Here is a 56,033-nt window from a genome sequence, read left to right as displayed (position 1 = left end):
CTCGTCGTTGGAGCACATGTAGGTGAACTTCAAGCCTTCCTGACCGGCTTCCTTGAGCAGCGCCTTGGCGCGTTCCGGATCGGCCTTGCTGTAGGTGTCGAGTGACTTGGCGTAGCCTGCGATCTCAGGCGCGATCAGCGAGCCGGACGGACGGGCGAGCCCGCGCATCACCTTGGCGTTGATCAGGTCGCGGTCGATCGCGGCCTCGACAGCCTGGCGTACACGCACATCATTGAACGGGCTGGGACGACCATCTTCCAGCTTCTCCTTGCGGTTGAAGCCGAGGAAGACCGTGCGGAACTCCTGCTTCTTCAGCACCGTCAGGCCGGGCGTGCTTTCGAGACGCGGCAGATCCTGGATCGGCGCGGAGTCGACGAGGTCGACTTCGCCCGACAGCAGCGCTGCGACACGCGTCGCCGGCGAGGCGATCGGCATGTATTCGATGCGGTCGAGATTGTGTTTCTTCTCATCCCACCAGAGATCGTTGACCAGCAGCACGGTCTTGCTGTCGGCAACGCGGCTTTCGAGCTTGAAGGGGCCCGTACCGTTGGTGTTGTGGGTAGCGAAGCCTTCCGTCTTGGTGTCGACGGCAGTCGGCTTTTCGGTGTTGTTGTCCTTCAGCCACTTGCCGCTGAACATGAAGATGTTCGTCATGTCGTTGAGGAACAGCGACGTCGGCGCCGAGACCTCGATGTCGACGGTGTGGTCGTCGACCTTCTTGCTGCTGACATAGAGCGGGATGTTGCCGCGCAGCGGCGAGGCCGGATCGGTGACGCGGTTGAGCGAGGCGATCACGTCGTCGGCGGTGAAGTCGGCACCGTTGTGGAACTTGACGCCCTGGCGCAGGGTGAAGCGCCAGACCTTGTTGTCGATCAGCTCCCACTTGGTCGCCAGCGCCGGCTCGATCTTGAAGCTGGCGTCGTAGCGGACAAGGCCCTCATAGATGTGGTTGAGGAACGACAGGTTGAACGTCGACGCGATCGAGTCCGGATCGAGCGAATAGATGTCGGCGCGGCCGCCCCAACGCAGGGTTTCGGCACTTGCCGGTGCTGAGATGGCGATTGCTGCAACGGCACCGAGAATGAGTTTCTTAAAGCGAGACATTTTACCTCCCAAGGATCGCGCTTACTGAAACCCACCATCAATCTGATCGACAGGATTGTCAACAATCTTGTTGACGCAAATTGGCTGAATCGGTAGCAAAATTACGTCGGGTCACGCTGGAGCCATGTGGCGACCAGCTAACCGACGGGGCTGCCAGAAGGCCGGCGCCCAGCGGAAATGGAGGAAAGACCGCATGAGCGACCTGCTGTTGCTGCATGGAACCATCGTCACCGTCGATCCCGAGCGGCGCATCATCGAAGATGGCGCAATCGCGATCAGGGGTGACAGGATTGTCGACATTGGGTCGGCAAGCGAACTCGAACCGCGGCATCAGGACAAGAAGATTGTCGACTGCCGCGGCAAGCTGATCATTCCAGGCCTCATCGACGCCCACGGCCATGCCGGGCACGTGCTGATCCGCAGCATCGCGGCGGACACCAACTCGATGTGGATGCAGATCGTCACGCCGACCTACTACCACTACACCACCCGCGACTACTGGTATGCCGACGGCCTGGTGTCAGGCCTCGAGCGCCTGCGCGCCGGTGTCACCACAGGCGTCAGCATCATCTCATCCATGCCGCGCAGCGACGACCCGGTCTTCGCCAGCAACCATGCCAAGGCCTATGGCGAGATTGGCCTGCGCGAGATCATCTGCGTCGGCCCAGCCGGCCTGCCCTGGCCGCACCCGGTCACGCGCTGGGAGAGCGGCAAGCCGGAACGGCGACATATCTCGTTCGAGGAGATGATCGCAGGCGCCGAAGCGACCATCCAGGAGCTGAACGGCAGCGCCGACGGCCGCATCAACGTGTTCCTGACCCCCTTCACCATCGTGCCGTCGCTCGACCCGTCCAACACAACGACGCCCGACCGGGCGGTCAAGCTCACCGACAACGACCGCATGCAGGCCCGCCGCGTGCGCGAAACCGCCCGCAAATGGGGCGTGCGCATCCACTCCGACGCCTTCGCCGGCCAGATCCGCATGGCCTTCCAGGACAAGGAAAATGCCATCCTCGGACCCGACGTCCACCTGCAGCACTGCTGGGGCATCTCGCATGAAGAGGTCGACATTCTTGCCGAGACCGGCACCTTCGTCACCCACGCCCCGCCCGGCCGGGCGACGCCGATCCTCGACATGATCTCCAAGGGCGTGCCGGTAGCCGTCACCTCCGACGGCGTCTCGCCGAGCCGCCACTTCGACATGTTCCAGATGGCGCGGCTGGCCCAGTACACGCAGCACCTGCTGCATAACCACGACCGCTACCTGCTGCCGCCGGGCAAGATGTTCGAGATGATCACCATCGATGCCGCAAAGGCACTCGGCATGGATCACGAGATCGGCTCGCTGGAGGTCGGCAAGAAGGCCGACATCGCCATCATCAACATGCGCCAGCCGCACCTGACGCCCAATTGGATGGTCGTCCACCGGCTGGTCCAGCAGGTCCTCGGCAGCGACGTCGACACCGTCATCGTCGACGGTAAGATCCTGATGGAAGGCACCAAGGTGCTGACCACCGACATGGAGCAGGCGCTCGATTTCGGCGAACGCGAGGCGCAGGCGCTAGTCGAACGCGCCGGCCTTCAGGCGCACATGCACGATCCGGCATGGGGCAAGCTCTACCGCACCTTTGAGGAAGCAGTGGTGCCGCCGGCACCGCCGGTTCTTTGATGCCAGCATCCATGGCGGCTTGCCGAAGCACAGCCACCATCCACCAAAGCAAAGGGGCCTTCCGGCCCCTTTTTTCATTTCCGTCCTTAACTGTTTGCCGCCCTCAGCGGCAGATCGGCATCGGCAGGTGCCGCCCCCTTCTGGCGCGGGAAATCATAGGCGTTGACCTTCGACGTCACATAACCTGCGCCGACAAGCGCTTCGGCGATCTTGAGGGCGGCAGTGACCCCATCGATGACAGGCACGCCTGTTGCCTTCGCCAGGCGGTCGCACAGGCTCGACATGCCGGCGCAGCCGAGGATGATCGCCTCAGCGCGATCATAGAGCTTTGCCCGTTCGATCGTCTCGATCAGCAAACGCTCGGCCGTCTCGGGGTCTTCCTCGAGCCCGAGCACCGGCAGGTCGATGGCGTGTACGGCGCGGCAATGGTGCCCGGCGCCATAGGCCTGGACGATGTCCTCGATGATCGGCACCGAACGCGGCAGCGTGGTGACCACAGAGAAGCGGCGGCTGATGGTCATGGCCACCTGCACCGCCGCCTGGCAGATGCCGATGACCGGCCCCTTGGCAACTTCGCGCGCGGCATGCAGGCCCGGATCGTCGAAGCAGGCGATCACGTAAGCGTCGACGCCCTCACCCTCGCCCTTGCGGATTTCCGACAACATGTCTGGCACGGCCAGCGCCTCGTCGGCGCTGCCTTCGATACTGACAGGCGTCCTGGTCGGATTGACGGCGCTCACATGCGTCGCCGCATTGGCAACGCGCAACGCGCTTTCCAGCGCTTGGTTGGTCATGGAAGCGGTCGAATTTGGATTGATCAGGCGGATATGCACTTTGCTGGATCCTACTCGCCGCGTTCGTTTGCCTTGAGCACATCCGCGATCGCCGGTGCCTTGAGCACGAACTGGCGGTCGGAGGTGATGTAGTTGTCTGCGTGAAGCCGGGCGATCGGCTGGTAGACTTCGGGATTTACATAGCGTCCCGCCTCGTCGAGGCAGTCGCGGCGCACATGCATGTGCACCACTTCGCCCAGCACGAGCAGGCGACGCGGATACTCGATCAGCCGTTCGACACGGCATTCGAACGCGCATGGCGCGTTGGTCACGTAGTCGACGTCGATCTGGGCGCCGCGAGCGGTGGGCAGCCCTGCCATCTCGAGTTCGTCGACATCACTTTCGAAGCCCAGGCCGCAGACGAGCATCTGCTGCGACAGGGTCATGTCGACCATGTTGACCACGAACTCGCCGGTGCGGCGGATGTTGACGACGGTGTCCTTGTCCTCGCCGGTGGCGCGCGGCTGGATGCCCAGCACGACGATCGGCGGCTCGTGTGAGAACACGTTGAAGAAGCTCATCGGGGCCGCATTGCTGTGCCCCGCGGCCGAGCGGGTGGTGACGAGCGCGATCGGCCGCGGACCAATGAAATTGGTCAGCAGGCGATAGCGGCTTTCCATCTCCAGCTTTGTGAAATCGAACTCCATATGCCCTCTCAACACCGAACCGCTTGGTACACAATTTTATACTAGATTGTCAGCAAAATGGGATTCGGGTAATTTATTGGAATGTTGACTTTTAACTGTCCATGACGAATGTCGGCCTTCGCAGGAGGCAGCGCTTCATGACCGAACAAGCAAGCGTTTCGACGCAGCAGATTGTCGAAAAAGTATGGCTTTCGATTGCCGAGCGCCGGCTGCGGCCGGGCGTCCAGCTCAAGGAAGGCCAACTGGCCGAAATCTTCGACGTCAGCCGCGCGCGCATTCGCCAGGCGCTGACGGCGCTCGAGCGCGAAGGGCTTGTGACGATCATCCCCAACCGCGGCGCTTTCGTCTGCCAGCCGTCCGTCGACGAGGCCCGGGACGTGTTCTTCGTGCGCCGCTCGGTCGAGCGCTGCGTCGTCGAGCGCATCTGCACGTCGAGGTCGAAGGCCGATGTCACCAGGCTGCGCAGCCATGTCGCGCGCGAGCGGGTCGCAAACGCGAACGATGCCACTACCGACATCATCAAGCTGTCCGGAGGCTTCCACCTCCTGCTCGCCGAACTCTCCGGCTCGGACTTCCTGTTCGGCATGATGCGCGACCTGATCTCGCGCACGTCGCTGATCACCGCCGTGTATCGCAACACCGCGCGCTTCAACTGCGGGCCGGACGAACATGACGAAATCGTCGAGGCCATCGCCGCCGGCGATGTCGAAACGGCCTCGCGGCTGATGCAACATCATCTCGACCATGTGGAGTCCGAGCTCGACCTCAGGGAGGTTCGCGACATGTCGCATGACCTCAAGGCCGCCTTGGCATAGCCCACGTCGCTCATCGTCATTCGTCGGTCACGAGGTGACACGCGACACGGGTTCCGCCCGCGAGCGTGCGTACCGCCGGGAGCTCTGACGAGCAGCGCGCGGTGGCCATCGGGCATCGCGGATGGAACGGACAGCCTGACGGTGGCTTGAGCGGGCTCGGCACCTCGCCGCCTGCAACGACCCGATCCCGGTGCGGATGTTTGACGTTCGGGATCGTCTCGAGCAGCAGCTGCGTGTAGGGATGGCGCGGATTGGCAAACAGGGCCTCGGTCTCGCCTTCCTCGACGATGCGGCCGAGATACATGACCGCAATGCGATCGGACATGTGCCGGACCACGCTCATGTCGTGGCTGATGAACAGATAGGTCAGACCGAACTCGTCCTGCAGCCGCCGCATCAGGTTGAGCACCTGGGCCTGCACCGACACATCAAGCGCCGATGTCGGCTCGTCGCACACCAGGAAACGTGGCTCGCTTGCCAGGGCACGCGCGATCGAGATTCGCTGCCGCTGGCCACCGGAGAATTCATGCGGAAACTTGTCGCCGTCCGAAGCCGACAGGCCGACAGTCTTGAGCAGTTCCACAACCCGCTCGTTGACCTCGGCCGCGGTGTTCCGCAGCTTCAACTCGCGCAGCGGCTCGGCGATGATGTTCTTCACGCGCCAGCGCGGATTGAGCGAGGCGTAAGGATCCTGGAAGATCATCTGCGCCGACAGCGGCTTGCCATCCGCACCCTGCGCAAAGCGCATCTCGCCGCCATTTGCCTTGTAGAGCCCGGTCACAAGCCGCGCGACTGTCGACTTGCCGCAGCCGCTTTCGCCGACAAGGCTGAGGCAGCCGCCCAGCGGAACCTCGAAGCTGATGTCGCTGACGGCCTGCAGATACTGGCGCGGCTTGCGCTCGACCACGCGGTTGAGCCACGGCGCCGAGACGTCGAATGTCTTGACGAGTCCCTCGACGCTGAGCGCCTGCGTCTTCTGTGTCGACATCACGGTCATGCTGTTCCTCCCGCATTCAGCCAGCAGGCGCTGGCGCCGGCACCCACCGGCAACAGGTCAGGCCGCTCGCGCACGCAACGCGGACCAGCTTCCTTGCAGCGCGGATTGAAAGCGCAGCCAGCCGGAACCGCATCGAGCCGTGGCATCGAGCCGTCGATCTGGTTCAGGTGCTTGACGCGCGCGCCCAGCTCCGGAATGGAGGCCATGAGTCCGCGCGTATAAGGATGCGTCGGTGCGCTCAGCACCTGTTCGACTGGCCCGATCTCGACAAGACGGCCGGCATACAACACCGCAATCCGGTCGGCCGTCTCGGCAATGACGCCCATGTCGTGCGTGACCAGCATGACCGCTGTCCGCTTCTCCTTGCACAGCTTGCGCAGCAGTGAGGTGATCTGCGCCTGGATCGACACGTCGAGCGCGGTGGTCGGCTCGTCGGCGATGATCAGCTTGGGCGAGGCAGCGAGCGCAAGGGCGATGACCACGCGCTGGCGCATGCCGCCGGAGAACTGATGCGGATACTGGCTGAAGCGATCTTCGGGCGACGGGATGCCGACGTCCTTGAGCAGCGAGATCGCGCGTGCCTTCGCCTCGGCCTTGCCCATGCCGAGGTGCTGGCGGATGGTCTCGGTCAGCTGGGCACCGACAGTGAAGAGCGGATTGAGCGAGGTCAGTGGGTCCTGGAAGATGGCGCCGATCTCGCGGCCGCGGATTTTCTCCATCGCGCGGTCGTCGAGATTGTCGATGCGACGATCGGCGAGCCAGATCTCGCCTTCGGCGATATGGCCGGGACGCTCGAGCAGGCCCTGGATCGCCAGGCCGGTCATCGACTTGCCGGCGCCGGACTCGCCGACGACACCGAGGATCTCGCCCGGGCGTATCGACAGGCTGACGTTGGAAAGCGCGGTTGCTACGCCCCGGCGGCTCGGGAATTCGACCCTGAGGTTACGAACCTCAAGTACGGGTTTGTCGACTTCAGCCATTGGCTTTGACCTCGATCGGATAGCTTGGCGGGAATATCTCCGAAACCGGCGGATTGCCCCAGCTGCGTTCCGGATACTTGGCGATGAGCCCGTCGAACTGGCTCTGGGCGCGCTGCCGCGCGGCCTTCATGTCGATGCCGGCGACCTCGCCGAAGCGCATCGACAGGCGTCCATCTACGAACACGGCCTGCGTGACCTTGCCCGACCCGCCTGTCACCAGCGTGGTGATCGGGTCGATCGACGGCGCCATGACCGCATCGTCGAGGCCGAACACGGCGATGTCGGCACGCGCACCAGGCATCAGCTTACCGAGGTCGTCGCGGCCCAGCGCCTTGGCGCCGCCGAGTGTTGCCGCATCGAACAGGTCGGCGCTGCGGACACGATCGGAGACCCCATCGTTGATACGGCATGCGATCAGGCCGACGAGCAAGTTCATCAGCATGTCGGCGGGCGTCGTGTCCGTGCCCATCGCAATGTTGATGCCGCGTTCCTTGCACTTGGAGAACGAGTTGAGCGTGCTGCCGCCACGGGCCGAGACCAGCGGGCAGTGCACGATCGACACGCCGTTCTCGGCATAGAGCCCGAGGTCCTCCTCGGTGGCGTTGGTGGCATGCGGAGCGATCAGTCTGTCGTTGATCAGGCCGGCACGCGCCAGCCAAACCGGGGCGGTCGTGCCATGCAGCTTGCGCACGGTTTCGACCTCCATCGAGCCTTGCGCCATGTGCAGGCGGATCTTGCAGCCGAGTTCGGCAGCAGCGGCTTGCGTCTGACGCAGCAGCTCTTCCGTGCAGGTCTCGACACGATCCGGCACCAGCAGGCCGCGCACCAGGTCGCCATGGCGACCGTTCTGGCGGCCGATGTAGTCGACGGCGTCGCGCAGGCCGGCGAGGCCGCGCTTCTCGTCGAACACCGCTTCCATGCGGCCCGGCTCTTCGAGCACCATGCCGCCGGCGCGGTAGGCCGGGCTGAGATAGACGCGCAGGCCGAGATCGCCGGCCGCATCAGCGGCAGCGTCGAACTCGGCGACTGTCTCGCCCCACTCGCGGTAGAACAGCGAGGCGATCGGAGCGGCTGTCGTGATGCCGTTCAGCAGCAGCTGACCGAAGGCGAAACGCTTCTGGAAGGCGAGTTCTTCCTGCGAGTACATCTCGTAGGGACCGGCCTCGACATAATGGCGCGGCCAGACGCGCCCCTTGGCCCAACCGGGATGATGGTCGATGCCGAGGATGGTGGTGTCGAGATCCGACAGCGCGTCGAGATCGATGAGACCAGGGCTGACAAGTGCGTTGCCGAAGTCGATGCGGCGGGCGACCTCGCCGGCAAAATCGGTACCGACATAGACCACCTCGCCGCCGTCGACCACGACCTGACCGTTGGGGATCAGCCGGTGACCGCCATCGCGGTGACCGAGCACCCAGGCGGCGGTGATCAGCGTGCGCCCGTCGGGACGCTTGCCGAGTTCGAGTGTGTCGAGAACCTGTCTGGTCATGGCATTTCCACCGTTGCCTGGCCGTTGCGCGCGGTGACGCGGCCGCCCTTGACGACAAGCGGGCGTGGCGCGACGTCGACGACAGCATGGGCCAGCGTCTCGCCGGTCAGCAGCGTGAGATCGGCGTTGCAGCCTTCGGCAAGGCCATAGCCCTCGATGCGCATCACATCGGCGCCGCCCTGCGAGACGACGTGCAGCACGTGCGCAAGCTCGATGTCAGAGCGCAGGCCGTTCTTCATGCCGACCACCTTGGCGCGGTCGAGCATGTCAGGCTGGCCCCATGGGCCCCAGGTGTCGCGGATGCCGTCGCAGCCCGCACCAACACGCACGCCTGCCTGCTTGAGGCGCATGATCGACGGCACGGTCGCCGACGGCGCGCCAGTCGTGAGGATCGCGACGTCGAGCTCGGCGATCTGTTCGATCAACTGGCCGACGCGCAGGTAGTCATTCATGCCGAGCGCAAAGGCGTGGCTGATGGCGACCTTGCCCTGCATGCCGTTGGCGCGGATGCGCTCGAACATCAGCTCCATGGTGAAGGCGCCGAGATCGCCCGCCTCATGCAGGTGGATGTCGATCGGGCACTGGTGCTTCAGCGCCAGCGCAAAGATGGCGTCGAGCTGGCCCTTGGGATCGCGGTCGATGCCGCAGGGGTCGATGCCACCAAGAACTTCGCAGCCCTGGCTCAGCGCCTCGTCAAGCAGTTCCAGCGTGCCGGGCATGACCATCAGGCCTGACTGCGGGAAGGCGACGATCTCGATGTCGATGACGCCCTTCAGCTTCTCACGCGTCTCCATGATGCCGTCGACGAGCGCCAGCTTGTGGACCGGATCGATGTCGACATGGCTGCGGATATGCGTCGAGCCATGCGCGGCAAGGCCGATCGCGTGGCGCATCGACTGGCGGTGCGGGTCGATGCCGATCTCGATGCGGTTCTCGCGTTCGAAGTCGATGCGCTCGCGCAGCACGGCACGGCGGTTGTTCTCGTGCCAGGGCATGCCCCAGGTGGTCTTGTCGAGATGGGTGTGCGCGTCGATCAGGCCCGGAATGGCAATGGCGCCCTTGCCGTCCTCGACCGCCATGCCAGGGTCCGCCTCGAAGCGGCCGATGCCGGCGATCCGCCCATCGCGGATCAGCAGGTCGGAATTCGTACCGCCATAGGGGCGGACGTTGCGGAGCAACAGGTTGGTCATCACGCTTACCTCAGTTTCGGATTGAGCACGTCGCGCAGCCAGTCACCCAGGATGTTGACGACGACGACGAGCAGGCAGAGCTGGATCACCGGGAACAGAACGATCCACCACGAACCGGAGAACAGGAACTGGTTGCCGATGCGAATCAGCGTTCCGAGCGACGGCTGGCCGGGCGGCATGCCGATGCCCAGGAAGGACAGCGTCGCCTCGGTCAGGATCGCCATGCCGAAGTTCAGCGTGGCGGCAACCAGCACCGGCGTCAGTGTATTGGGCAGGATGTGGTACGCCAGGATGCGACGGGCCGGGACCTTCAAAAGGCGCGCTGCCTGAACATATTCCTTGTTGCGCTCGACGATGGTCTGGGCACGCACGGTGCGCGCATATTGCACCCACGCCGATAGCGAAATGGCGAGGATAAGCACCGCCGAAGCCCCGATTTCGCGCAGCTCGCTTGGCAGCATCTGCCGCACCACGGTCGAGACGAGAATGGCGATCAGGATCGTCGGCATCGACAGCGTGATGTCGCCGATGCGCATCAGGATGTTCTCGATCATGCCGCCGAAGAAGCCGGCGATCAGCCCCGCGGTCATGCCGATCAGCAGCGACAGCGCCACCGAGGCGAGGCCGATCACGATCGATATGCGCGTGCCGTAGAGGATCGCCGACAGCATGTCGCGACCTTGCGTGTCGGTGCCGAGCAGATAGGGCCACTCGCCGCCCTCTTGCCAGACCGGCGGCAACTCCGCCTTCCACATGTCGAGCTGTGCGGCGTCATAGGGATTTTGCGGCGCAATGAGCGGCGCGAACACCGCCGTAAGGATCACGATGGCCAGGACAACCGCGGCGATCATCGCCGACTTGCTGTGCGTGAACGACCACCAGACGTCGCTACCGCGCATACGCTGGAGCATGGTGGGGGGCTGTGCAGCACCCGGCTTTGAAGTATCGATCGTCATCGAGACGCCCCTGTCTGGTCAGCGTGCGTTGCGCAGGCGCGGATCGATCACCGCATAGGTGATGTCGACCAGCGTGTTCAGCGCGACGAAGATGAAGGAGATGATGCAGAGATAGGCCGCCATCACCGGGATATCGAGGAAGGTGACCGCCTGGATGAACAGCATGCCCATGCCCGGCCACTGGAAGACGGTCTCGGTGATGAGGGCAAAGGCGATCAGCGAACCGATGTTCATCGCCGTCATCGTCACCACCGGCATCAGGCAATTCCGCAGCGCGTGGCGGAAATAGATGCGCCAGCGCGGAATGCCCCTGGCGCGGGCAAACTTCACGTAGTCCGAGCGCAGCACTTCCAGCATCTCGGCGCGGACGAGGCGCATGATGAGCGTGATCTGGTAGAGCGACAGCGCAACGGCCGGCAGAAGCAGGGCGGCGCGGCCCGATGGCGTCAACAGGCCGGTCGACCACCAGCCGAGCTGGACGACTTCGCCGCGGCCAAAGGCCGGCAGCCAGCCCAGTATGACCGAGAAGACCAGAATGAGCAGGATGCCGACGACGAAACTCGGCAGCGACACCCCTATGATGGATAAGAACTGTAGCGACTCCGTGTACCACTTGCCGCGTTTGATCGCCGTGAGCACGCCCAAGGGGAGGCCGAAGATCAGCGAGATCAAGGTGGCCACCAGCACCAGCTCGAGCGTTGCCGGGAAACGTTCCCCGATCAGCGTCAGGACGTCCTGGCCATTGCGGTAGGAGATGCCGAAGTCACCGCGCGCGGCATTGACGACGAAGCGCACGAACTGCGTCGCTGTGTCGTCATTGAGACCGAGCTTTTCGCGGATGGCATCACGGTCCGCCTGCGTCGTCTGTTCGGTGACCATCAACTCGACCGGATCGCCGGCAAGGCGGAAGATCACGAATGCGAGCATGGCCACGGCGAGCATGACCATGATGGCGTTGGCGATGCGGCTTATAGTGAAGACCAGCATGTGGAGCCTCGCGGGGTGGATGGAGCTGGGGCGCCCGTCGCGCCGGCCCCGTATGGGTGTTTACTGCGCGAAATGAGTCAGCCGGTGGCGCGGCTTGTTCTCGGCGAGATGCATGATGTCAGCGCGGAAGCCCATGCGAGGTTCTCCGCAAGTCCGGGCGTCGAAAAGCCCGCGGACTGCCGCGAGGGTCAGCTTCCTGAACATGCGAGTTCTCCCACTTCGTTTTGCTCCAGCCCCCTTGGCGGGGATCTTGTTCATGAAGCGATGGCGGCTCGTGACCACCAATCTGCTTGCCGCATCAACCGGCTGCACCTCCACTGCCTTGCCGATTGCCGCCTGCGTGCCAAAAGCTACGAAGTCGCAACACTCATGTCAACCATATTGTCGACAATCTTGTGTATTTTTGCCAACAGACTGCGTTGGCCTACCAGTCGGCTGTCGATATCGGGGCCAATGCGCAATGCCTGTCAGCCTGTTCACCCGTCGGCCCGGTCTCCGGCATGCTGCTGAATCTTTGGAATAATGAGCGCCCAGGCCCCACCGCCTTGCCGGGCGAGGCGAAAAGCGCCTCACGCGCCCGCTTGAACATCGCCGGGATCTCCGACCCGATTTGAAAGATGGCCGGAGACACCACTCGACCCGACAATCGCCCCAGCCTAGAAAGCCAAGTCCGACAGCGTAAATCCGGCAACAACGGCTCGTCACACGGAGTGTCATCAGGCGTCTGTTCTTTACCAGATCTCGACGCTGCATGTTGCGCGATGGCAGCCACTGATGGATCAACACTAATTTGTCTCATCAGATCAAAGTAAAAACTTAAAGAAAATTCCATAAACTCTTTTAAAATCGCCAAAGTTGCAGCATCTCTAAATCATTCCCGCATGGCGGCAGAGAATTTCGCAATGTCGATACATTGCAGTTTAATAAAGTTGCAATCTCCGTCGAGGTACTGAGCCATACCAAACCGAGCCGGGACCCCGTCATGACGATCAGACTGAAGCTCATTGCCAGTATCGCCCTTCTTGCGGTTTTGTTGTCGATCTCGGGCGGCACAGCCTTTTGGGCACTGCAGTCCGTGTCCGAACGGACCCGCACAATTGTCGTCGATCGCGTCGAGCCGATGACCCACCTGAAGACCGTCGCCGACATGTATGCCGTCAACATCGTCGACACGGCCCACAAGGTCAGGAGCGGCGCGCTCGATTGGGCGGAGGGCGAAAAGGCACTACGCGTCGCCGTCGACGCCATTGACCGTTCCTGGACGGCTTATGCGTCCACTGTCATGACACCGGACGAAAAGGCGTTGGCCGACGGTTTCGCCGGGCTTCGCGAGAACTCGAAAGGTGCGATCGACACGCTGGTCGACATCATCGCGCGTAAGGACCAGGCATCACTCGATCGCTTTGTCGTCGATCGGCTCTATCCGACCATCGATCCGCTTGCCACGCCAATCAGCGACCTGGTTTCCCTCCAGCTTCGCGTGGCACAGGAGGAGTTTGCCGCCGCAAACGATCTGAAATCGACCATCGTCCTGTGGATGGGCGCGCTTGCCGTCGTCTCGTTCGCCATCGTCGCTTTCTCGGTCTGGCTGGTGATCGGCGGCGTGACGACCCCGCTCAAGCGCATGAAAGAGGCAATGAGCCGCCTAGCATCCGGTGACACCGCGGCGGCAGTTCCCCATTCCGGGCGCCGCGACGAGATCGGCGAGATGGCTGGAGCCGTCGAGGTGTTCCGGCAGGCGGCGATTGCCAACAGGCGGATGGAAGAGGAGGCACAAGCCACACGGGCGCGGGCCGAAAGCGACCGCATTCGCCTGACCGAAGAAGCGGAGGCCGCAGCCCAGGCACGGCTGGACCAGGCGACCTCGGGGCTTGCCGCAGGTCTCCGCCGGCTTGCCTCCGGTGACCTGTCGTTCCAACTCGAGCAGGCCTTCGCGCCGGATTTCGAGCCTCTGCGCCATGATCTCAACGCCGCGATCGGCCAGCTCGGCGGCACGCTGTCGGCCATCACCTTGTCGGCCGGATCGATCGACAACGGAACCCGCGAGATCAGCGTCAGCGCCGACGACCTGTCGCGCCGCACCGAACAGCAGGCGGCCTCGCTCGAAGAGACGGCTGCCGCGCTCGACGAGATCACCGTCAATGTCTCAAACTCCTCCAAGCGCGCCGACGAAGCGCGGTCGGTGGCGATGCGGGCCAATGCCAGTGCTGCCCAGTCCGGTGCGGTCGTGGGCAACGCGGTCGAGGCCATGGGCCGGATCGAGGAAGCCTCCGGCCAGATCTCCAACATCATCGGCGTCATCGACGAGATCGCCTTCCAGACCAATCTTCTGGCGCTCAACGCCGGCGTCGAGGCGGCGCGGGCAGGCGATGCTGGCAGGGGCTTTGCCGTCGTCGCCCATGAAGTGCGCGAACTGGCGCAGCGCTCGGCCAAGGCGGCCAGGGAAATCAAGGATCTGATCCACCACTCGAGCGTCGAGATCGAGGCCGGCGTCAAGCTGGTGCGGCAGACCGGCGAGGCGCTGAAGACGATCGAGACCTATGTCGTGACCATCAACCATCACATGGACGCGATCGCCACCTCCGTGCACGAGCAGTCGACCGGCCTTGCCGAGGTCAATACCGCGGTCAACCAGATAGACCAGGTCACCCAGCAGAACGCCGCCATGGTCGAGGAGACCACGGCCGCCAGCGTGACGCTCGCCGGCGAAGCCGCCCGCCTGCGCCAACTGATCGCGCAGTTCGCGCTTGCCGACGCTTCGGCGTCTCAGAGCCAGCGTCGCGCAGCCTGATAGCGTACAGTGAACCGCCAACAGCCCCTCCGGCAACCCGCCGGAGGGGCTGTTGGAGACCATCACGCGAGCTGATGCCTAAGACCGGCAGCCTCGATGCCTGCAACGGCCGCGAGCTCATCATTGTCTGACGTGTCGCCAGTGATGCCGACAGCGCCGAGAAGTTTGCCGCTCTGGTCGCGGATGAGCACGCCGCCGGGCACCGGCACGATCCTGCCGCCGGAGACGGCGTTGAGACCCTCGATGAAGTGTGGCCGCTCCCTGGCGGTCTGGTCGAGCCAGCGCGACCCCATGCCGACGGCCAGCGCACCATAAGCCTTACCCGAGGCGATCTCGTAGCGGAGCATCGAGGCGCCGTCCTGCTTCTGGAAGGCTTTCAGATGCCCGCCGGCGTCGAGCACGGCAACCGTCAACGGCTTCATCTTCGCCTCGGTGCCCTTTTCGAAGGCGGCTGCGATGATGGTGTTGGCCATGGCCAGCGTCAGTTCAGTCATGTCGTCCTCCAGGTATCCTTCATCAAAAAGGCGGCTGCCAACCTGTGGCAGCCGCCGAAACGCATGGCATTGTCGAAAGGCTGTCAGCCTCCGGCGTGACTACTTCGTCACGCCCATCAGCTTGCCGAGATAGGCGACATACTCGCCGAACTGCGGCAGCGCGCGGGTGGCGGCGGCGTCGCGGGGGCGCGGCAGGTCGATCAACACCTCCTCGATGATCTTGCCCGGCCGGTCGGCCATGACGAGCACGCGGTCGGAGAGGAACACGGCCTCGGCGATGCTGTGGGTGATCAGCATCACAGTCTTGCGGTGCTCCTGCCAGATGCGCAGCAGCTCGACATTGAGCTTGTCGCGGGTGAGCGCGTCGAGCGCGCCGAAGGGCTCGTCCATGAGCAGGATCGGCGGATCGAGCACCAGCGCCTGGCCAATCGAGGCACGCTGGCGCATTCCGCCCGACAGCTGGTGCGGGTGGGCGTCGGCGAACTTGCTCAGCGACAGCACCTCCAGCACCTTGTCGACCGCCTGGTCGCGGGCTTCCGCCGGCATCTTGCGGATGCGGGCGCCAAGCTCGACATTCTTGCGCACGGTGAGCCAGGGCAGCATGTTGTTGGTCTGGAACACGACGCCGATGTCTGGCCGCGGCGAATGGATCGCCTCACCCTTGATCGTCGCCGAGCCGCTCTCATAGGGGATCAGGCCGGCGATGATGCGCAGAAGCGTGCTCTTGCCGCAGCCGCTCGGCCCGAGCACCGAAACGAATTCCTGGTTGCGGATACCGAAATTGATGTCTTCGAGCGCCTTGACCTTGCCGAAGTGCTTGTTGAGCCCCGTGGCTTCGATGTGGTTGGCCTGAGGCTGTGCGGCCGGCTGGGCGCGGCCCTTTTGTGCCTCGATGGTCGCCGTAGCCGACATGGTGTCCTCCCGAACTGCGATATTCATACCTGGATACCCCGCCACCAGACGGACTTGGCCGCGAATTCGATGGCGGCATAGAGCACCAGCGAGATCAGCGTGATGACGATGATACAGCCGAAGACGAGGTCGGTGCGCGACGAAGCGGTGCCCAGCATTATGAGGTTGCCGAGGCCGCGGTCGGAGCCGACGAGTTCGCCGATGATGGCGCCGATCATCGCAAGCGGCATGGCCACGCGGCAGCCGTCGATGAAGGCCGGCAGCGCGCTTGGCAGGCGCAGCGTCGTGAACGTTGTCCACGGACCGGCATTGAGAGCGCGGAAGTGTTCTTCCAGGTTCTTGGCCGTGCCGGCGAAGCCGCCGAGCGTGGCGACGACGATCGGGAAGAAGGCGAACAGGAAGGCCATCGCCACCTTGGAGACGAAGCCGTAGCCGAACCAGACGATCATCAGCGGCGCCAGCGCGCTCTTGGGCGTGGTCTGCAGTGCCGTCACCAGCGGGTAGATGGTGCGCTGGGCGAAGGGCGAGACATAGACGACCATGCCGATGATGATACCGACCACGACGGCGGCAATGAAGCCGATCAGCACTTCGGCCAGCGTGTACATCGAATGCTCGAATATCTGGTCACGCGATTCCCAGATCGCCACCGCGATCGCCGAGATCGGCGGCAGGATGTATTTCTTCACTTCGAAATAGCGGACGCCATATTCCCAGAAGAGCAGGAACGCTCCGAAAAACGAGATGACTTGCGCATAGGCAACAAGCCTTGGACTAACGCCTGACATATTGGCTCCTCCCTGATAGGCGTCCGGGGTGGCCTCGCAGGCAGCGGCCCCGGAAATCTGTACGTCGCATCCGGGTCTCCGGTGCGCTCTTTGAGGAAGGGCGCCAGCATGGCCGGCGCCCCTCGGTCTCGGTGGCTTGCAGGTCCTCGGCCTACTCGCCCAGCTTGTCCTTCACCACCTGGTGAGGCGGCGGGACAAGGAAGCGCTTGAAATGCCACTGGTCGAAGGCGTCGATGTTGCGTGCCCAGACCTGGGCGACATGCGGGTTGTCTTCGGTCACCTGGATCATGTCGCAATAGATCTCGCAGTTGTTGCCGTCGGGATCCTTGAACACGAGGAAGCAGTTGGCGCCCGGACCATGCTTGCCGATGCCGCGGACGATTTCCACGCCGCGCTCCTGCAGCATCTCGGCCGCCGCCTCCATGTCCTCGAGGCTGTCGACCAGGTAGGAGAAGTGCTCGAGGCCGGGCCTCGAATACTTCGGCAGGTCGTCGCGATCAGGCGAATCCGCCGGGATCTGCGACAGAGCGAGGTCGTGATGGTCGGCGCCTGCGCGCAGGAACACCATCTTGTCCTCGATCCAGTCCGAGACCTCCAGCCCGACGACATTGGTGTAGAAGTCGACGGACTTGTGGATGTCACGAACCATCAGGACCATGTGGCCCAGCTTCCTGACGTTGATCTTCTTCTTCATGGTCCTCATCCAGGAGTGAAGTCAGCCTCAGCGGCTGATGTTGCGGTAGAGGTCAGCAGTCTTGATGCTATCGTCGACGACGAAGGCTTCACGCACGAAGCCCATGGTCTTTTCCATGCGGTCGGCACGGACGAAACCCAGGTCCTTGTTCTCGGCATTCGGATCGCGAACCAGGGCGTTGATCTGCTTGACCTGCTCCAGCACGATGCTCTTTTCGAGCGTCGGATACTGCTTGACGATCAGGTCGGCCGACTCGTCCGGGTTCTGGGCGAGATATTCGTAGCCGCGATAGGACGCGTCGAGGAACTTGTCGACGACCTCGGGCTTCTCGGCCAGCATCTGCTCGGTGGTGACGAAGCCGCTGCCATACATGTCGAGACCGAAATCGCGATACTTGATCATGCCGATCTTCTTGCCGCTCTCGCCGGCATTCTCGGTCAGGATCGGCAGGCTGGCGCCTTCCCAGCACTCGGCGAGATCGACCTTGCCTTCCAGGAAGGACGAGGTGATGACGGCCGGGTTCATGCGCAGCAGCTTGAGGTGATCCTTGGGCAGGCCGTTCTCCTCGAGCCAGCTCGGGACGATGTTCTGCACTGGCGAGGTGGCGCCGCCACCGACGGACTTGCCAGCGAAATCGGCGAGCTTCTTCTCGCTCTCGCCGTCCTTGGTCAGGTAGCAGAGCGCGCCGGGCCACACCGTGTTGATCGACCCGACAAAGACTGCCTTGCCGCCATTGGCGCGGTTGAGAATGACGGAAACCGGATCGCCGTAGCCGATGTCGAACAGGCCCTGGTCGATCTCGTTGACGGTGCGCTGGCCGCCATAGCCCTGGTAGACGGTGACGTCGAGGCCGGCCTCGTCATAGAAGCCCTTGGCCTTGGCAACCAGGATGCCACCGACGCTGCCCTGCGGCAGCCACGACATGTTGAAAGAGACCTTCTCGGCCGCCGACGCGGCGACCGTCATGCTTGCAACGGCGCCTGCCAGCGCGAGCCCGCGCAGTGCCTTCCCGAAACTCATTGCCATACTGTCCTCCTCAGTGTTGGGCCTGATTTTTGGATGCTTCTTACCCGACCGGCATCGACCGTATCGGATTTGTTATGGCGCCGACTTTTTCGACGGCTGCCGTGACGATGTCCCCGCAGTTGAGGAACTCCCCAGTCCCCATGCCGACTCCGTCAGGCGTGCCGGTGGCGATCAGGTCGCCCGGCCGAAGCGTCAGGATCGACGACAGATAGGAAATCTGCTCGGCGACGGAAAAGATCATCGAACCGGTACTGTCGTCCTGCTTGCGCGTTCCGTTCACGTCCAGCGTCAGGCGCAGGCTCTGCGGATCGCCGATGCAGGCGGCCGGCACGAGCCACGGACCGAGCGGGGCGAACGTGTCAAAGCTCTTGCCCCGGAACCAGTCGAATTTGAAGGGGAAATCGGTGCGGCGGGTGAGATCGCGCGAGGTGATGTCGTTGATGACCGAATAGGCGGCAACGTGCTCGAGCGCCTTCTCGACCGGAATGTCGCGGCCGCCAATACCGATCACTGCTGCCAGCTCGACCTCCCAATCGACCTTCTGCGCGCGCTCCGGCAGGATCACCGCCTCATCGGGGCCGATGACGCTCGAATCCGCCTTCATGAACACGTAGGGCTGGCTTTCAGCCTTGTCGGCCAGCACCGTACCCATCTCCTGGGCATGCTCGACATAGTTGGAGGCGGTGGCGAAAATGCGGATCGGGCGATAGGGCGCGCGCAGCTGCGTTCCCGTCCCCAACGGCTCGTATTTCGGGCCAGCGGCGACGACGCTCTCGGCAAGTGCCGCCAGAGCCGGAGCCACATCCTGCCAGCGATCCAGGATACCCGGCACACCGCCTGATATCCACTTCTCCCAAGCCTGGGCATCCTTGCCCGCAAGGCGCGCCACCAGCGCGAGGTCATAGACGCCCTGCTCCGTTACCAATACGGGCCGAACTTCGTCCCTGATCACTCGTTGTCCTAGCGCGTGCCACACCACTGGCTGGCTCCTTCCCTGTTGCCTGCTATCGTTGTTGCATACATTTCATCATCTGTGTATGCATGTCAAGCATGAGGTGCGCACAGCGAGCGAGTTTCTAACGATGTCTGAAATCGAATTGTTCCACGAATGGGGTTCGGTTCAGTCCTTCAAGGTCCGCATCTGCCTGGCCGAGCTCGGCCTCCCCTGGACGTCGCGCCGCATCGACCTGTCGCGTTTCGAGAATCTCGGCCCGGCCTATCTCGAAGTGCATCCAAAAGGACTGGTGCCGGCGCTGCGCTGGAACGGCGAGGTCTTTTTCGAATCCTCCGACATCAACGAACTGCTCGTCGACATTGCCGGCGGCAGGCTGCTGCCGTCTGCCATAGAAGAACGCGCACGCGCGCGAAGCTGGGCGCGCTTCGAAGACGAGGTGGTGCATCCCGCCATGCGTCCGCCGACCTTCAATCTCATTCTCAAGGCGCGCGTGGCAAAGATCGCCCCGGCTGAATTCGCCGAGCTGATCGCGCGGCATCCCCTACCGGCGCGACGCGACGCCTATCTCGCGGCTGCCCACGCGGCTTTTGATCGTGCGGCGGTCGTCGCCTCGATCAGGACATTCCGCGACGTGCTGGCGAAGATGGAGCAGGCGCTGGCTGGAAGAGACTGGCTGGCAGCGGACAGCTTTTCGCTGGCCGATGTGGCGATGGCTGCCTTCGTCGACCGGTTGGACCGGCTGGCCATGACAAGCCTGCTCGCGGCCTTTCCCAACACTTCCGACTGGGCGGCACGCATCCGCGCACGCCCGTCATTCTCTGCGGCCCAAGGCCCTGATACCGCTCGCCCCGATCCGCTCGTCGACACCGGCCTGGTCGCCGCACTGCTCGCCGAAGCACTCGGTCAGCCCCCAACACCGGAAATGGAAATGCTCTGATGGATCACGCCATGAAGATCGACGTGCTGGACGACAACAAGACCCTGCTCGACCGCCTGTTCATCGACGCCCGCAGCCAGAACGGCTGGCTCAACCGGCCGGTCGATCTCGCTCTGCTGGAGCGCATCCACGACATCGCCAAAATGGGACCGACGAGCATGAACTGTTTGCCTCTGCGCATCGTCTACCTGACGACTAGTGCAGCGCGCGAAAGACTGAAACCGGCGTTGGCCGCCGGCAACGTCTCCAAGATCATGACCTGTCCTGTCGTCGCCATTTTCGCCACCGACCACGGCTTCGCCGAGAAGATGCCGTTCCTGTTCCCGCACACCGACGGCAAAGGCCATTTCGAGCGCAATCCTCATCTCGTCGACGACACCGCCTTCCGCAACGCTACCCTGCAGGCGGCCTACTACATGCTGGCGGCACGTGCGGTGGGCCTCGACTGCGGGCCTATCTCCGGCTTCAATCGCGCCGCCACCGACGAGATCTTCTTCGCCGGCACCGCCATCCGCTCCAATTTCATCTGCGGCATCGGCCATGGCGATCCGGCCAAGCTGTTTCCCCGCCACCCTCGCCTGCCGTTCGACGAAGCCTGCACCGTTCTCTGACTAAATCCAAAAAAGAAGCCCCCGACGCGAACGCCGGGGGCCAGGCTACGGGTGCGCAATCGGCTGTTCGAAAAAGTCTTGAACTAGGCTCGCCTGAAAATCAGTCGGGACGGCGGGCGACAACCTTGAGCTCGACCACCATGTCTGTATGCGGCAGCTGGCTGACGCCTACCGTGGTGCGAGTCGGACCGTCCGGGCCAAACCATTTGTTGTATTCGCCGTTCATCGCCGGATAGTCGGCCATGTCGGTGAGGAAGATCGTGACATCGACGAGATCCGAGAGCGTGCCATCAACCGAACGCAGGGTCTCGGTGATGTTGGCGATGATCGCCCGGAACTGTTCGGCCACGTCGTAGCTCGCCTTGCCCGCCTGCCTGGTGACACCGGCGATGGTGCCGTCCTTCTGCCGGGCGCTGACGCCCGACAGGAACAGCAGGCCGCCCGCTTCGTGCAGGAACGGATAGTTGGCGAGCGGCTTCGGCCGTTCGGATGTTGTGATGCTCACGCGGCCTTCTCCAGCGCCCAGGGCGAGAAGCCGGCCTTGTCGATCGCAGCGAGGAATGTCTGCTCGGCCTGCGCGTCGAGTTCGACCAGCGGTGCTCGCACAGTGCGCCAATCGTTGGAGCCGAGTTCGCGTGCGATCAGCGACTTCATCGCCTGGATCATCGGGAATTGCTGGAACAGCGTCCGCACTGCGGCAGCACCGGCGAAGGCATCGGCCACGCCGAGCTTCGGCGTGTTCACGACAGCCTCGACCATGCCCTTGGCGTTGACGTTGGCGGTCGCCGAAATGCAGCCGACCGAGCCCTTGGAAATCGTCTCGCCGAGCAGGATCTCGGAAGCCGGGAACACCTTGAAGCCGTCGCCAACCTCGAGATAGCGCGCCAGGTTTTCGCGGTCGCCCGAGCTGTCCTTGATACCGACGACATTCGGATAGCAGCGGCGCAGGCCCTCGATCAGCTCGACGGTGATCGAAACGCCGGTGAACTGCGGGATGTGGTAGAGCACCACCTGCAGCCTGTCCGAACCCACCGCCTCGATCAGGCGGCCATAGTGGCGGATCAGGCCTTCGGTCGACGCCGGCTTGAAGAAGAACGGCGGCAGCACCAGCACGGCAGGCGCACCGGCATCAACGGCTGCGCGCGTCAGTTCGACGGTCTCCTCGAGCGAATTGGCACCGGTGCCCGGCATCAGAGCCGACGCCGGGATGCCTGATGCAACGACCTCATCGAGCAAGCGGCGCTTTTCCGCCAGCGACAGCGAAGCTGCCTCGCTGTTGGTGCCGAAGATCGCTAGGCCGGCGCCCTGGTCGACGACCCAGCGGCAATGGCTGAGGAAACGCTGCGAATTGACGGTCAAGTCCGAGTTGAACGGCGTCAGCACCGGTGCGTAGACGGAGAGAAGCTCCTGGTTCATGGGTCTCACTTTCGCTTTTGACAGGACAGTCCGCAGGGAAAGAGACCGCATTCGTCGATGGCGAAGCGCATGATCTCGTGTCCCAGTTCCTCTTCGTGCGTATCGAAATGCGCGACGATGGATGTGTGGTTGTGGCGGCTCAGTTGGACGAAGCGCGGCGCCTTGCCAGTGCGCATCGCATGGCGCTGGACGAACTCGGCGCCATAGGCGTCGATGTAGCGGTTCTCGAACTCGGCTATGGCGACCATCACCGGCAGCGGGCTGGTGCCTGCATGGATCACCGGCGACAGCGCCTCGTAGGCCGCCTCGTCGTCGCCGAAGTACTGGCGCACGTTGTTGGCGTTGGGATTGGTAGGCAGGCTGTCAGCCCTGAGCCGCGCGCTGATCAGCACCGCACCCTTGATGTCGGAGCTCGGGCGCCGCCCGACATTGGGATCGTAGAGATAGCCGGCGACATGGCAGCCACCGGCGGAATGGCCGACGAGCAGGATCGAGCGCGGATTGCCGCCAAAGCGCTCGATGTTTTCGGCGATCCAGTCGATCGCAGCCGCCACGTCGCGCGCGCCTTCGGGATATTGCGCACCGGGCGCCAGCCGATACTCGACATTGACGCCGACGAGGCCCTGGCGGCTGAACCAGCGCAGCACGTTGTCGTAGATCAGGCCATCGGTGCTTTTCGAGCCACGCGTGAACGCGCCGCCATGGACGAAGACGACGACCGGCCGGCCGCGCCCGGAAGCGCAACGGCTGCTGCTTTCGAAGACGTCGAGGCGATGGGCGGGATCGGCGCCGTAGGCCAGGTCGCGGTGGACGACGATGTCGTCATTGGCGGCCTTCTCCTGGTGATTGGCGCGATAGACATCGAGCACCACCTTACGGCTCGCACCCAGATCGTCGTTCCAGACCTTGCCGACGGCATCCAGCCGCGCCCGCTCATCAGGCGAAAGTCCCGCAAATCGCATTTCTGCTGTCCCTGCTCCTCGCAGAGGGGCCATCAAGCAGGTGTACCCACGCCCCTCATTTGTTGCTGGATAGCAGTCAATTTCACACTTGACAACATATTTGCATACACAGATTAGTATTTGCATACACAGATAGATAGAGTCTGTGTTGCGGGGCGGTTGCCGCCTCGCCGCCAAAAGCTGAGAAAGGAAATCCAATGGCCAAGTTGCGCCATCTCGCCATCGCCGTGTCCGACCCGGAAGCGGCTGCCCAGTTCTTCGAGAAGGCCTTCGGCATGACCCGCGCCGGCCAGGCGATGCGCGGCGTCTACATGTCCGACGGCGTCATGAACGTCGCCCTGCTGAACTTCGGCGAAGAGCCGGTCCCGGGATTCGAGACCGAGAAGGACTACAACGGCATTATCCACTTCGGCATGTGGGTGGATTCGGTTGAGGAAACCGACGAACTGGTGAAGGCCGCCGGCGGCTCGTACATGAACGGCCGCAAGGAATCGAACCCGAACGTCTTCTACGAAGTGAAGTACAAGACCCCTGAAGGCATCGTTTTCGACGTCACCGAAAACGGCTGGAAGGGCGCGGTCAAGAACGTCAACGCCGCCTGACCTGGCCCGCACCAATGCCGGGGCAACTAGCACCCCCGGCATCGGGCCATGTCACAGCCGCCGGCTTGGGCGGCGGCAAAATAGAACGGAACGGAGCAATCGAGATGGCCAAGTCTAAGATCGCGGTGACGATCCCCGTATCGGAAACCTGCCTGTCGCGACTGTCCCAGTCCTACGACGTGATCACGCTGCCCGCAGGACTGGGCAGCGGATCACCGGCTATCGATTTCAGCGGTGTCTGGGCGGTGCTCACCAATGGCAGCACCGGTATATCAGACGCCGAGATGGGCAGGCTGCCCGACCTCAAGTTGGTTTCCGCCTATGGCGCAGGCTACGAGAATGTCGATGTCGAGGCCGCAAGGCGCCGCGGCATCCACATCACCCACGCGCCGAACACCAACACCGAAACTGTCGCCGACCACGCGCTCGCGCTGATGCTGGCGGTATCGCGCGACATCTGCCAACGCGACCGCCGCCTGCGCGAGGGCGCCTGGGGCGCGATCCGCTCGGCCCGCCCGACGCTGTCGGGCGCTGCCCTCGGTATCATCGGCCTCGGCAACATCGGCCAAGGGGTCGCGAAGCGCGGCGAAGCCTTCGGCATGCGTGTCGCCTACACTACCCGCAATCCAGTAACCGACGTCGACTGGCAGCATGTCGCCGACCCGCTCGCGCTCGCGTCGATAAGCGACTTCCTCGTCGTCGCCTGCCCCGGCGGACCGGCCACGCGCCATCTCGTCGACCGTCACATGCTCGCAGCGCTCGGGCCGGACGGTTTCCTGGTCAACGTCTCGCGTGGCATGGTTGTCGACACCGATGCGCTGGTCGAAGCCTTGCAAACTCACCGGATCGCCGGCGCCGGCCTGGACGTCTTCGACGGCGAGCCGGGGCTGCCGGCCGGCCTTGCCGATCTCGAGAATGTCGTGCTGACCCCCCACATGGCCGGACGCTCGCCGGCGGCGGAAAACGCACAGATCGACATCTTTCTCCACAACCTCGCCGCGCATCGCAGCGGTGGTATACTCAAAGCCCAGCTTGCATAAATCTCGGGCTGTCACTAAATCGATTTGGGATTTGCCGTCGCGGCAGATCGCCATTTGCCGTGAAGACCGGAAAGCCGAACGATGACCACCATTGCCTCGCAGATCTACCAGGCCCTCGCCGAGGAAATCGCCAAGGGCGTGATGGTGCCTGGCCAGAAGCTCGAGGAAAAGGTCATCGCCGAGAAGTTTGGTGTCTCCAGGACCCCGGTGCGCGACGCCCTGCGCGAGCTCGGCGCCCGCGGTCTGATCGAGATGAACCCGCGCCGCGGCGGCGTCGTCGCCCGCATCGACACCGAACAGATGGCCGACATGCTGGAGGCGGAATGCGAGATCGAGGCTCTGTGCGCCCGGCTTGCCGCCCAGCGCATGAGCGCGCTCGAACGCGAGCAGCTCTACGAACTGCATCGCCAGTATGCCGCCTGCGTCGCCGAAAAGGACATCGAAGGCTGCCGCGACATCAACCGCAAGTTCCATGACGCCATCTGCCGTGGCGCCCACAGCGTCACCATCACCGCGATGGCCGTCGACCTGCGCGTGCGCCTAGCCCCTTTCCGCCAGCATCAGGCCGGCCCTGCCGACATCCGCCTGCAGCAATCGCTCGACGAACACCAGAAGGTGGTCGACGCGATCCGCGCCAATGACGGCCCGGCCGCATTCGCCGCTCTCTACCAGCACAACGCCCGCCTCAGCGCCGGCGTGATGAGCCGCTTCGCCGCCGAAGCGGCGAAGTAGCCCCAAGGCATTATCCCGACACCATCGATGATCCGCGCCCGGCCTCTGGCCGGGTTGCCTGCGCACATCGGCTGCTGACGGCGGCACCCTCAACATTTCCAACGTGCAGTCACCTTGGCGCGCCGCGCCTTCGCGCGCCTTTACGCTTGCAGGTATACAAGAATGAAAATGTGCATATCAAATCATTTGCATTCCCAATCCTATCCGTGCATACATGATAGTCGCATTGCATACTACAAGGTACCTGTAGCCGCCGGCACATCGAGGGTGCGCAACGGCGATGTTCAAGACCCGAATTCTGGAGGAGAAATCATGGGCAAGAATGCACGGTATTTGACTTTGGCTTTGGCGATGGCGGCAACAAGCATGCTGTCGGCACCGGCCACGGCCGCCGAAAAGACGATCGGCGTCACAGTTCCCTATTTCGGCTCTCCGTTCTGGAAGGCCGGGCTCTACGGCGTAGAGACCGCCGGCAAGGAAAAGGGCTACACGGTGCTGAAGGGCGACGCCAAGGACAAGGCCGAGGTCCAGATCGAGCAGATCCGCAGCTACATCGACAAGAAGGTGGACGCCATCATCATTGGCGCAGCCGACGCCGCAGCCGTCGGCCCGGCCGTCGAGGAAGCCATCGACAAGGGCATCCCAGTCATCGCGCTGTCGGTGCCGCCGAAATCCGACCGCCTGACGTCATTCGTCGGTGCCGACAACATCGGCATGGGCCGCCTGCAAGGCATCTGCCTCGGCCGCGCCATCGGCGGCAAGGGCGAGGTCGGCCTGTTCGCCGGTCCCGACGAAATCTGGGCCAAGCTGCGCGTCACCGGCTTCAAGAACACCATGGAAGCCGACTTCCCCGACATCAAGATCGTCGCTGAGAAGGCCGGCGGCACCAAGGACGCAGGCGTCGCCGCGGTCGAATGGGCCAAGGCTCACCCCGACATGCACGGCATCTTCACCGCCGCCGACACCATGGCCGTCGAGTCGATCAACCAGCTCGGCGCATCCGTCGAGAAGATCAAGGTCTCGACCTCCAACCTCAACGACGACGCGCGCGCTGCGCTGGAAAACGGCAAGCTGACCTGCGCCTCGCTGCAGCCGGCGGTCGCCATGGGCCGCGACGCCGCCCGCGAAGCGATCGCCGCGATCGAAGGCGGCAAGGTGCTCGGCCGCATCGAGGCCCCGGCCCTGCTCGTCACCAAGGAGAAAGTCGCCGATTACGACTTCTCCAAGATCATCGCTCCGGCCGACTACCAGCCGTAAGCACCAAACCGCCCGAACAGGCACCTCGTCAAAGGGGAATCCGGCCAGCCGGGTTCCCCTCATCTTTACCAGCCCCAGAGAAATCAAGCGATGTTGACCCTTGCAATTGCCCTCGTCCTCTCCGGCGCCGTAGCCGGCCTCCTGGCCGGACTGTTCGGCATCGGCGGCGGCGCCATCCTCGTCCCCGTCCTGGTGCAGGCACTGGCCATGCTCGATGTCGACGAAAGCATCCGCATGCACCTCGCGGTCGCGACATCGCTCGGCATCGTCGTGCCGACCTCGATCCGCTCCTTCATGGCCCACCGCAAGCATGGCGCGGTCGACATGCCGCTGCTCAGGAGCTGGGCGGTCGTCCTGCCGGTCGGCGCCATCCTCGCCTCGGCGGTCGCCGCCATCATCTCGGGCGCCAGCCTGAAGTGGATCTTCACGGCCATAGCCACCGTGGTCGGCATCAAGATGCTGATCAACAAGCCCGGCTGGATCGTCGCCAAGGACCTGCCCGGCCAGCCGGTGCGTTCGCTCTACGGCCTGTTGATCGGCTTCTTCTCGACGTTGATGGGCATCGGCGGCGGCATCATGAACAACACTTTCATGATGCTGTACAACCAGCCGATCAAGCGCGCGGTGGCGACCTCGTCGGGCGTCGGAGTGCTGATTTCCATCCCCGCCGTCATCGGCTTGATCGTCGCCGGCTGGCACAAGTCCGACCTGCCGGAATTCTCGCTCGGCTACGTCAACATGCTGGCCGTGGCGCTGATCATGCCGATCTCTCTGCTCACCGCTCCCGTCGGCGCGCGCATGGCTCACGCCGCCTCCAAGCGCACGCTCGAAGTGTCCTTCGGCGTCTTCCTGCTCGCCGTCTCGGCCCAGTTCGCCTGGTCGCTGCTCGCGTAGCCGGTGCCGACTTGTGCTCGGTACCGAACATGGGCGCGCCGGCTAAGGCGCGCCCGTTGACGCCGGCAAGATAGCTCCTGGCCAACTCTTCGGTCGGGGTCAGCTCCGCAACGCCGGCCCAACTTCGACACCAAGCTGGGTGGCTTGTGCCATCAGCCTTTCAAACACGCCCGGATGCAGCTTCACCCCTTCGGCGAGCGCCTTGCGCTTGCGTCCGGCAGCGCTTTCGCCAGGCAGGCGGACACGCTCGACACCGGGACGCGGAGGGTTGCTGCGGCAGGCCTCAACGAGCCAGCCGGTCTGGTGGGTGAAGGCCGCTTCGCCGGCGAAGGCAGTGGGGTCGATCACCTGCAGGAACACGGAAGCGTTGGTGCCTTCGGGCTTATCGGCGCGGCCGAAGCCGGCGAGGCCTTGCGTCAGCGCTTCGACGAGGATCGCCAGCGCATATCCCTTCTGGCCATGGTCGAGCCCACCGGCGGGCAGGATAGTGCCACCGTCGTTGAGCACCCTTGGATCGTTGGTCGGGTTGCCGTCACGGTCGAGCAGCCACTGGTGCTCGAATGTCCTGTCCTCGGCGATCAGCCGCGAGCTCATGTTGTTGGTGGTGATCGAAGCGCTGACGTCGATCAGGATCGGGTCGCCGTCGGTCGGGATGCCGGCGGCGATAGGGTTCGGCGTGAAGACGCCGCGCGTGCCGCCAAAGGGGGCAACCGAAGCGCCCGACGGGCTGGAGCTTGCCAGCAATGCGACATAGCCATGGTCGGTGGCGCGGGTGAGGTAGGCTGCAAGGCAACCGATGTGGTGGCTGTTGCCGATGGCGACGGTGACGGTGCCATAGGTTGCGGCTCGCTCGACGGCGAGGTCCATGGCCGTCGCCGTCAGCCAGGCGCCGGGCAGGCGCAGGCCATCCCAGGCAACGCAGGCACCGCGATCGGAAATGACCTTCGGTTGGCCCGCCTTGGTCATGACACCGTTGAGGATGCTGTCGAGATACCATGGCGCCAATGCCAGCCCGTGGGTGGTGTGGCCCATCAGATCAGCTTCGACCAGGATCTCGGCGACCGCATGAGCCTTGTCGGGCTCGAGCCCTGCCGCCTTGAACAGGGCGAAGGCGAGATCGGTCAGCGTGTCGACGTCGTGGCGCGTGTCATCGGAAACCATGGTCAAACCCTTGCATGGAGGTTCCGGGCGAGCGGCTCGCCACGGAGGAAGGCAAGCACGTTCGTCGCCGTCATGATCGAGACGGCGCGGCGGGCGTCTTCGGTGACGCCCGCGACATGCGGTGTCAGGATCACGTTGGGCAGCTGCCACAGCGGATTTGCGACCGGCGGCTCCTCGGCGAAACTGTCGAGCCCGGCGCCGGCGATGCGCCCGGCGTGGAGGGCGGCAATCAGCGCCGGTTCGTCGACCACCTCGCCGCGCGCCGTGTTGACCAGATAGGCCGTCGGCTTCATCAGCGCGATCTCGCGCGCGCCGATCAGCCCGCGCGTGCTGTCGGTCAGCGGACAGTGCAGGCTGACGACATCGCTCTCGGCCAAAAGCGCGTTGAGCGATGTCGCGCGCTCAACCCCACCGGCAAAGGCTTCTTCAGGCGCGAACGGATCGTAGGCCGAGACCTGCATGCCGATGGGCGCGACCATGCGGGCGAGAATCTGGCCGATCAGGCCGAAGCCGACGAGGCCGAGCTTCTGGCCGCGCAGCTCGCGGCCAGCATAGAGCCTCTTGTCCCACAGGCCGTTGCGGATATGGCCGTCCTGGCGCAGGAAATCCTTGGTCAAGGCCAGGATCAGCCCGAGCGCGTGCTCGGCCACCGAATGGGCGTTGGCGCCTGTCGCCATGATGACCGTGATGCCGAGCGCACTGGCTGCCGCGACGTCGATGTCGTTAGTGCCGACGCCATGCTTGGCGACAATCCTGAGATTGCGTGACGCAGCCATCATGTCGCGATCGATCAGCTCTACCAGCCGCACCACAAGTGCCGCCGGCTGGTGCTGTTCGACCAGCGCCACCACCTCCTCTTTCCCAGGATAGGGTTCGGTCGAGATGCACTGGACACCCGCGCTTTCAAGCATGGCAAGGCCCTCGGCAGCCATCCGGCCGCCGACCGTAACGATCGTCGTTGTCATCGTTCTTTCCTGTCGTGCCGCTGATGCGGCTGGAGTTCTGCCGACCCGGGGTCAGCGCGAGAGGTCGAGCACCTTGTTTTCAAACAGGCGGTTGCGCGAGCCTTCGAGATGCTCGCGCATGCGGTCGCGCGCCAGCTCCGCCTCGCCGGCGGCGATGGCATCGCAGATGCCGCGATGCTCGTCATAGACCTGTTCGAGCTTGGTCAGCGGGCCCATCAGCGACAGGCCGTGCAGGTTCATACCGACGGCAATATGCTGGCGCAGCGCGTCAAGGCAGGCGGTGTAGTAGTGGTTGTTGGCCGCCTCCGCCACCGAGCGGTGAAACAGGAAGTCGACGTCGGAACGGTGGGTCTGGTCGCGTGTCGCATCGCGCAGCTCAGAGAGTGCAGCACGCATCTTTTGCATCGCCGCGGCGTCGTGGCGCAGGGCGGCGAAATAGGCCGCCTCCGGTTCGATTGTCAGTCGAAATTCGTAGCAGCGCTGGATGTCGGCGATGGTCTTGACCGGGGAGAAGCCGAGGCTGGTCTTTTGGGTGTCGAAGACGCGGACATAGGTGCCCGAGCCCTGACGGGAATAGACGAGCCCGACATCGCGCAGGCGGCCAAGCGCATCACGCACGACGGGCCGGGAGACGCCGAGCAGCGTCGCCAGGTCATGCTCGCCCGGCAGCTTGGAGCCAGAGGGAAACTCGCCCGAGACAATGCGTTCCTGCAACTGGTCGAACACCTTGTCGACCAGCTTCGGCGCCTTGGAGACGGCCTTGCTGCCGTTAACAGGCTTGTCGCCGGTCTCGGTGGTATCAGGCTCTGTCCCGTCCTGCTGCAATTCGGTCGTCATCTGTGTTCCGCCTGTTCCCCGCTCGGTGGCCGCAAGAGATCGGAGAGAACCGCGACCGTGCCGAATCCACCGGATTTTACGACACAGCGCAGCCCCTCGCCATGGCGTGTCGCGATGGCAAACCAGGGCAATCCCGGCGCCACCTCGCCGCGTGGAAATAACACGTCGGCGCCAAGCGCGCCAATTATGGCGAGCGCCGTATCGCCGCCGCCCATGACCAGCGTCGAGGGGCGCATCAGATGCACGGTATCGGCTATTGCTTCGGCGAAGCGGGCTGCGATACGCGCCGGTTCCTCGACCATGTCGCCGGCGCAGCGGACAACCGCCGGCAAGGTGATGTCTGCAGGCAATGTGAAACGGCCGTTGGGCGCGTCGACGATCCGGACGTCGGGATTGTCAGCGACCAATTGGGCGACCTGCTGGTCGGTGATCGGATCGCGCGAGCCGAAGGCGAACAGCACATTCTGGTCGTTTGCCGGCACGGCCACGCGCCTGGAATTGCCATTGCCATGAAGATGACGCGCGAAGGCCAGGCCCAGCCCCCGGGCGCCGACGGCGATGCTCCTGCTCCAGTCGGTATCTGCGACCACCCGGTCGAGATCGGCGTCGTTGGCTGCATTGCGGACGGAGATCCGCCTTATCGACCCAGCGAATGCCGGCAGCACCGGCAAGGGCGCATCGACACCACGGCCAACCACCGCGCCGTCGCGTGTCGTGCGACCCTGGTCGGGAACGGCGGGTGCCACGACGAGCGCTTCGCGACCAGATGCCTCGGCCAGTGCGTCGGCTTCGGCGCCGACATTGCCCTTCAGGCGCGAGTCGATCTTTTTCATCACGATGCCTGGGGCATGCGGCATCAATCGCTTCGCCGCGTCGCGCACCCTGGCCGAGGCGACTTCCGCTGGCAGTGCCCGCGACGCGGTGCTCACAGCAAAGACATCAGGCTTGATGGCAAGTGCCTTGCCAGTCGCTTCAGGCGTCATCGCCACCGCCACCGTGAGCCCCGACGCGACGAAGGGCGCCGACGTATCGAGCGCTCCGGTCAGGTCGTCGGCAACGATGGCGAGCATCAGTGTCATCCCGCCGGTCCCATCTCGACGGCATGGCAGGCGACGTGATGACCCGGCATCACTTCCCGCCACTCGGGCACGACAGTCTTGCACTTGTCCATGGCGATCGGGCAACGCGTGTGGAAGCGGCAGCCGGCCGGCGGCGCAAGCGGGCTCGGCACATCGCCTGTCAGGATCTGACGCTGGCGCGTCTTCTCGAGCTCCGGATCGGCCTCCGGCACCGCCGACAGTAGGGCCTTAGTGTAAGGGTGCAGCGGATTGGAGAACAGCTGTTCGCGCGTCGCGAGTTCGGCCATGCGACCGAGATACATCACGCCGACGCGGGTGCTGATATGGCGCACGACGGCAAGATCATGGGCAATGAACAGGTAGGTCAGCCCGTATTTTTCCTGCAGGTCGAGCAAGAGGTTGATGATCTGCGCCTGCACCGAGACGTCGAGCGCCGAGATCGCCTCGTCGCAGACGATGAATTTCGGCTGGCAGGCCAGCGCCCGGGCAATGGCGACGCGCTGGCGCTGCCCGCCAGAGAGTTCGTGTGGATAGCGCTGGGCAAAACGCGCGGGCAGGCCGACATCGGCGAGCAGGCGCGACACACGCTCCGGCAGCTCGGCCTTGGTGGCGAGCTTGTGGAACAGGATCGGTTCGCCCACCACCTCACCGATGGTCATGCGCGGGTTGAGCGTCGAATAGGGATCCTGGAAGACGATCTGCAGCTCGCGGCGATAGGGCCGCATGCGCTTTTCGTCGAGCGAGACGATGTTCTCGCCCTGGAAGATGACCTTGCCGGATGTCGCCTTCTGCAGGTTGAGCAGGGTGAAGCCGGTGGTCGATTTTCCACATCCGGATTCGCCGACCAGCGACAGTGTTTCGCCGGCGAAGATGTCGAAGTTGACGTCGTCGACCGCGTGCACGGTGGCACCGCGCTCGCCGAAGGCGCCGAGGCGGACGACGAAGTGTTTGACGAGGTTCTCGACCTTGATCAGCGGTTCGGCAGCCATCACGCGGCCTCCTTCATCTGGCGCTGGGCGACGAAGCAGGCGACACGGTGGCCGCCCGAACCCGCAACCGGCTCGAGCACCGGCACGCGCTCGTGGCAGACGCCTTCGGCCAGCGCGCAGCGTGGCGCAAACGGGCAACCCTTGGGGCGACGGCCCGGCTCGGGCGGGGTGCCGCCGATGGAGGACAGCCGGCTGGCGCGTTCGTCCGACAGCTTGGGGATCGAAGCAAGCAGGCCGCGCGTATAGGGATGCGTCGGCCGGGCGAACAGCTCGCCGACAGGGGCGTCTTCGACCACGGTTCCGGCATAAAGCACGGCGACACGGTCGACGAGACCGGCAATCAGCGCGAGGTCGTGGGTGATCCACACCACCGACATGTTGAGCTTCTTGCGCAGGTCCTTCACCAGGTCGACGATCTGCGCCTGGATGGTCACGTCGAGCGCCGTCGTCGGCTCGTCGGCGATCAGCAGCTCAGGATCGCAGGCAAGGCCGATGGCGATCATGACGCGCTGGCGCATGCCGCCCGAGAGCTCGTGCGGATAGGCCTCGATGCGTTGCTCGGGACCCGGGATGCCGACGAGGCGCAGCAGTTCTATGGCGCGTATGCGTGCATCGGCCTTGGTCATGCCGCTGTGATAGATGAGCGGCTCGCACAGCTGGTCGCCGATGCGCATGACCGGATTGAGCGAGGTCATCGGATCCTGGAAGACGAAACCGATCTTGCCGCCGCGCACCTGGCGCAGCTCCGACTTCGACATCTTGAGCAGGTCGCGGCCAGCGAACTCGGCTGAGCCACCCTTGACCTTGATCTTGTTGGGCAGCAGCCGCACCAGAGAGAGCATGGTCAGGCTCTTGCCGCAGCCGGATTCGCCGACGACGCCGACCGTCTCACCCTTGCCGACAGTCAGGTCGATGCCATCGACAATGATGGCGGGGCCACGGCGGGTGTCGATCTCGATGGTCAGGCCGCGTACGTCGAGCAGCGGCTTGTTGTCTGCGGGAGCGGTCATTTGCTGCCCCTCGGGTTGAGAGCGTCGTTGAGGCCATCGCCGAGGAACGAGAAGGCGACGGTGGCGAGGCCGAGCACGGCGGCAGGTGCGGCGAGCAGATGTGGATAGTGCTGCCAGACGCGCAGGCCGTCGGAGATCATGTTGCCCCAGCTGGGCGTGGGCGGATTGACGCCGACGCCGAGGAAGGAGAAGGCGCTTTCCAGAACCATCGCGGTGCCGAGGCCGGCGCTGACCGAAACGATCAGCGGGCCGATGGCGTTGGGCACGATGTAGCGCATCAGGATCAGGCGGTTGGTCAGGCCGAGCGCGCGGGCGGCGGTGACATAGGGCCGGCCGCGGATCGACAGCACCTGGGCACGGACGAGGCGGGCATAGGGCGGCCAGCTGATCAGCGCCATCGAGCCGAAGACAAGAAGGAAGTCGACCCAGATGGTCTCCCGGTAGAACGGGTTGAGCGTCGCCTGGTAGCGCGCCTCCATCCACGCGGTGATCGGCGCCTTCAGCGAGGCATTGATGACCACGACCAGCAGCAGGTTGGGCACGGACATGGTCATGTCGGTGAACCACATGACGGTACGGTCGAACAACCCGCCGAAGAAGCCGGCCATGGCGCCCAGCGCGACGCCGATGACAACGGCAATCGTGGTCACCACGATCGCCACCACAAAGGCGGTGCGGGTGCCGTAGACGACGCGGGAGAAGACATCGCGGCCAAGATCGTCGGTGCCGAACAGATGCGCCAGCGACGGCGCCTGGTTGCGGGCGTTGAGGTCCTGGGTCAGGAAATCGTAGGGCGTAAGCCAAGGCCCGAAGACGGCGACGAAGGCGAGCAGAACGACCACGGCGAGACCGGCGACCGCCAGCTTGTTGCGCAACAGGCGGTGCCAGGCATCGCGCCACAAGCTGACGGGGGGCTCGTCGTCGGCCACGGCAGAGGAGAGATTGACGGGAGTGAGCGTCATGTCAGCGGCTCCTCATCGTGTCGTTGGCGCGCGGATCGAGCAGCGGGTAGAGCACGTCGACAAGAAGGTTCGACAGCATCACCAGGAACGAGCCGATCAGCGTGATGGCCAGGATAACGGGATAATCGGAATTGGTCAGCGCCGAGACGGTCAGGCGGCCGAGGCCGGGCAGGCCGAACACAAGCTCGACGAATATGGCGCCGTTGACGATGGTGATCATGATCAGGCCGAGCTGGGTAACGACTGGTGTCAGCACCGGCCTGAGGATGTGGCGGAACGCCACCACCATTTCGGGCACGCCCTTGGCGCGGGCGGTGCGGACAAAATCCTCCGACAGCACTTCGATCACGGCGGCACGGGTCTGACGCACGATCAACGCGATCGGCTGGAACGAAAGCACAAGCAGCGGCAGCAGGATGCGCAGGTCGAAGATGCCGCCCCAGCCATAAGGAACCTTACCCCCAGGCAGGACGAAGATCAGCGCCACCATAAGCAACGGGCCGGCGACATAGGCCGGAATGGCCCACAGGAACAGCGCCGAACCGAGGATCGTGTAGTCGATCTTGGTGTTCTGGTTCATTGCCGCGATCATGCCGAGCGGTACGGCGACGATTGCCGTCAGCACCACGGCGCAGAGGCCGAGCTTGAACGAGACGGGAGCTGCGGCCGAAACCATTGCCCAGACCGAGCGGCCCGAAGTCAGCGAGTTGCCGAAATTGCCCTGCAGAAGGTTCAGGATGTAGCTGCCGAACTGGACGAGAAACGGCCGGTTCAGGCCAGCTGCATCGCGGATCGCCTCGATCTTTTCAGGATTGTAGGCAACGTCGCCGGGCGCGCGCAGGAAGATCAGCTTGATCGGGTCGCCGGCACCGTAATAGGCCATGGCGTAGACGGCCAGCATGACCAGCAGGACGGACGGAATCCACAGCAGCAGCCGTGTTGCAATATAGCGCAGCATGGCGGGCGGCCTCCCACCGCACGGTATCAGTTCGAGAGAGTAGCACGGGGGACGAGCCCCCGTGCGCTTTACCGGGCATCAGCCGACGGTGATTTCCCAAGGCGCGACAACCTGCCAGTCGAGGTTCTTGTCGATGCCCTTCACATTGGCATTGGCCCAGCGCGACATCGCCTGTGCGTACCAGGGGATGAAGGTCCAGTCCTCGCGGAAGGCCTTCTGGGCCTCCTGGGCAAGAGCGACGCGCTGCGGATCGCCAGCCGCCTTGGTGGCGGCTTCGGCCAGCAACTGGTCGACCTTGTCGTTCTTGTAGCCGCCCAGCTTGTTCTGGGCGTTGGACGAGGTCGAGGCGATCGAGCCCGCGAGATAGCTTGCGGCATCCGGCACGCGGGTACCGACGTCGTCGCGGAAGATCTGCACCGAGTTCTGGTCAGGACCGGCATAGGCGTCCTGTTGCGGCTTCATGTCGACGGCGGTGATGCCGAGGTTCTGCCGCCACTGCTCGGCGATGAACTGAGCGGCCGCCTCATTGGCCGGCGAGGAGATGCCGACGAACAGGATCTTGGGCAGGCGCTCGGGACCGCCATAAGTCGACTCGGCCAGCAGCTTCTTGGCGCCCTCCGGATCGTAGGGGTATGGCTCGAAGCCGGAATTGTCGGCACCGGGCACCGAGTTGAGGACCTGGTCGGTCTTCTTGTGCGGGCCGTCGGGGAACGAGGCCTTCATCAAGCCGTCGCGGTCGACCGCCATGATCAGCGCCTGGCGCACCTTCGGGTCGTCCATCGGCGCGCGCTTGGAATTGAACCAGAAGTGCTGGCTGGTCGGGATCAGCGGGCCCGACGCGAATTCGGCGCCGAGGTCCTGCACGATTGTCGAGGTGACCAGCTCGGTGTGGGCATTGAACTCGCCCGACTTGAGCAGCGAGGTGGCGGTGACGTTGTCCTCGATCGAGGTGATCTCGATGCGGGCGAGCTTGGGCTTCGGACCAAAGAAGTTCTCGTTCGGCTCGAACACCAGCTTGCCGCCGTCGATGTCGATGCTGGTCAGCTTGAACGGGCCGGAATAGACGGCACCCGCGTCCGGCGTAAACCAGTCCTGGATCTCGTTGCCGTCTTCGCCGCGCGACTGCGACGCCTTGGTGATCGGCACGATGTGGTTGGCAACCCGCATGAAGTAGATCGGGTCGGCTTCGTTCAGCATCACGACGACGGTACCCTCGTCGGGAGTGGCGACGCCGGAAATGGTGTTGGCGCTGCCGCCGGTCACTTCGGCGAAGCCTGCGACCTTGCCGAGAACCTGGTCGGCGCGCTGGCTCTTGGTGCCGGGCATTGCGGCCACGTTCCACGAACCTGCGACATCCGCCGCGGTGATCTTACTGCCGTCGGAGAAGGTCGCCTTGGGGTCGAGCTTGAAGGTCCAGGTCTTCGAGTCGGCCGAGCCCTCCCAGCTCACGAATACATAAGGATGGATCTTGCCTTCGCTGTCGAAATACATCGGCGAGGCCCACCAGGCCGAGTTCCAGCGATAAGGCACGCCGCCGCCGCGCAGCGGCGACCAGTCCTGGTTGAAGGCCGGATTGGCGACCTTCAGCACCTGTCCTTCTTGCGCGGATACGATCTTGGCGTTGAGGCCGAGCAGCGTGAAGCCCACTGCGCCGCCCAGGCCGAGCCTGAGCGCGTCGCGGCGGCTCATCCCGGCACGCGACGGAGTCTCGGTGTTCCGTTTCGACATCACATTTCCTCCCTGAAACCCGTGAACGGCGATGCTCTGGTCGGTCGAAAGGCAACAGACGCGGAAGCGGCAACCGTGGCCGAACAAATGCCGCCATATTGTAAACATGTCAATTCATTTTTTCGACTCGCAGCGCGTAAAAATTAGCTACAGGTAAAATGACACAGATTAAATGACATAAAATCAATTAGATAACAAACACGTCGCGGCAACCATTCAAACTCATCAGGAAAAAGCAACTTGACAACTTGTCTGCCTGTGGTCAGTTGTCGGCCATAGACCAAGTGCAGTTGGCACCTTCCGGGGTGCATGCGCTCGGGAGGATTCCAGACCGCCGCGCGCCACACACTTGGATCGCCGGCAGACAAGACGGACAGGGAGCGATGGCGAGTTCTAGCCGCACGATTGGCATCACCATGGGGGATCCGGCAGGCGTCGGCCCCGAAATCATCTGCAAGTCACTGGCCGAGATGAGTGCCGCCGACCGCGCCACCATCCGCGTCTTCGGCAATCGCGACAGCCTCGAGGCTGCTGCAGGCATCGTCGGCGCGCCGCTGAAATTCGCACCAACCTCCGACGGCGCCGACACGGTTGCCGTCGAGCATGTCGCCATCGATGGCGACCCGATCGCCTTCGGCAAGATCGACACCCGCGCCGGCGACGCCTCATTCCGCTTCATCGCCCGTGCGGTGGAAGCGGCGACCGCGGGCGAGATCGGCTGCATCGTCACCGCTCCCATCAACAAGGAAGCGCTGAACCTCGCCGGTCATCACTATGACGGCCACACCGGCATGCTGGCGCATCTGACGGGCTCGCGCTCGTCCTGGATGCTGCTCGCCGCCGAGCGCATGTCGGTCATCCACGTCTCGACCCATGTATCGCTCAAGGAGGCGATTGCCCGGGTCAAGCCCGAGCGCATTCTGGAGACCATCCGCACCGGCTACCGCCATCTGCGCCGCATCGGTATCGAAAACCCGCGTATCGCCGTCGCCGGGCTCAACCCGCATTGCGGCGAAAACGGCCTGTTCGGCACCGAGGACGACGAGTTCATCGCGCCCGCAGTGGCTGCGGCCAAGGCCGAAGGCATCGACGCCTACGGTCCGGTGCCGCCTGATACGGTCTTCCACCGCGCCTATTCGGGCGCCTTCGACCTCGTTGTCGCGCAGTATCACGACCAGGGTCACATCCCGATGAAGCTGGTGGCCTTCGAAACCGGCGTCAACATCTCGCTCGGTCTGCCGATCGACCGCACCTCGGTCGACCACGGCACCGCCTTCGACATCGCCGGAACCGGCAAGGCCAACCACGTCAACATGAATGCGGCGATCGCCTATGCGCGCAAGCTCGCCGGAACGCCTCGGGTGACAGCATGACCAGTTTCGCGATCTCGGGCGTCTTTTCCGCCGCCGCTACGCCCATCAATGCCGACCTTTCGCCCGATCACGGCCTGCTCGCCAGGCATTGCCAGCGGCTACTCGACGAGGGCTGCCATGGCGTCGCCCTGCTCGGTACCACGGGCGAAGCCAATTCGTTTTCGCTCGGCGAACGCAAGACGATGCTGGAAAGCGTGGTCAAGGCGGGCGTAGCCGCCGACAAGCTGATGCCGGGCACCGGCGTCGCCGCCATCCCCGAGACCATCGAGCTGACCCGCCACGCGCTCTCGATCGGCATCGACAAGGTCGTGATGCTGCCGCCCTTCTACTACAAGGGTGTATCAGACGATGGCTTGTTCGACGCCTATTCGCGCATTCTCGAAGGTGTGGCCGACGATCGGCTCAAGGTCGTGCTCTACCACATCCCCCAGGTCTCGGGCATTGCGCTGTCTGTCGAGCTCGTCGGCCGGCTGATCGAGGCCTTCCCCACGACGGTCGTCGGCATCAAGGAATCCAAGGGTGACTTTGCCAACATGCAGGCGCTGGTGAAGGCCTATCCGGGCTTCGCCGTCTTCCCGGGCGCCGATCCGCTGATGCTGCCGCTTTTGCGTGAGGGCGGCGCCGGCTGCATCACCGCCACCTCCAACCTGATCGCGGATTCACTGCGCACGGTGTTCGACAACCACGCCAACCCGGCCGAGGAAGCCAAGGTCGAGACGGCGCAGGCGCGCATTAATGCCTGGCGCAACCTCTCCAACAGCTACGCCCAGATCCCGACCATCAAGGCGATGGTCGGCCTCAAGCATGGCGAGAAGGCATGGCAGCGCTTGCGCCCACCGCTGGTCGGCCTGAGCGACGGCGACATCGCCGCGCTCCGCCCGCAGCTCGAACAGCTGCCGTGAGCAGGGAGATGGCCATGAGTTCGTCGCAAGCGGACGCAACCGTCATGACCCACGCGGAGGTCGCGGCACGCATGGACGGCAAGGTGCGCACGGTAGCCCCCGGCCGCTCCGAGGCCTTCCTGCCATCGCCGACGGTGCAGAACCATGCGGCCAACCTGTCGCTGCTATCAGACGGCACGCTCGCTTGCGTCTGGTTCGCCGGCACCATGGAGGGCATGGGCGACATCTCGATCTACATGTCGCGGCTGGCCCCTGGCGCGGACGTCTGGTCGCCGCCCGAGAAGATGTCGGACGACCCCCAGAAATCCGAACAGAATCCGATGCTGTTCAATGCGCCCGACGGCAAGGTCTGGCTGCTCTACACCTCGCAGACCTCGGGCCACCAGGACGGCGCCGTCGTCAAGCGCCGCATCTCGTCCGACGGTGGCAAGACCTTCGGTGAAGTGTCTGTGCTTTGCGATACCCCTGGCACCTTCGTGCGCCAGCCCATCATCGTGAACGGCCGTGGCGAATGGCTGCTGCCTGCCTTCCGCTGCATCGGCGTGCCAGGCACGCGCTGGAGTGGCGATATCGACACTGCAGCCGTGCTGGTCTCCAATGACGCCGGCACCAGTTGGACCATGCACGACGTGGCCGACAGCATCGGCGCCGTGCACATGAACATCGTGCCGCTCGGCGGCGACGAGATGGTGGCAGTCTACCGCAACCGCTTCTCCGAGCAGGTGCTGCGCAGCCGCTCGCATGACGGCGGCCGCAGCTGGAGCGCCCCTGAAGCAACCAACCTGCCCAACAACAATTCGTCGGTGCAGGCCGTGCGCACGGGCGATGGCCGCATCGCCATCGTCTACAACCACGCCAACGCGTCTATGTCCGAAGACCGGCGGCTGTCGCTCTATGACGAGATCGAGGGCGAAGAAACCGAAGCATCGGCAGAAGTGGTAGAGCCAGTTGGCCGCAAGGCCGTCTGGGGCGTGCCGCGCGCGCCGCTTAGCCTCGCCTTCTCGTCCGATGGTGGCGAAAGCTACGGCACTCGGATCGACCTCGAGACCGGCGACGGCTTCTGCCTGACCAACAACTCCAAGGACGGGCTGAACCGCGAGTTCTCCTACCCCTCGATCCTCGCATCCCCCGACGGGGCGATCCACGTCGCCTTCACCTATTTCCGCCGCGCCATCAAATACATCCGCCTCTCGCCTGGAACATTCTGACCATGCGCGACGGCGGCAGCCACCTGGAGCACTGACGATGAACGGTCTCAACACACCCATCACGATCGTTCGGCCACCCGTCATCGAGTTCGGCCCCGGCGTGGTGTCGCGGTTGGCCGGCTGGGTTAAGGCGCGCAATATCAAGAAGGCCCTCGTCGTTGCCGACGCCTTCAATGCCGCCCGTGTCGACACACTCGCGCTCGGCGTCGAGACCGTCGTCTTCGGAGAGGTAAGGCCCGAGCCGGACCTGCCCAATCTGGAGAAGGTGCTCGAACTCGCCGCCCGTTCGGAGGCGGACCTGATCATCGGTTTCGGCGGCGGCAGCGCCATGGATCTCGCCAAGCTGGTCTCGGTCATGGCCGGCACCGACCAGCGATTGCAGGACATTGTCGGCGTCGGCAAGGCTGCACGGCGACGTGTCGCGCTCGCGCAGGTGCCGACGACCTCGGGCACCGGCAGCGAAGCCGGCATCCGCGCACTCGTCACCGATCCCGAAACGCAGGCCAAGCTCGCCGTCGAAAGCATCGAGATGCTGGCCGACATCGCCGTCGTCGACCCCGCGCTGACGATGACCGTTCCGCCGGCCGTCACCGCCGCCACCGGCGTCGATGCCATGGCTCATTGCGTCGAGGCCTACACCAACAAGAAGGCGCATCCGATGATCGACCTCTACGCGCTGGAAGGCGTGAAGCTGGTCGGCCGCTACCTCACGCGTGCGGTCAAGGATGGCAGCGACGTCGAGGCCCGCGCCGGCCTGGCGCTTGCCTCGCTCTATGGCGGCTTCTGCCTCGGCCCGGTCAACACCGCCGGCGGCCACGCCCTCGCCTATCCGCTCGGCACGCGCTGGCACGTCGCCCACGGTGCCGCCAACGCGCTGATCTTCCCCCATGTGCTCGCCTTCAACCTGCCGGCGGCAGCGGAGAAGACCGGCCAAATCCTCTCAGCCCTCGGGCTGCCCGAGGGCCATGCCGTGCAGGACGTGTTCGGCGCGACGCACGACTACTGCGCCTCGCTCGGCATCGAGATGCGCCTGTCGAAACTGGGCGTACCGGAGGACGACCTGGAGACCATGGCCGACGACGCCTTCGCCATCCGCCGCCTGCTCGACAACAACCCGCGCGAGCTGACCCGAGACGACATCCTGTCGATCTACCGCGCGGCTCACTGACTGGCGGCCCCGCTGGCGCCAACTGTCGGCGATCAACCGACTTGGCGCCGCCATGCCCTTCTATTGCGGACCATCGATCGCTTTCAGCCTTGGATATCCTCCATGGCTGGACGGACCGATGCCGCGCCTGATCGTTCACGCCGACAATGCCCTTGGGCTTGTGAGCAGCGCTCCTGATCTCGCTGATCAGCCAGAACTCAAGGCCCCAGCCCCAACGCGCATGTCGTTTCCGTACTGCGCCCACGAGCCATGTTGACTCCTCCCATATTAATTTCTAAAGTTTAGAAAATAATATGGGAGGAACCGGATGGGCATACATCATGGCCATATCCTGCGCATCCTGCGCGATGAGGGGCCGCAGTCACGGGCCGATCTTTCGCGCCGGTCGAAGCTGTCGGCGACAACGCTGACCCATGTCACGGCAGCTCTGCTGCGCGACGGCTCCATCCTGGAAGGCGAGGTCAACGGCCCCAACGGCGTGGTCGGCCGCCCCGCCCAGGCTGTGAAGCTGGCGCCCGAGGCCCGCAGCGTCGCCGGCGTCCACATCGGCGCTGGCAACGTCCAGGTGGCGATCACCGATCTCCTCGCTCGGCCCAAGGCCACGGCCGCCTTTGCCTTCGACACCGAGGCTGCCGATCCCGACGAGATCGTCGGCCAGGTGTCCAGGACCATCACTGAGCTTGCCGCCGAAGTGCAGGTCGAGACCAGCAGGCTGCTTGGCGTCGGCATCGGCGTGCCCGGCCCGGTCGATCCGGCGCGCCGCACAGCGCTCGCCTCGATCAATGTCGGATGGCGCAACGTGCCTCTCGCCGACAAGCTGGAAGACGCGCTCCGGCTGCCGACGACGGTCGAGCACAATGTCAGCGCCATGGCACTGGCCGAAAGCCGCTACGGCATCGGCAAGAACGTGCCGGCCCTGCTCTACATCTACCTGCGCACCGGCCTTGGCGCCGGACTGATGGTCGACGGCGCGCCGTTCAGGCCGGGCGGCCATGGAGCGGTCGAGCTCGGCCACATCCAGATCGTGGCCGAGGGCAAGCGCTGTGCCTGTGGCAATGTCGGCTGCCTCGAAACCTTCGTCTGCGAGCGCGCTTTGATGGACGCCGCTGGCCTCAAGGGCGCGGCTCCCGACAACCTGCTCGCCAGGGTAGAGAAGAACAGCCCCGCCTGGGACGTCGTTGTTCGCCACCTGACCACCGCGCTCGCCAGCGCCGTCAACATCCTGAGCCCCGACCTGATCGTCTTCGGCGGCCATCTCGGCGAGGCGCCGCAGTCGCTGTTCGAACGGCTGGAGCGGGAACTGCCGCCGCGCATCATGCCGCACATGCGCGACATACTGAACCTCAAGCGCGCCACCTTCGGGGCGCAGTCCGGCGCCATCGGCGGCGCGGCCGTGGCCCTTGACCAATTCTTCTACTCGGGAGCACTCCATTGAGCGCCGCCCCTTGGACCGTTGCAGCCCCCTCTGGCACGTTTCTTTCGCGCGTCGGGCCACACCTGCCCGGCCTGGCATTGAACGCGCTGGCCTTCCTCTTCGGCCTCGCCATTTGGTGGGCGATCACGGCGGCCAACCTCGTCGTTCTGCCTGGGCCGCACGAGGTCTTCGTTCGCGCCGTCGAGCTTGCCGCCAACGGCCAGCTCGCGCTCGACATCTTCTCCAGCCTCAAGCGCGTGCTCACCGGCTTCATCTTGGGCGCAGCACTTGCCATCCCCGTCGGCTTCCTGATGGGCTGGTACAAGATCGCCCGCGCCCTGATCGAGCCTTATGTCCAGTTCTTCCGCATGATCCCGCCGCTGGCGGTGATACCGCTCGCCATCGTCACCATGGGCATCGACGAGGCACCCAAGATCTTCGTCATCTTCCTGGCGTCGTTCCTGTCCTGCGTCGTCGCCACCTATCAGGGCGTCATCAGCGTCGACCGCACCTTGATCAACGCAGCCCGCGTGCTGGGCGCCAAAGACAGGGTGATCTTCCCGCGCGTCGTCATCCCGGCGTCGATCCCCTTCATCCTCGTCGGCGTGCGCATCGGCCTCGGCTCGGCATGGGCGACTGTCGTGGCAGCCGAGCTGATCGCGGCGCAATCGGGCCTCGGCTTCCGCATGCAGCAGGCCCAACTCTATTATGACCTGCCGACGATCTTCGTCAGCCTGATCACCATCGGCGTCCTGGGGCTTCTCATGGACCGCCTGCTTCAGGCGACCGAACGCCGCCTCACCAGCTGGCAGGAGCGCGCCCAATGAGCCAGCCCAAGCTTTCCTTCCAAAACGTCAGCCGCCGCTTCGGCGAAGGCGACAAGTCGTTCCTCGCCCTCGACCGGCTCAGCCTCGACATCGCCGACGGCGAGTTCGTCACCGTCGTCGGCCCATCGGGCTGCGGCAAGTCGACGGCGATGAACATCGCCGCCGGCCTGATGGGCGTCTCCGACGGCCAGGTGCTGGTCGACGGCAAGCCGGTCAATGGCCCGGGGCCGGAGCGCGGTGTCATCTTCCAGCAATACGCCTTGTTTCCGTGGCTGAGCGTGCGCCAGAACGTCGAGTTCGGCCTGCGCATCAAGGGCCTGCCGGCGTCCGAACGCCGCCGCATCTCCGACCACTTCATCGGCCTTGTCGGTCTTCGCGATTTCGCCGACGCACTGCCCAAGACGCTGTCGGGCGGCATGAAGCAACGCTGCGCCATTGCCCGCGCCTATGCCGTCGACCCGACGATGCTTTTGATGGACGAGCCCTTCGGCGCGCTCGACGCGCTGACCCGGGTGCACATGCAGGACCAGCTGCTCGACACCTGGAGCCGCGAGCGCCGCACCGTCTTCTTCATCACCCACGACGTCGACGAGGCGGTCTATCTCGCCAACCGCGTCATCGTCATGGCCGCCCGTCCGGGTCGTCTGCACAAGATCATACCTGTCGACCTGCCGGCCGAGCGCAACGAGGAGGTGCGCCTGTCCAAGGAGTTCACCGAAATACGCAACCAGGTCTGGCACTCGGTCTACCACCAGAAGCCGCAGGTCGAGGCCTGACACCAAAAGGGAGGAATACAATGAAGATCAACCTGACCAGGCGCGGCTTTCTCGCCGCGTCCGCAAGCACGCTCGCAGTCCCCGCGGTGCTGTCATTCGCAGGCCCTGCCAGCGCCCAGGCCAAGCCGGTGCGCGTCGGCTACATCGCCGACTATTTCGGCACCAGCCTGACGGCAATCGCCAGCGACCAGGGCCTGTGGGCCAAGCATGGCCTCGAGGCCGAGCTCAAGGTGTTCACCAACGGTCCGATCCAGGTCCAGGCACTCGGCGCCGGCAGCCTCGATTTCGGCTATGTCGGGCCCGGCGCATTGTGGCTGCCGGCCTCGGGCAAGGCCAAGATCGTGGCGATGAACGCACTCGGCCTGTCCGACCGCGTCATCGCACAGGCCAGTTTCAAGTCGATGGCCGATCTCAAGGGCAAGAAGGTCGGCGTTCCCGAGGGCACGTCGGGCGACATGCTGCTGCGCCTTGCGCTCGCCAAGGCCGGCATGCAGCTTTCCGACGTCGAAGTGATCAAGATGGACCCGAGCACCGTGGTCTCGGCCTTCGCCTCCAAGCAGATCGACGGCGCCGGCATCTGGTACCCGCTCGTCGGCGTCATCAAGAAGACGGTGCCAGACCTTGTCGAGGTTGCCCAGAGCGCCGACTTCTTCCCGGCCAACTCCTTCCCCTCGGCTTTCGTCGCGCGCAACGAGGTTGCCGCGCAGGATCCGGACACGGTGAAGAAGATGATCGCCGTGCTCAAGGACGCTAACGATTTCCGCGCCGCCGATGTGCCGCGCTCGGTCGAGATCACCGCCAAGTTCCTCGGCGTGCCGGCCGACCCGCTGGTCACCGAGAGCAAGAACGGCAAGTACCTGACCAGCGCCGAACTGATCGCCGCCACCAAGGACGGCAGCGTTGCCGGCTGGCTCAAGGGCCTCAACGAACAGTTTGTCGCCTTCGGCAAGCTGAAGGACCCGCTCGATCCGAAAGACTACTACCTCGGCGATCTCTACGCCGGTTGATCGAGCCAACTTGCCTCGCCGCCCAGGCGGCGAGGCGTTCCTGACAACTCCCATCCAAGCGTGATCCCATGAACGTTCTCTACATCGACATCGACAGCCTGCGCCGCGACCATCTCGGCTGCTACGGCTACCACCGCAACACCTCGCCCGTGATCGATGCGTTGGCCGCCGAAGGGATCCGCTTCGAGAACGTCTACGTCTCCGACGTGCCCTGCCACCCCTCGCGCACCGCCCTGTGGAGCGGCCGGCATGGGCTGCGGACCGGCGTCGTCGGCCATGGCGGCACCGCCTGCGAGCCGTTCCGGGAAGGTGAATCGCGCGCCTGGGCCGGCACCTTCTACGAGGAAGGCTGGATGAAGGCCCTGCGCGACCTCGGCTACCACACCGCGACCATCTCCTCCTTCGGCGAGCGTCATGGCTGCTGGCACTGGTATGCCGGCTTCAACGAGATGTTCAACCCGGGCCAGGGCGGCATGGAGAACGCCGACGACGTCGTGCCGGTGGCGATCGACTGGCTGCGCCGCAACGGCAAGTCGAAGAAGTGGTTCCTGCATGTCAACGTCTGGGACCCGCACACGCCTTACCGCGTGCCGGAAAGCTTCGGCGACCCGTTCAAGAACGATCCGATCCCGTCCTGGATGACGCGGGAGGTTCTGGCCGAGCAGATGAAGGGTTATGGCCCGCACAGCCCGATGGAACCGCGCGGCTATGACGCCGACCCTTCCGGCTACGCCCGCATGCCGGTGCCGATCGACGACCTCGACAAGGCCAAGGCCTGGTTCGACGGCTACGATACCGGCGTCAAATATGCCGACGACCATGTCGGCATGCTGGTCGCCACGCTGAAGGAGCTCGGCCTGTTCGAGGACACCATCATCGTCATTGGCGCCGACCATGGCGAGAACATGGGCGAGCTCAACGTCTGGGCCGACCACCAGACAGCAGACGAATACACCTGCAACGTGCCGCTGGTCATGCGCTGGCCCGGTGCCGTCGACATGCGCGGCATCAATGAAGGCCTGCACTATCACTTCGACTGGGCGGCGACACTGATCGACAAGCTCGGCGGCAAGGTGCCCGACGTCTGGGACGGCAAGTCGTTTGCGCCTGCTCTGGCGGCAGGCCAGGACGGCGGCCGCGAGTTTCTGGTGCTGTCGCAGGGCGCATGGGCGGTCCAGCGCGGCGTGCGCTTCCACAGCGAGAACGCCGACTGGCTGATGCTGCGCACCTATCACGACGGCTACAAGGATCTAGAGCCGGTCGAGCTCTACAATCTGACCTACGATCCACATGAACAGCACGACCTTGCCGTCGAGCGGCCCGACATCGTCGCCCATGCGAGCAAGCTTCTGGAAGACTGGCGCTCAACCACGCTCGCCCGCAGCGAAACCGATGTCGACCCGCTGGTCACCGTCCTGCGGGAGGGCGGCCCCTATCACTGCAAGGGCGAACTGCCGGCCTATCTCGAACGCCTCCGGGCAACCGACCGCGCCCACCATGCCGCCAAGCTTGAGACGCGTCATCCCGCACCGCAGGCTAGAACGGCAACGACACGCTAGAGATGTTCCGATCGTCGCAACTAGTCGCCCTGTTTTCAGGACGGCTAGTCTGCGTCGCGCGGGCAATGCGCGACCACGCCGCCTGCGTGCCCTGCCGGCCATCCCCAGAGCGAGCCACATTTGCCGCCTAGCGACCGCGGGCCATTGCCAAGACTTATGTTCTGCGACGACTATGATTCCTGACGGCATCACCACATGCTGCGCTCCGCGAGCGCACCATGTGGTGATGCCAGGCTGACGTCCCGTCGGCAGGCCAGGAGACTTCAGGTGGTCGACATCAGGAAAAGCCAGGGCTTGGCAGGCCAGATTTCATTGCAACCTGCTGCCAGGACTGCATTGCCGACCTTTGCCGCCACCGCGGCCATGGTCGCCATCCTCTATTTCGCGCGCGACGTGCTGCTGCCACTGGCGATCGCCATACTGCTGACCTTCGCGCTCGCGCCGATCGTCAGCTGGCTTCGCCGGCTCGGCGTGCCCAGGCTGGCTTCGGTCATTGCCTGCGTCATGGCCGCCTTCGGCATGGTCGCCATATTCAGCTTCGTCGTGGCGTCGCAGATCGGCGAAGTTGCCCAGAACCTGCCGACCTATCAGTCCAACATCCTCGAGAAAGTGCGCTCGCTCAAGGAAACCGGCGACGGCACAGGCATCATCGACAGGCTGAGCGGGGTCATCGAGCGTGTCGGACAGGAAATCGACAAGCCCGAAGGCACCTCTGTCGGTCCGAGGCAACCATCGCGGCCGGATCCGCTTCTCGTCGAGATCTTCACGCCCCAGCGGCCGATCGAAACCCTCAAGAACCTGATCCTGCCGCTGATCGGCCCACTCGCCACCGCCGGCCTGGTCATCGTCGTCGTCATCTTCATGCTGCTGGAGCGCGAAGATCTGCGCGACCGCTTCATTCGCCTTGTCGGCTATGGCGACCTGCATCGAACAACCGAAGCGCTTCAGGATGCCGGCCGCAGGGTCGGGCAATACTTGCTGATGCAGCTGGTCGTGAACGTCGCCTATGGCGTCCCTATAGGCATCGGTCTCTGGCTGCTGGGCATACCGAACGCGGTCCTGTGGGGCCTGTTGGCGATCGTGCTGCGCTTCGTGCCCTATATCGGCCCGGCGATCGCGATGATCCTGCCGCTGTTCCTGGCCCTGGCGGTGGCACCAGGCTGGTCGCTCGTGCTGTGGGCGGCAGCGCTGTTCATTGTCATGGAACTGATCATCAACAACGTCATCGAGCCATGGCTCTATGGCTCCAGGACGGGCCTTTCGCCGCTGGCCATCATCGTCGCCGCGATCTTCTGGACCTGGCTGTGGGGCCCGGTCGGTCTGGTGTTGTCCACGCCGCTCACCGTTTGCCTCGTCGTGCTCGGAAAGCACGTTCCACAATTTGCCTTTCTCGAGGTCCTGTTCGGCAACGAACCGGTGCTTGATCCCAAGGAACGCCTCTACCAGCGCCTGCTGGCTGGGGACCCGGAGGAGGCAACCGACCACGCCGAGGAGATGCTTGAGACCGAATACCTCGTCGACTTCTACGGCAACGTGGCCATTCCGGCATTGCTGCTCGGCGAACGCGACCGTGCCCGCGGTGCGCTGACCGACGAGCAGCGCAGCCGGGTTGCGGCAAGTGCCGCGACGCTCGTCGCCAATCTGAACGAGATCGCCAACGAGGAGGCGGAGGAAGGCGACGACCTCGATGCGGAAGACGCCGAGGCCGGCGAAAGCGCTGAAGAGGACGAACTGCCGGACGGATCGGGAAAATCGGTGCTGTGCATAGGCGGCCGCGGCGATCTCGACGACGCCGCCGCCGCCATGCTCGCCCAGGTCCTGACGGTTCAGGGCGCCTCTGCATCGACCGCGTGCCACACCGACGTTGACCCGGCCAACATCCGCAACCTGCCGCTTGGCACGTTCCAGACCGCGGTCGTCGGCTTCCTCAACTCGGACTCGTTGAACCATGGACGCTACGTCGTGCGCCGGCTCAAGCGGGCCGGCAAGGACCTGCGTGTCGGCATCGTGCTCTGGGCCGACGAGACGCCAGGCCGTGATGCCGAAAAGCTCGCCGCAGAGCTGAATGCCGACTTCGTCGCCTACGACATGACCTCAGCCGCGACCGGCGCGCTGTCGGACACGCCGCCGGTCCCCCTGAAGGCCCCCAAGCGCATGGTCCGCCGCCAGCCATCATCACGCAAGAGGCCCGCGGCAAAGGCGAAGGCGCCGGCTGGCTGATGCCAGCCGCCTGCCCGCGACCTCTCGCGGCACGCCCGCTGATCGACATCCAAAGTGCTTTGGGCGTTATCGGATAATATCTCAGGGCGACGTAACGCAGATCGTCGAGCGCGTCAGGAAGCGCTTCTCACGGCCATTGTCGAGCGAGAACATGCCGCCGCGCCCCGGCACAACGTCGATGATCAGGTCGGTGTGCTTCCAGACCTCGAATTGCGAGGCGCTGATGTAGACCGGCGTGTCGCCGATGATGCCCAGCCGCACATCATTGTCGCCAACGATGAAATCCGAGCGCGGGTAGCACATCGGCGACGAGCCGTCGCAACAGCCGCCAGACTGATGGAACAGCACCGGTCCATGCTCGGCAATGATCTCGTCGAGCAGGGCGATGGCCTCGGCCGTGGCGGAGACCTTGTCGAGGGAAGGATGCGAGGACATGGGCAGGGTTCCACGTTGCGGCCAGCTCTCCTCTCCCCGTTCACGGGGAGAGGATGCCGGCAGGCAGGTGAGGGGCAGCGCAGACGTTGCTGGCTCGAACCGCCCCTCATCCGCCCCTTCGGGGCACCTTCTCCCCGCAAGCGGGGAGAAGGAAAAGGCTCAGAAAAACCCGAGCTTCTTCGGGCTGTAGCTGACCAGCATGTTCTTGGTCTGCTGGTAGTGGTCGAGCATCATCTTGTGCGTCTCGCGGCCGATGCCCGACTGCTTGTAGCCACCAAATGCAGCATGCGCGGGGTAGGCGTGGTAGCAATTGGTCCACACACGTCCGGCCTGGATGGCGCGGCCGAAGCGGTAGAGCCGGTTGGCGTCGCGGCTCCAGATGCCGGCACCGAGGCCGTAGAGCGTGTCGTTGGCGATCGACAGCGCGTCGTCATCATCCTTGAAGGTAGTGACCGAGACGACCGGCCCAAAAATCTCCTCCTGGAAGATGCGCATCTTGTTGTGGCCCTTGAACACGGTCGGCTTGACGTAATAGCCGCCGGCAAGGTCGCCCGGCAGGTTTGCGCGCTCGCCGCCGGTCAAAAGCTCGGCGCCTTCCTGGCGGCCGATGTCCATGTAGGACAGGATCTTCTCTAGCTGCTCCGACGACGCCTGCGCGCCGATCATGGTGGCGGGATCGAGCGGATCGCCCTGGACGATCGCCTCGACGCGCTTCAGCGCCCGCTCCATGAACTTGTCGTAGATTTTCTCATGCACCAGAGCGCGGCTCGGGCAGGTGCAGACCTCGCCCTGGTTGAGCGCGAACATGACGAAGCCTTCGATCGCCTTGTCGAAGAAATCGTCGTCCTCCGACGTCACGTCCTGGAAGAAGATGTTGGGCGATTTGCCGCCGAGCTCGAGCGTCACCGGGATCAAGTTCTGCGAAGCGTACTGCATGATCAGCCGGCCGGTCGTCGTCTCGCCTGTGAAGGCGATCTTGGCGATGCGCGGGCTCGATGCCAGCGGCTTGCCGGCCTCGAGGCCAAAGCCGTTGACGATGTTGAGCACGCCTTCGGGCAACAGGTCGCCGATCAGGTCGGCCCACAGCATGATCGTGGCGGGCGTCTGCTCGGCCGGCTTCAGCACCACGCAGTTTCCGGCGGCCAGCGCCGGCGCCAGCTTCCAGCAGGCCATCAGCAGCGGGAAATTCCACGGAATGATCTGGCCGACGACGCCGAGCGGCTCGTGGAAATGATAGGCGACTGTATCGTCGTCGATCTGTGACAGGCTGCCTTCCTGGCCGCGCAGCGCGCCGGCGAAATACCGGAAATGGTCGATGGCAAGCGGCACATCGGCGGCTGTCGTCTCGCGGATCGGCTTGCCGTTGTCCCAGGTCTCGGCCAGCGCCAGCAGGTCGAGATTCTCCTCCATGCGGTCGGCGATGCGATTGAGGATCAGCGCGCGCGTCGCCGGCGCTGTCCTGCCCCAAGCGTCCTTGGCTTTATGGGCAGCATCGAGTGCTGCCTCGATGTCGGCGGCGTCGGAGCGGGCGACTTCGCCCAGCGGCCTGCCGGTCACCGGCGAGATGTTCTCGAAATAGCGGCCGGCTTTTGGCGCCACCCAGGCGCCGCCGATGTAGTTGTCATAACGCTTGGCAAACGGCACCTTGGCTGTGCGCGAGAATTCCACCTTGTTCATGTCTTCCTCCCGAGAAGCAGCGCCGCGTCATGCGGCGCGTCGGGAGGCAGACTTGCCGGGACTTCGACAGATGTCAGCCGGGATGAAGGCGGGGCCGGCCGCGATGTGTCGCAGTTCTGCGACACATCTGCCGAACGCACTGGCAGCCGGCCAGCAGGATGTGCCGGAAGCCTCAGATGTAGGAGGTGATGGCAGGCGGCTCCCACCATTTGTTGTCACGGCCATTGCCGTAATTGACGGGTGCTGCCGCAAGCTCGTCCGGATCGACGTCGTCGAGACAGCCGACCTGGATAGCGACGAAGTCGCCGCCGATTGCCTCGACATGTCCCTGGCTGAACGGCGCGCAGCCGCATGTCGAACAGAACAGGTGATGCCCCTGCATGGTGCCGAAGCCGTAGTCGGTCATGGCATCCTCGCCCGACAGCAGGTGAAACTGCGCGGGTTTCACCAGCGCGTTCCACGACCGCCGCTTGGAGCAGATCGAACAGTTGCAGCGCGCGGTCCCTGCCGCGAGATCGATGTCAGCCTCGAAATGCACCTTGCCGCAATGACAGCTGCCCCGATAAGTCTTGATCACGACGTCCTCCTTGATGAGTTGGTCGCAATCTACCACGCCCCTCCTGCCATCCTCATGTCAGGAAGAATGTCAGCATGTCCTGATATCGTCAGTTGGCGCGGTGCAGGTCGAGCCGGTTCATCTTGCGGTGCAGGGTCGCGCGGCTGATACCAAGCATGCGCGCGGCAAGCGCGACATTACCGTCGGCGCGGGCAAGCGCCCGCTGCAATACGGCCCGCTCAGCCTCGCGCAATTCTCTCTCCGCAACCACGCTGCCGCCCAAAAGGTCCGCTGCCGGCATGGGTTTGGCGAAGCTTTCGGAGGTCAGTCCCAGCGCCAGCCGCGCGCTGCGCGTCGCGCCGATGACGAGATCGTCAGCATCGATGGCAAGCAAGGCGCCAGCGCTGCGTTCGGCCACCGGCGCCAGCATGATGCGGGCATCGGGGAATGCCAGTCGGAAATTGTCGGCCTCGATGCGCCGGGCTGCATCCCCCACCGCCAGCGCGATGAGATTGACGAAGCCCTCGGTGAGGTCGGCGCGGCAGGACGAGACGTCGAGCGCAGCTGCCAGCTTGCCTTCGTGGTCGAAGATCGGCGTGGTCGTGCAGGACAGGGCGGTGTTGCGCGTGAGGAAGTGCTGGCCGCGATGGATTGTCAGCGGCCGCTGCTCGACGAGGCAGGTGCCGATGCCGTTCGTGCCCTCGCTCTCCTCGCTCCACACGGTGCCGGTCCACAACCCCCAGTCATGGAAGGTCTCGTCGTCGGCCAGCGCGCCGCGACGCTCGACCGGCACGCCGTCGCGGTCGGCCAGGAGCACGCAGCAGCCGACGCCACCGACGGCGAGGTAGAGCCGGTCGAGGCTGGCCTGGGCGACCGCGATCAGCGGCTCGATGCGCTGCCGGGCGAACACAAGCTCGGATTCGGTCAAGCGTTTGGGCGGGCTGCGATGAGTCGGATCGAGATGATGATGCGACGACCGCTGCCAGGATGCGACGAGCGCCGAACGCGCAGCCTCGCTCGACTTCAAGGCAGCCTGCACCTTGTCGGCATGCTCGGTGACTGCGGTGCCTCTCATCCTCTCCTCCGACGGCGGTTGCACCATTTCCCGTACCGCATAGTCGTTGCCTGCTTCCCAGATCAGGTCAACTAGCCCTTAGGCGTATGCGGGATGCCGGCCGGCGGAGCAGACGCCCGCCGGCCAGCTTGGTTCGACGTCAGGACTTGTGATGAACTTCCTGCAACCCGTAGACCTCGGTTGCAATCCCTTCCTTGCGCGCCTTGAGCTGCAGCGACAGGTACTGCGAGTAGTGCCTGGACTGGTGCAGGTTGCCGCCATGGAACCACAGCGCCTCCTGCCGGGTCGGCTTCCACATGTTGCGCTGCTCGCCTTCCCACGGACCGGGATCCTTGGTCGTGCTCGAGCCCAGCCCCCAGCATTTGCCGACCTTGTCAGCGACGTCCTGGCTGATCAGGTCGGCGGCCCAACCATTCATCGAGCCATAGCCGGTGGCGTAGACGATGAGGTCGGCTTCCAGCTCGCGCCCGTCTTCGAGCATAATCGAGGTCTCCGTCAGCTTCTCGACGCCGACACCGCTGACCAGCTTGATCCGGCCGTCGGCAACCAGGTCACAGGCGCCGACGTCGATGTAGTAGCCGGAGCCGCGCCGAAGATACTTCATGAACAGGCCGGACTCGTCGTCGCCAAAGTCGAGCATGAAGCCGGCCTTCTCCAGCCGCTCGTAGAAGGCGGCGTCCTTCTCACGGATCTTGTCGTAAATCGGCACCTGGAACTCGTGCATTATGCGGTAGGGCAACGAGGCGAAGATCAGGTCCGCCTTCCGCGTCGTCATGCCGGCGGCGACCGCGCGCTCGGAATAGAGGTCGCCGAGACCGATCTCCATCAGCGAGTCTGACTTGACGATGTGGGTCGAGGATCGCTGCAGCATGGTGACGTCGGCGCCGCCTTCCCAAAGTGCCGCGCAGATGTCGTGCGCTGAGTTGTTGGAGCCCACGACGACAACCTTCTTGCCCCTGTAGGCATCTGGTCCAGGATGCTGGGAAGAGTGCTGCTGCTCGCCCTTGAAGACGTCCTGGCCCTGGAGTTTGGGAACGTTCGCCTTGCCGGACATCCCTGTCGCCAGCACCAGCTGCTTCGGCTTCAGCACGATCTCTTGTCCGTCGCGCTCGACCACGACCGTCCACTCGCGTGTGGCCTCGTCGTAGCTGGCGGACTTGCAGCTGGTCGAGCTCCAGTAGTTGAGCTCCATCACCTTGGTGTACATTTCCAGCCAGTCGCCGATCTTGTCCTTCGGCGCAAAGACCGGCCAGTTTTCCGGGAACGGGATGTAGGGCAGGTGATCGTACCAGACCGGATCGTGCAGGCAGAGCGACTTGTAGCGTTTGCGCCAGCTGTCGCCCGGACGCTCGTTGCGTTCGATGATGATGGTTGGTACGCCGAGCTGCCGGAGCCGCGCGCCGAGCGCAATGCCGCCCTGGCCGCCGCCGATGATAACGACATAAGGCTGTTCGGAGAAGCCGAGTTCGGCCGCTTCCGCCTCGCGCTTTTCCTTCCACGTCCGGCGGTTGGCATCGCTGCCGTGTTCGGCGCCCATCGGACGCAGCAGGCCCTTCGGCTCCTCATGGCCCTTCAATTCGCTCATCGTCGTCAGCAGCGTCCAGATGAGGCCGTTCTTGAGCCTGACATGGCCATAGCCGCGCGCCACCGCCGTCTCGAACTCGAACCATCCATCGGTGATGCCATCATTCTGGCTGGCAAGTTCCTTGTCGTCCTGGCGGAAGCGCCCCGGCTTGATCGCATTAAGCTGGCTCTTCAACATGTCGCGGACCTGGTCGTGTCCCTCCATGGTCTTGAGATTCCAGGTGAACGTCACCAGGTCGCGCCAGTAGCAGTCTGCCTGAAACAGGTTCACCGCCGCTTCGATGTTGCCACCAGCGAGCGCCTTTTCCAGCTTGGCGAGAATGCTGTCGATCTTGGTCTGCGGGCTGTCGTCGAGCATGTGTTTTCCTCCGAATTGCCGATGATTGTTCAATTGGCGAGCGCACGCGGCTTCGCGCGATCCCGGGCGGCCCGGCCGGCGAGACGGATGATCGTCTCCGGCTGTTCCGCAGCGTTCAGCAGGACGTCGCGGCCCTGGCTGTTCGACATGGCTTCCTCCGATCCCAGTCGATCCAAGGACAGCAAGTGCCGTGCCAAGTCGCCGGCATCAGGGAAAGGCTTGGTTTACGGGGAAAAGACGGACGCGCCCTGTTGCAACGCGCCTGCGGCACGCCACAGCTGTTGCAGCGGCAGGCTGCAACAGGTCAGTTGAGCGCGGTCAGGCCGTAGCGCTTGATCTGGCGGTGGATGGTGGAACGGTCGACGCCCATGCGGCGGGCGGTCTCGGAAATGTTCCAGCCGCAGGCCCCGAGTATCGCTTTCAGAGC

At 64.4% G+C, this 56,033-nt stretch carries 55 protein-coding genes (2 of these 55 running past the window's edge); 21 read left to right on the top strand and 34 right to left on the bottom strand.

The genetic code is table 11. The features are described 5' to 3' along the window. Positions 1-1,104, bottom strand: partial view of an ABC transporter substrate-binding protein gene (locus ACSQ3E_RS18685; protein ID WP_436123852.1) — the 5' portion only. It extends 465 nt beyond the left edge of the window; the window shows 1,104 of its 1,569 coding nt (coding positions 1-1,104); its start codon is at positions 1,102-1,104; its stop codon lies off the left edge, out of view. A gap of 193 nt (positions 1,105-1,297) precedes the next feature. Between ACSQ3E_RS18685 and ACSQ3E_RS18680 the strand changes: the two genes are divergently transcribed. Beyond that, positions 1,298-2,773, top strand: a complete 1,476-nt coding sequence (locus tag ACSQ3E_RS18680; RefSeq protein ID WP_436123851.1) for an amidohydrolase family protein — start codon at positions 1,298-1,300, stop codon at positions 2,771-2,773. A gap of 86 nt (positions 2,774-2,859) precedes the next feature. Here the strand turns inward: ACSQ3E_RS18680 and ACSQ3E_RS18675 are convergent, their stop codons facing one another. Both ACSQ3E_RS18675 and ACSQ3E_RS18670 read right to left on the bottom strand, forming a co-directional pair. Then, positions 2,860-3,606 (bottom strand): aspartate/glutamate racemase family protein, encoded by a 747-nt coding sequence (locus tag ACSQ3E_RS18675; protein ID WP_436123850.1) that lies wholly within the window; start codon positions 3,604-3,606, stop codon positions 2,860-2,862. Between the two features lie 11 nt (positions 3,607-3,617). Next, positions 3,618-4,253 (bottom strand): flavin reductase family protein, encoded by a 636-nt coding sequence (locus ACSQ3E_RS18670; RefSeq protein WP_310326038.1) that lies wholly within the window; start codon positions 4,251-4,253, stop codon positions 3,618-3,620. A 137-nt stretch (positions 4,254-4,390) separates the two neighbouring features. On the opposite strand from ACSQ3E_RS18670, the gene ACSQ3E_RS18665 reads away from it, so the two are divergent. Further along, positions 4,391-5,068, top strand: coding sequence for a GntR family transcriptional regulator (locus ACSQ3E_RS18665; RefSeq protein ID WP_436123849.1), 678 nt, complete (start codon positions 4,391-4,393; stop codon positions 5,066-5,068). 16 nt (positions 5,069-5,084) lie between these two features. On the opposite strand, the gene ACSQ3E_RS18660 is transcribed toward ACSQ3E_RS18665, so the two are convergent. Genes ACSQ3E_RS18660 through ACSQ3E_RS18630 form a run of 7 tightly spaced genes read right to left on the bottom strand, consistent with a single transcriptional unit; the run spans position 5,085 to position 11,871 of the window. After that, positions 5,085-6,065, bottom strand: a complete 981-nt coding sequence (locus ACSQ3E_RS18660) for an ABC transporter ATP-binding protein (protein WP_436123848.1) — start codon at positions 6,063-6,065, stop codon at positions 5,085-5,087. Continuing rightward, complete coding sequence (locus ACSQ3E_RS18655) at positions 6,062-7,045, bottom strand: ABC transporter ATP-binding protein (protein WP_436123847.1); 984 nt, start codon at positions 7,043-7,045, stop codon at positions 6,062-6,064. The genes ACSQ3E_RS18660 and ACSQ3E_RS18655 overlap by 4 nt, the downstream gene beginning before the upstream one ends. Beyond that, positions 7,038-8,534 (bottom strand): amidohydrolase family protein, encoded by a 1,497-nt coding sequence (locus ACSQ3E_RS18650; RefSeq protein WP_436123846.1) that lies wholly within the window; start codon positions 8,532-8,534, stop codon positions 7,038-7,040. Before ACSQ3E_RS18650 ends, ACSQ3E_RS18655 begins: the two co-directional genes overlap by 8 nt. After that, positions 8,531-9,724: an amidohydrolase family protein gene (locus tag ACSQ3E_RS18645; RefSeq protein WP_436123845.1), complete on the bottom strand. Its 1,194-nt coding sequence runs from the start codon at positions 9,722-9,724 to the stop codon at positions 8,531-8,533. The genes ACSQ3E_RS18650 and ACSQ3E_RS18645 overlap by 4 nt, the downstream gene beginning before the upstream one ends. A gap of 5 nt (positions 9,725-9,729) precedes the next feature. Next, positions 9,730-10,680: an ABC transporter permease gene (locus tag ACSQ3E_RS18640; protein ID WP_436123844.1), complete on the bottom strand. Its 951-nt coding sequence runs from the start codon at positions 10,678-10,680 to the stop codon at positions 9,730-9,732. Positions 10,681-10,698: 18 nt separating this feature from the next. Continuing rightward, positions 10,699-11,667 (bottom strand): ABC transporter permease, encoded by a 969-nt coding sequence (locus ACSQ3E_RS18635; RefSeq protein WP_436123843.1) that lies wholly within the window; start codon positions 11,665-11,667, stop codon positions 10,699-10,701. Positions 11,668-11,727: 60 nt separating this feature from the next. Beyond that, on the bottom strand, positions 11,728-11,871 hold the full coding sequence (locus ACSQ3E_RS18630; protein ID WP_436123842.1) for a hypothetical protein: 144 nt from the start codon (positions 11,869-11,871) through the stop codon (positions 11,728-11,730). A gap of 215 nt (positions 11,872-12,086) precedes the next feature. Here ACSQ3E_RS18630 and ACSQ3E_RS18625 point away from each other — a divergent pair, with 215 nt between their 5' ends. Beyond that, entirely contained in the window at positions 12,087-12,281 is a 195-nt protein-coding gene (locus tag ACSQ3E_RS18625; protein WP_436123841.1) for a hypothetical protein, read from the top strand. 368 nt (positions 12,282-12,649) lie between these two features. Further along, a complete protein-coding gene (locus ACSQ3E_RS18620) occupies positions 12,650-14,458 on the top strand; it encodes a methyl-accepting chemotaxis protein (protein WP_436123840.1) in 1,809 nt (602 codons plus the stop codon). Between the two features lie 62 nt (positions 14,459-14,520). Here the strand turns inward: ACSQ3E_RS18620 and ACSQ3E_RS18615 are convergent, their stop codons facing one another. The 6 genes from ACSQ3E_RS18615 to ACSQ3E_RS18590 form a co-directional block, all read right to left on the bottom strand. Beyond that, on the bottom strand, positions 14,521-14,952 hold the full coding sequence (locus tag ACSQ3E_RS18615; protein WP_436123839.1) for a GlcG/HbpS family heme-binding protein: 432 nt from the start codon (positions 14,950-14,952) through the stop codon (positions 14,521-14,523). A gap of 99 nt (positions 14,953-15,051) precedes the next feature. After that, positions 15,052-15,864, bottom strand: a complete 813-nt coding sequence (locus ACSQ3E_RS18610; RefSeq protein WP_436123838.1) for an ABC transporter ATP-binding protein — start codon at positions 15,862-15,864, stop codon at positions 15,052-15,054. Positions 15,865-15,887: 23 nt separating this feature from the next. Beyond that, positions 15,888-16,652: an ABC transporter permease gene (locus ACSQ3E_RS18605; protein WP_310326072.1), complete on the bottom strand. Its 765-nt coding sequence runs from the start codon at positions 16,650-16,652 to the stop codon at positions 15,888-15,890. A 151-nt stretch (positions 16,653-16,803) separates the two neighbouring features. Next, positions 16,804-17,346, bottom strand: coding sequence for a VOC family protein (locus ACSQ3E_RS18600; protein WP_208993677.1), 543 nt, complete (start codon positions 17,344-17,346; stop codon positions 16,804-16,806). A 27-nt stretch (positions 17,347-17,373) separates the two neighbouring features. Further along, positions 17,374-18,366 (bottom strand): ABC transporter substrate-binding protein, encoded by a 993-nt coding sequence (locus tag ACSQ3E_RS18595; RefSeq protein WP_310326076.1) that lies wholly within the window; start codon positions 18,364-18,366, stop codon positions 17,374-17,376. Between the two features lie 46 nt (positions 18,367-18,412). Beyond that, entirely contained in the window at positions 18,413-19,324 is a 912-nt protein-coding gene (locus ACSQ3E_RS18590; RefSeq protein WP_436123837.1) for a fumarylacetoacetate hydrolase family protein, read from the bottom strand. Between the two features lie 130 nt (positions 19,325-19,454). Between ACSQ3E_RS18590 and ACSQ3E_RS18585 the strand changes: the two genes are divergently transcribed. After that, positions 19,455-20,264 carry a glutathione S-transferase family protein gene (locus tag ACSQ3E_RS18585; protein WP_436123836.1) on the top strand — a complete coding sequence of 270 codons (810 nt, stop codon included), beginning with the start codon at positions 19,455-19,457 and terminating at the stop codon, positions 20,262-20,264. Beyond that, positions 20,264-20,875, top strand: coding sequence for a malonic semialdehyde reductase (locus tag ACSQ3E_RS18580; RefSeq protein WP_436123835.1), 612 nt, complete (start codon positions 20,264-20,266; stop codon positions 20,873-20,875). The genes ACSQ3E_RS18585 and ACSQ3E_RS18580 overlap by 1 nt, the downstream gene beginning before the upstream one ends. A 100-nt stretch (positions 20,876-20,975) precedes the next feature. Here ACSQ3E_RS18580 and ACSQ3E_RS18575 read toward each other — a convergent pair whose 3' ends face one another. Genes ACSQ3E_RS18575 through ACSQ3E_RS18565 form a run of 3 tightly spaced genes read right to left on the bottom strand, consistent with a single transcriptional unit; the run spans position 20,976 to position 23,253 of the window. Next, complete coding sequence (locus tag ACSQ3E_RS18575; RefSeq protein WP_436123834.1) at positions 20,976-21,380, bottom strand: RidA family protein; 405 nt, start codon at positions 21,378-21,380, stop codon at positions 20,976-20,978. Next, a complete protein-coding gene (locus ACSQ3E_RS18570) occupies positions 21,377-22,291 on the bottom strand; it encodes a dihydrodipicolinate synthase family protein (RefSeq protein WP_436123833.1) in 915 nt (304 codons plus the stop codon). The genes ACSQ3E_RS18575 and ACSQ3E_RS18570 overlap by 4 nt, the downstream gene beginning before the upstream one ends. 5 nt (positions 22,292-22,296) lie before the next feature. Then, on the bottom strand, positions 22,297-23,253 hold the full coding sequence (locus ACSQ3E_RS18565) for an alpha/beta hydrolase (protein WP_310326089.1): 957 nt from the start codon (positions 23,251-23,253) through the stop codon (positions 22,297-22,299). 197 nt (positions 23,254-23,450) lie between these two features. On the opposite strand from ACSQ3E_RS18565, the gene ACSQ3E_RS18560 reads away from it, so the two are divergent. The 5 genes from ACSQ3E_RS18560 (at position 23,451) to ACSQ3E_RS18540 (ending at position 27,778) form a co-directional block, all read left to right on the top strand. Further along, entirely contained in the window at positions 23,451-23,855 is a 405-nt protein-coding gene (locus ACSQ3E_RS18560; protein WP_067956254.1) for a VOC family protein, read from the top strand. A 104-nt stretch (positions 23,856-23,959) separates the two neighbouring features. Beyond that, positions 23,960-24,895 carry a 2-hydroxyacid dehydrogenase gene (locus ACSQ3E_RS18555; protein ID WP_436123832.1) on the top strand — a complete coding sequence of 312 codons (936 nt, stop codon included), beginning with the start codon at positions 23,960-23,962 and terminating at the stop codon, positions 24,893-24,895. Positions 24,896-24,976: 81 nt separating this feature from the next. Continuing rightward, positions 24,977-25,627, top strand: coding sequence for a GntR family transcriptional regulator (locus ACSQ3E_RS18550; RefSeq protein ID WP_310326096.1), 651 nt, complete (start codon positions 24,977-24,979; stop codon positions 25,625-25,627). A gap of 312 nt (positions 25,628-25,939) precedes the next feature. Further along, positions 25,940-26,884, top strand: a complete 945-nt coding sequence (locus tag ACSQ3E_RS18545) for a sugar ABC transporter substrate-binding protein (RefSeq protein WP_436123831.1) — start codon at positions 25,940-25,942, stop codon at positions 26,882-26,884. Between the two features lie 90 nt (positions 26,885-26,974). Further along, complete coding sequence (locus ACSQ3E_RS18540) at positions 26,975-27,778, top strand: sulfite exporter TauE/SafE family protein (protein WP_436123830.1); 804 nt, start codon at positions 26,975-26,977, stop codon at positions 27,776-27,778. A 99-nt stretch (positions 27,779-27,877) separates the two neighbouring features. On the opposite strand, the gene ACSQ3E_RS18535 is transcribed toward ACSQ3E_RS18540, so the two are convergent. The 9 genes from ACSQ3E_RS18535 to ACSQ3E_RS18495 form a co-directional block, all read right to left on the bottom strand. After that, positions 27,878-28,939: an Ldh family oxidoreductase gene (locus tag ACSQ3E_RS18535; RefSeq protein ID WP_436123829.1), complete on the bottom strand. Its 1,062-nt coding sequence runs from the start codon at positions 28,937-28,939 to the stop codon at positions 27,878-27,880. A 2-nt stretch (positions 28,940-28,941) separates the two neighbouring features. Beyond that, a complete protein-coding gene (locus ACSQ3E_RS18530; RefSeq protein ID WP_436123828.1) occupies positions 28,942-29,904 on the bottom strand; it encodes a hydroxyacid dehydrogenase in 963 nt (320 codons plus the stop codon). 51 nt (positions 29,905-29,955) lie between these two features. Continuing rightward, positions 29,956-30,741 (bottom strand): FadR/GntR family transcriptional regulator, encoded by a 786-nt coding sequence (locus ACSQ3E_RS18525; RefSeq protein ID WP_310326108.1) that lies wholly within the window; start codon positions 30,739-30,741, stop codon positions 29,956-29,958. Next, positions 30,738-31,820 carry a four-carbon acid sugar kinase family protein gene (locus ACSQ3E_RS18520; RefSeq protein ID WP_436123827.1) on the bottom strand — a complete coding sequence of 361 codons (1,083 nt, stop codon included), beginning with the start codon at positions 31,818-31,820 and terminating at the stop codon, positions 30,738-30,740. The genes ACSQ3E_RS18525 and ACSQ3E_RS18520 overlap by 4 nt, the downstream gene beginning before the upstream one ends. Next, positions 31,817-32,809, bottom strand: a complete 993-nt coding sequence (locus ACSQ3E_RS18515; RefSeq protein ID WP_436123826.1) for an ABC transporter ATP-binding protein — start codon at positions 32,807-32,809, stop codon at positions 31,817-31,819. The genes ACSQ3E_RS18520 and ACSQ3E_RS18515 overlap by 4 nt, the downstream gene beginning before the upstream one ends. Next, on the bottom strand, positions 32,809-33,819 hold the full coding sequence (locus tag ACSQ3E_RS18510; RefSeq protein ID WP_436123825.1) for an ABC transporter ATP-binding protein: 1,011 nt from the start codon (positions 33,817-33,819) through the stop codon (positions 32,809-32,811). Before ACSQ3E_RS18510 ends, ACSQ3E_RS18515 begins: the two co-directional genes overlap by 1 nt. Further along, positions 33,816-34,781 (bottom strand): ABC transporter permease, encoded by a 966-nt coding sequence (locus ACSQ3E_RS18505; protein ID WP_436123824.1) that lies wholly within the window; start codon positions 34,779-34,781, stop codon positions 33,816-33,818. The genes ACSQ3E_RS18510 and ACSQ3E_RS18505 overlap by 4 nt, the downstream gene beginning before the upstream one ends. Before the next feature lies 1 nt (position 34,782). Continuing rightward, positions 34,783-35,739, bottom strand: a complete 957-nt coding sequence (locus ACSQ3E_RS18500; RefSeq protein ID WP_310326120.1) for an ABC transporter permease — start codon at positions 35,737-35,739, stop codon at positions 34,783-34,785. Positions 35,740-35,817: 78 nt separating this feature from the next. Then, a complete protein-coding gene (locus ACSQ3E_RS18495; protein WP_436123823.1) occupies positions 35,818-37,467 on the bottom strand; it encodes an ABC transporter substrate-binding protein in 1,650 nt (549 codons plus the stop codon). A gap of 383 nt (positions 37,468-37,850) precedes the next feature. Here ACSQ3E_RS18495 and pdxA point away from each other — a divergent pair, with 383 nt between their 5' ends. The 10 genes from pdxA to ACSQ3E_RS18445 all read left to right on the top strand — a co-directional run bounded on the left by pdxA (position 37,851) and on the right by ACSQ3E_RS18445 (position 49,921). Then, complete coding sequence (gene pdxA, locus ACSQ3E_RS18490) at positions 37,851-38,840, top strand: 4-hydroxythreonine-4-phosphate dehydrogenase PdxA (RefSeq protein ID WP_436123822.1); 990 nt, start codon at positions 37,851-37,853, stop codon at positions 38,838-38,840. Then, positions 38,837-39,742 carry a dihydrodipicolinate synthase family protein gene (locus tag ACSQ3E_RS18485; protein ID WP_436123821.1) on the top strand — a complete coding sequence of 302 codons (906 nt, stop codon included), beginning with the start codon at positions 38,837-38,839 and terminating at the stop codon, positions 39,740-39,742. Before pdxA ends, ACSQ3E_RS18485 begins: the two co-directional genes overlap by 4 nt. A gap of 44 nt (positions 39,743-39,786) precedes the next feature. Beyond that, positions 39,787-40,950, top strand: coding sequence for a sialidase family protein (locus tag ACSQ3E_RS18480; RefSeq protein ID WP_436123896.1), 1,164 nt, complete (start codon positions 39,787-39,789; stop codon positions 40,948-40,950). Between the two features lie 37 nt (positions 40,951-40,987). After that, positions 40,988-42,118 carry an iron-containing alcohol dehydrogenase gene (locus ACSQ3E_RS18475; protein ID WP_436123820.1) on the top strand — a complete coding sequence of 377 codons (1,131 nt, stop codon included), beginning with the start codon at positions 40,988-40,990 and terminating at the stop codon, positions 42,116-42,118. 307 nt (positions 42,119-42,425) lie between these two features. Next, a complete protein-coding gene (locus ACSQ3E_RS18470) occupies positions 42,426-43,553 on the top strand; it encodes an ROK family transcriptional regulator (RefSeq protein WP_436123819.1) in 1,128 nt (375 codons plus the stop codon). A 62-nt stretch (positions 43,554-43,615) separates the two neighbouring features. Further along, positions 43,616-44,359, top strand: coding sequence for an ABC transporter permease (locus ACSQ3E_RS18465; protein WP_436123895.1), 744 nt, complete (start codon positions 43,616-43,618; stop codon positions 44,357-44,359). Next, the gene (locus tag ACSQ3E_RS18460) at positions 44,356-45,135 is read left to right on the top strand and encodes an ABC transporter ATP-binding protein (RefSeq protein ID WP_436123818.1); all 780 of its coding nucleotides are present in this window, start codon (positions 44,356-44,358) and stop codon (positions 45,133-45,135) included. The genes ACSQ3E_RS18465 and ACSQ3E_RS18460 overlap by 4 nt, the downstream gene beginning before the upstream one ends. A 32-nt stretch (positions 45,136-45,167) precedes the next feature. Further along, the gene (locus ACSQ3E_RS18455; RefSeq protein ID WP_436123894.1) at positions 45,168-46,142 is read left to right on the top strand and encodes an aliphatic sulfonate ABC transporter substrate-binding protein; all 975 of its coding nucleotides are present in this window, start codon (positions 45,168-45,170) and stop codon (positions 46,140-46,142) included. Between the two features lie 68 nt (positions 46,143-46,210). Then, the gene (locus tag ACSQ3E_RS18450) at positions 46,211-47,701 is read left to right on the top strand and encodes a sulfatase family protein (protein ID WP_436123817.1); all 1,491 of its coding nucleotides are present in this window, start codon (positions 46,211-46,213) and stop codon (positions 47,699-47,701) included. Between the two features lie 195 nt (positions 47,702-47,896). After that, positions 47,897-49,921 (top strand): AI-2E family transporter, encoded by a 2,025-nt coding sequence (locus ACSQ3E_RS18445; RefSeq protein ID WP_436123816.1) that lies wholly within the window; start codon positions 47,897-47,899, stop codon positions 49,919-49,921. Positions 49,922-50,002: 81 nt separating this feature from the next. Here the strand turns inward: ACSQ3E_RS18445 and ACSQ3E_RS18440 are convergent, their stop codons facing one another. From ACSQ3E_RS18440 to ACSQ3E_RS18415, 6 genes are all read right to left on the bottom strand, one after another. Then, positions 50,003-50,356, bottom strand: a complete 354-nt coding sequence (locus ACSQ3E_RS18440) for a DUF779 domain-containing protein (protein WP_436123815.1) — start codon at positions 50,354-50,356, stop codon at positions 50,003-50,005. Between the two features lie 159 nt (positions 50,357-50,515). Continuing rightward, positions 50,516-52,033: an aldehyde dehydrogenase gene (gene adh / locus ACSQ3E_RS18435; RefSeq protein ID WP_436123814.1), complete on the bottom strand. Its 1,518-nt coding sequence runs from the start codon at positions 52,031-52,033 to the stop codon at positions 50,516-50,518. A gap of 172 nt (positions 52,034-52,205) precedes the next feature. Continuing rightward, complete coding sequence (locus ACSQ3E_RS18430; RefSeq protein ID WP_436123813.1) at positions 52,206-52,610, bottom strand: GFA family protein; 405 nt, start codon at positions 52,608-52,610, stop codon at positions 52,206-52,208. Between the two features lie 88 nt (positions 52,611-52,698). Beyond that, positions 52,699-53,664, bottom strand: coding sequence for a helix-turn-helix domain-containing protein (locus tag ACSQ3E_RS18425; protein WP_436123812.1), 966 nt, complete (start codon positions 53,662-53,664; stop codon positions 52,699-52,701). 139 nt (positions 53,665-53,803) lie between these two features. Then, the gene (locus ACSQ3E_RS18420) at positions 53,804-55,606 is read right to left on the bottom strand and encodes an NAD(P)/FAD-dependent oxidoreductase (protein WP_436123811.1); all 1,803 of its coding nucleotides are present in this window, start codon (positions 55,604-55,606) and stop codon (positions 53,804-53,806) included. Between the two features lie 304 nt (positions 55,607-55,910). Further along, on the bottom strand, positions 55,911-56,033 hold the 3' portion of the coding sequence (locus ACSQ3E_RS18415) for a sigma-54-dependent Fis family transcriptional regulator (protein ID WP_436123810.1). Its footprint extends 1,776 nt past the window's final position; the window shows 123 of its 1,899 coding nt (coding positions 1,777-1,899); its start codon lies beyond the right edge, outside the window; it ends in the stop codon at positions 55,911-55,913.

The sequence above is a fragment of the Aminobacter sp. LjRoot7 genome (assembly GCF_964252895.1).
GTDB lineage: Bacteria > Pseudomonadota > Alphaproteobacteria > Rhizobiales > Rhizobiaceae > Aminobacter > Aminobacter aminovorans_B.
Note: the sequence above shows the minus strand (reverse complement) of the source record. Positions and strands in the feature narration are given on the sequence as shown.

What these genes read in the sequence shown, in the direction of transcription:
- ACSQ3E_RS18680 (WP_436123851.1), top strand. Translation starts at nt 1,298, where the DNA reads ATGAGCGACCTGCTGTTGCTGCATGGAACCATCGTCACCGTCGATCCC.
- ACSQ3E_RS18670 (WP_310326038.1), bottom strand. Translation starts at nt 4,253, where the DNA reads ATGGAGTTCGATTTCACAAAGCTGGAGATGGAAAGCCGCTATCGCCTG.
- ACSQ3E_RS18665 (WP_436123849.1), top strand. Translation starts at nt 4,391, where the DNA reads ATGACCGAACAAGCAAGCGTTTCGACGCAGCAGATTGTCGAAAAAGTA.
- ACSQ3E_RS18660 (WP_436123848.1), bottom strand. Translation starts at nt 6,065, where the DNA reads ATGACCGTGATGTCGACACAGAAGACGCAGGCGCTCAGCGTCGAGGGA.
- ACSQ3E_RS18655 (WP_436123847.1), bottom strand. Translation starts at nt 7,045, where the DNA reads ATGGCTGAAGTCGACAAACCCGTACTTGAGGTTCGTAACCTCAGGGTC.
- ACSQ3E_RS18650 (WP_436123846.1), bottom strand. Translation starts at nt 8,534, where the DNA reads ATGACCAGACAGGTTCTCGACACACTCGAACTCGGCAAGCGTCCCGAC.
- ACSQ3E_RS18645 (WP_436123845.1), bottom strand. Translation starts at nt 9,724, where the DNA reads ATGACCAACCTGTTGCTCCGCAACGTCCGCCCCTATGGCGGTACGAAT.
- ACSQ3E_RS18640 (WP_436123844.1), bottom strand. Translation starts at nt 10,680, where the DNA reads ATGACGATCGATACTTCAAAGCCGGGTGCTGCACAGCCCCCCACCATG.
- ACSQ3E_RS18635 (WP_436123843.1), bottom strand. Translation starts at nt 11,667, where the DNA reads ATGCTGGTCTTCACTATAAGCCGCATCGCCAACGCCATCATGGTCATG.
- ACSQ3E_RS18630 (WP_436123842.1), bottom strand. Translation starts at nt 11,871, where the DNA reads ATGTTCAGGAAGCTGACCCTCGCGGCAGTCCGCGGGCTTTTCGACGCC.
- ACSQ3E_RS18620 (WP_436123840.1), top strand. Translation starts at nt 12,650, where the DNA reads ATGACGATCAGACTGAAGCTCATTGCCAGTATCGCCCTTCTTGCGGTT.
- ACSQ3E_RS18615 (WP_436123839.1), bottom strand. Translation starts at nt 14,952, where the DNA reads ATGACTGAACTGACGCTGGCCATGGCCAACACCATCATCGCAGCCGCC.
- ACSQ3E_RS18610 (WP_436123838.1), bottom strand. Translation starts at nt 15,864, where the DNA reads ATGTCGGCTACGGCGACCATCGAGGCACAAAAGGGCCGCGCCCAGCCG.
- ACSQ3E_RS18605 (WP_310326072.1), bottom strand. Translation starts at nt 16,652, where the DNA reads ATGTCAGGCGTTAGTCCAAGGCTTGTTGCCTATGCGCAAGTCATCTCG.
- ACSQ3E_RS18600 (WP_208993677.1), bottom strand. Translation starts at nt 17,346, where the DNA reads ATGAAGAAGAAGATCAACGTCAGGAAGCTGGGCCACATGGTCCTGATG.
- ACSQ3E_RS18595 (WP_310326076.1), bottom strand. Translation starts at nt 18,366, where the DNA reads ATGAGTTTCGGGAAGGCACTGCGCGGGCTCGCGCTGGCAGGCGCCGTT.
- ACSQ3E_RS18585 (WP_436123836.1), top strand. Translation starts at nt 19,455, where the DNA reads ATGTCTGAAATCGAATTGTTCCACGAATGGGGTTCGGTTCAGTCCTTC.
- ACSQ3E_RS18580 (WP_436123835.1), top strand. Translation starts at nt 20,264, where the DNA reads ATGGATCACGCCATGAAGATCGACGTGCTGGACGACAACAAGACCCTG.
- ACSQ3E_RS18570 (WP_436123833.1), bottom strand. Translation starts at nt 22,291, where the DNA reads ATGAACCAGGAGCTTCTCTCCGTCTACGCACCGGTGCTGACGCCGTTC.
- ACSQ3E_RS18565 (WP_310326089.1), bottom strand. Translation starts at nt 23,253, where the DNA reads ATGCGATTTGCGGGACTTTCGCCTGATGAGCGGGCGCGGCTGGATGCC.
- ACSQ3E_RS18560 (WP_067956254.1), top strand. Translation starts at nt 23,451, where the DNA reads ATGGCCAAGTTGCGCCATCTCGCCATCGCCGTGTCCGACCCGGAAGCG.
- ACSQ3E_RS18555 (WP_436123832.1), top strand. Translation starts at nt 23,960, where the DNA reads ATGGCCAAGTCTAAGATCGCGGTGACGATCCCCGTATCGGAAACCTGC.
- ACSQ3E_RS18550 (WP_310326096.1), top strand. Translation starts at nt 24,977, where the DNA reads ATGACCACCATTGCCTCGCAGATCTACCAGGCCCTCGCCGAGGAAATC.
- ACSQ3E_RS18545 (WP_436123831.1), top strand. Translation starts at nt 25,940, where the DNA reads ATGGGCAAGAATGCACGGTATTTGACTTTGGCTTTGGCGATGGCGGCA.
- ACSQ3E_RS18540 (WP_436123830.1), top strand. Translation starts at nt 26,975, where the DNA reads ATGTTGACCCTTGCAATTGCCCTCGTCCTCTCCGGCGCCGTAGCCGGC.
- ACSQ3E_RS18535 (WP_436123829.1), bottom strand. Translation starts at nt 28,939, where the DNA reads ATGGTTTCCGATGACACGCGCCACGACGTCGACACGCTGACCGATCTC.
- ACSQ3E_RS18530 (WP_436123828.1), bottom strand. Translation starts at nt 29,904, where the DNA reads ATGACAACGACGATCGTTACGGTCGGCGGCCGGATGGCTGCCGAGGGC.
- ACSQ3E_RS18525 (WP_310326108.1), bottom strand. Translation starts at nt 30,741, where the DNA reads ATGACGACCGAATTGCAGCAGGACGGGACAGAGCCTGATACCACCGAG.
- ACSQ3E_RS18520 (WP_436123827.1), bottom strand. Translation starts at nt 31,820, where the DNA reads ATGACACTGATGCTCGCCATCGTTGCCGACGACCTGACCGGAGCGCTC.
- ACSQ3E_RS18515 (WP_436123826.1), bottom strand. Translation starts at nt 32,809, where the DNA reads ATGGCTGCCGAACCGCTGATCAAGGTCGAGAACCTCGTCAAACACTTC.
- ACSQ3E_RS18510 (WP_436123825.1), bottom strand. Translation starts at nt 33,819, where the DNA reads ATGACCGCTCCCGCAGACAACAAGCCGCTGCTCGACGTACGCGGCCTG.
- ACSQ3E_RS18505 (WP_436123824.1), bottom strand. Translation starts at nt 34,781, where the DNA reads ATGACGCTCACTCCCGTCAATCTCTCCTCTGCCGTGGCCGACGACGAG.
- ACSQ3E_RS18500 (WP_310326120.1), bottom strand. Translation starts at nt 35,739, where the DNA reads ATGCTGCGCTATATTGCAACACGGCTGCTGCTGTGGATTCCGTCCGTC.
- ACSQ3E_RS18495 (WP_436123823.1), bottom strand. Translation starts at nt 37,467, where the DNA reads ATGTCGAAACGGAACACCGAGACTCCGTCGCGTGCCGGGATGAGCCGC.
- pdxA (WP_436123822.1), top strand. Translation starts at nt 37,851, where the DNA reads ATGGCGAGTTCTAGCCGCACGATTGGCATCACCATGGGGGATCCGGCA.
- ACSQ3E_RS18485 (WP_436123821.1), top strand. Translation starts at nt 38,837, where the DNA reads ATGACCAGTTTCGCGATCTCGGGCGTCTTTTCCGCCGCCGCTACGCCC.
- ACSQ3E_RS18480 (WP_436123896.1), top strand. Translation starts at nt 39,787, where the DNA reads ATGACCCACGCGGAGGTCGCGGCACGCATGGACGGCAAGGTGCGCACG.
- ACSQ3E_RS18475 (WP_436123820.1), top strand. Translation starts at nt 40,988, where the DNA reads ATGAACGGTCTCAACACACCCATCACGATCGTTCGGCCACCCGTCATC.
- ACSQ3E_RS18470 (WP_436123819.1), top strand. Translation starts at nt 42,426, where the DNA reads ATGGGCATACATCATGGCCATATCCTGCGCATCCTGCGCGATGAGGGG.
- ACSQ3E_RS18460 (WP_436123818.1), top strand. Translation starts at nt 44,356, where the DNA reads ATGAGCCAGCCCAAGCTTTCCTTCCAAAACGTCAGCCGCCGCTTCGGC.
- ACSQ3E_RS18450 (WP_436123817.1), top strand. Translation starts at nt 46,211, where the DNA reads ATGAACGTTCTCTACATCGACATCGACAGCCTGCGCCGCGACCATCTC.
- ACSQ3E_RS18445 (WP_436123816.1), top strand. Translation starts at nt 47,897, where the DNA reads ATGCTGCGCTCCGCGAGCGCACCATGTGGTGATGCCAGGCTGACGTCC.
- ACSQ3E_RS18440 (WP_436123815.1), bottom strand. Translation starts at nt 50,356, where the DNA reads ATGTCCTCGCATCCTTCCCTCGACAAGGTCTCCGCCACGGCCGAGGCC.
- adh (WP_436123814.1), bottom strand. Translation starts at nt 52,033, where the DNA reads ATGAACAAGGTGGAATTCTCGCGCACAGCCAAGGTGCCGTTTGCCAAG.
- ACSQ3E_RS18425 (WP_436123812.1), bottom strand. Translation starts at nt 53,664, where the DNA reads ATGAGAGGCACCGCAGTCACCGAGCATGCCGACAAGGTGCAGGCTGCC.
- ACSQ3E_RS18420 (WP_436123811.1), bottom strand. Translation starts at nt 55,606, where the DNA reads ATGCTCGACGACAGCCCGCAGACCAAGATCGACAGCATTCTCGCCAAG.